We start from the raw sequence: 57,671 nt of genomic DNA, 5'->3' as shown, positions 1-57,671 counted from the left end.
TAGACGAGCGACGAAACCGCCATCGCGAGCGCGACCGGCAGGCCGAGCAGCATCAGCAGCAGAAATCCCCCAAGCAGCAGCAGCATCGCCCTACCCTTCCGTTCCGTCGAATGCGCCGGGGCGCTCCAGGATCGAATAACCGCGCCGCCAGTTCTCGAGCGCGATCTGGATCGAGCGTGCGAACATCAGCACAAAGCCGAGCAGCACGGCGTAGTAGACAAAACCCTTCTGAAACTCGATCGTGGTCATCCGCTCGTCGCCGATGACTTCGATAAATTGCCAGACCAGCTTGATCGCGTAGCCGAAGAACGCGATCCGGATCAGATCGATCAGCGTTGAGAGCGCACGCCCCGCGCCATGCGGCAGATAGCGAAACAGCAGGTCGACCTGGATGTGTCGCGACAGCCTTACGCACATCGAAGAGCCGATGAACACCACGCCGATAAGGCAGTAAGTCGCAATCTCCTCGGTCCAGGCATAGCTGTCGTTGAGAACGTAGCGGGTGAAGAACTGCAGGAAGACGGACAGCGCCATGATCCAGAAGATCACCAGCGCCAGCCAGTCCTCGAGCGCGTATCCCTTGAGATCGGCACCCTTGGGGACCTCGTCCTCGAAGGTGTGGGCGATTTCGTCCGCCGTGATTTGCTTGTGAACTTCAACCGCCGACATGCGCCCTCCCCGAACCTCGCTCTTACGTCATTCCGGGGCGGCTCAAGGAGCCGAACCCGGAATCTCAAGATCCCGGGGTTCGGCTCTCCGAGCCGCCCCGGGATGACGACTTCGTCGTCACTTCACCGCCTGGATGCGTTCCCAATCGGCCTTGCGATAGTTGAAGCTTTCGAAGCTCACGTTCTTCATCACGGTGTCGCGGAACTCATCCTTGTTGACCTCAGTGACCGTCAGCCCCTTCTGCTTGAAGAAGTCGACAAGCTTGGCTTCGTTGGCCTTGATCTCGCCGGTAGCCTTCGCCGCCGCTTCCTGCGCCACGTCGGTGAAGATCTTGCGGTCTTCTTCCGACAGCTTCTTCCAGAGCGCGCCAGCGACCACGGTGTTGAGGTGGTCGACGATGTGGCCGGTCAGCACGATGTGCTTCTGCACCTCGTAGAACTTCTTGGCTTCGATGGTGGTAAGCGGATTTTCCTGAGCTTCCACGGTGCCGTTCTGCAGCGCGAGATAGACTTCCGCAAAGGCGATCGGCGCGGTGTTGGCGCCGCAGGCGCGCGGCATCGCGAGATAGGCCGGAACGTCAGGCACGCGAATCTTGAGGCCCTTCATGTCGGCGCAGGACTTGATCGGCTTATTCGAGGAAGTCTGGCGCACGCCATAATATGTCACGGCCAGGATACGGTGGCCGGTCTTGTCCTCATAACCCTTGGCGAGTTCCTTGAAGACGTCGCTCTTGGTGTAGGCCAGCAAGTGGTCGGCGTCGCGGAAGGTGTAGGGATAATAGGTCACACCGATCGGCGGGAAACTCCTGGCGGCGAAGCTCGAGCCGGAAATGATCATATCGACGGAGCCAAGCGAAAGCCCCTGGTTGATGTCGGTTTCCTTGCCAAGCTGCGAAGCCGGATAGACATCGATCTGGTAGCGCCCATTGGTGCGCTTGTTGATCTCACCCGCGGCCCAGACGGAAGCGGTGTGGAACGGCTCCGAGGTCTCGTAAACATGCGCCCATTTCAGCTTGGTCTGCGCCATGCCCGATGTAGTCGCGGCCAACAGCGCCGCTGCAGACGCCGCGAAAGCAATCGTCAATTTCTTCAACACGTGAATTTCCTCCATTGCTCCAAATTGCTTTTGTTACCCAACCGGCCCGGCGCTTCGCCGAACCGTTCGAATTCTTCTCTCTCTCAGCCGCTCCTCGCGGTTGATGCCTGTGTTCCGAAGTTTTGCGCAAAGCGGGCCTGCGAACGCGCCAGATGCTCGCGCATCGCAACACGCGCCGCGTCCGGATCGTGAGCGACGATAGCGTCGCGGATTGCGCGGTGCTCGGCCAGCGCCGCATTCCAGGACTCCGGGTTCTCGAAATAGTGCGCGAGCTTGGCGAAGTAGGGATTGAGCCGCTGGTCGAACAGTTCGCCGACGACGCGCACCAGCACGGCATTATCGAGACATCCGGCGACCGCAACATGAAATGCGCGGTCATGCACCATCGAGGCTTCGCCGGGATGCTGTACGGTGGCCATCGCCTCCAGCGATGCATCGATGCGCGCGATGTCTTCAGGCTTCGCCACCCGCGCGGCCTGCTCGGCAATGGCGCCTTCGAGGAATTCGCGGGCGCGCAAAAGTTCGAACGGGCCCTCGATCTCGCTCGTCGCCGGCAGCAGCGGCGCAAGCGGCGGCGGTTCGCAGACGTAAATTCCGGAGCCGACGCGAATGCGCACCCTGCCCTCGACTTCCAGGGCGATCAGGGCTTCGCGCACCGTCGGTCGCGACACCTTCAACTGTTCGGCAAGATCACGTTCGGTCGGGAGACGGCTGCCGACACGGTATTCACCGCTGTCGATCAAGGCGCGAAGCTGATCGGCAACCTGGCGATAAAGGCGTCGCGCTTCCACGGCTTCGAGCGGCACGCTCGGCTCTCCCTGACGATCCCCTAAAGTGAATCGATTTTTCTTGTTTGATCGGTTGGAGGCCAATACATCTGGCAAATTGGCCTTACCAATTGACCAGAAACTGATGGATTGAGCCCGCCATGTCAAGCGAAACGGCGAAAAACCCGCCTGCTGACCCGAAAAACGGCGATTTGCGCCTGTCCGAGGCCAATCTCGACAGGCTCCCCGGCCAGATCCGGCGCCCGGCCTATGACCGTTCGCGTGTCACACCGGGTATCGTTCACCTCGGAATCGGCGCGTTCCACCGCGCGCATCAGGCGGTGGTCATCGACGATCTCCTTGCGGGAGGGGCAACGGACTGGGGAATCGTCGGGGCCAGCCTGCGCAGCGCGGACACACGCGATGCACTGGCGCCGCAGGATTGTCTCTACACACTCGCCATCCGCTCCGGCGAAGGCACCGATCACCGTATCATCGGTTCGGTCCTTGCCATCGAAGTCGCCAAAGAGAAGCCGGGGCAGTTGATCGCGCGCCTTGCCAACCCGGCGACGCGCATCGTCTCGCTGACGGTCACCGAGAAGGGCTATTGCCACACGCCGCAAACCGGTGATCTGGACGAGCATCATCCCGACATCGCTCATGACCTGCAGAATCCCGACACGCCGCACTCGGCAATCGGATTCCTCGTCACCGCGCTCGCACGCCGGCGAATTGCAGGCGAGCCTCCCTTCACGGTTCTGTCCTGTGACAATCTTTCCGCCAACGGCCACACCGTCGGCCGTATCGTCATGCAATTCGCAGCACTGCGATCGCGCGACCTCGCCAAATGGATCGAAGCCGAGGTCGCCTTCCCTTCGACCATGGTGGACCGGATCGTGCCGGAGACGACGGACGCCGACCGGGCCGCAGTGTCGTCCGCGCTCGGCCTGATCGACGCATGGCCTGTCGTCACCGAGCCGTTCACGCAATGGATCGTCGAAGACCGCTTTCCGGCCGGGCGGCCGGATTTCGCAACCGCCGGCGTGCAACTGGTGTCCGACGTGACGCCGTTCGAACACATGAAGCTGCGGCTGCTCAACGCCAGTCATTCGGCGCTCGCCTATCTCGGCTATCTCGCAGGCTTTGAGACCATCGCTGCCACCATGACCGACGAGCACTTTGCGGCCTTTGCCCGGCAGGTCATGCAGGACGCGGCGCCGACGCTCGCGATGCCCCGAGGGACGGATCTCGCGGGCTATAGCGCTTCGCTGCTGCAACGCTTTTCAAACCCTGCCCTGCACCACCGCACCTGGCAGATCGCGATGGACGGCTCGCAGAAACTGCCGCAACGCCTGCTTGCCACCATGCAGGACCGGCTGCGGCTCGGGCTGCCGATCGATACCCATGCGCTCGCGGTAGCCGGTTGGATGCGCTACGTCACCGGCACCGACGAGCAGGGACACGCGATCGACGTGCGCGATCCGCTTGCCGCGAAGCTGAAGGCCATCGCCGAGAGCGCCGGCCCAGTCGCTGACCGGCTTGCGCCGGCGCTGCTGGAAGTCGATTCGATCTTTGGCACGCTGGGCACCGATCCCCGCATGCGCAGCGCCGTTACCGAGGCACTGACAAACCTGTTCAAGGTTGGCGCGCGTCAGGCCGTGCAGACTTTTCGGGTAGCATGATTGCTTGGTGAGAACCATCGGCTAAGGCATGACGATTTTTGGTTAGATCGATTTGGCCGGAGGCGGCGCTTCACCTCTCCCGCTTGCGGGGTCGAGACGAGCGAAGCTCGCTCTTAGGTCGGCGCGAAGCGCCGGGTGGGGGCTCTCTCCACTCGGGCAGTGTCGCCTGCGGAGACACCCCCACCCCAACCCTCCCCCGCAAGCGGGAGAGGGAGCACACCTTCTTCGTGGCCGCAATCAAACCTATTTTCATCAAGCTCTAGAAGGCCACGCCGCGACCTTTCATTTCACAAATTCAAGCAGGCTACGGAGACAATAATATCCTCGTGAGTTGGTGATCGGGATCGGCGAGCCCGTCGATGACATCGAAATGATGCCGGCCGGGTTCTTCGATCACGCGGGTTTCCGCGCCGAGCCCGATCCAGATGTTGGCGAGGAGCGCGTTCTGGCGGACGAATTCCGGGCGCTCGGCGCTGCCCACCCAGCACGTCACGCGTGCATTCTGCATCGGCTCCAGCAATGCGGGGCTTTCCACTCGCGCCTCGGCCTCGTCGATCCGCAGCTCTGCATTCATGGCGGCTTTCATCAGCGGACGAAGGTCATGAAGGCCGGAAATGGAGACGGTGTGGCTGATGCGCGCCTTAACATCGTCCGGGAGCGGCGACGTCGCCGAAATCATGCGCGTCACCAGATGCCCGCCGGCGGAATGGCCGGCGAGAAAAAGCGGGCCTTCGATCATGGCGGCGGCGCTGGCAACGGCCGCCGCGATTTCGCGCGTGATCTCGGAGATGCGCACAGCCGGGCACAGCGTGTAGGAAGGCATCGCAACCGCATAGCCGCTCTCAACCGATCCACGCGCGAGATGTGACCAAAAGCTCTTGTCGAGCGCCTTCCAGAATCCGCCATGGACGAAGACGACCAAGCCTTTTGGGCGGCCTTCCGGTCCAAATAGATCGAAGCGGTTGCGTTCGCGCTCGCCATAGCCGACGTCGAGCGTCGCGCGGCCACTGCCCAGGAGCGCGTCGCGATAGGCCTGCGCGGGCTGCACCCACGCGGCCGGCCAGCGTTCGCCGCCCGGGATGTTCGGAGCATTCGCATAGGCGTCGCTCCAGTCGGAAATCTGATGAAAAATCACGCGGTTCGGTTTCCGTTCGATCTTGAGGGGGCCGGACGGATGTCCGATCACTGCCCGCAGGCAACCAGTCTGTACCGGGAAGCGCGCCTTTCGCCCATAAATTTCAAGCTTGAAATAATCCATATCAGCGCGAATAATTCCAGGGGGCGCGAACCGGGGAAAGACATGACCGATTTCTCGCGAACGAAATCCCGCTTCGCCATCCCGGACGGCGTGATCTATCTGGACGGCAATTCGCTCGGTCCCCTGCCCGTCGCAGCCGCCGATCGCGTCAGCCGCATGATATCGGAGGAATGGGGCAAGCATCTCATCAAGGGCTGGAACGTCGCCGGATGGATGACGCAGCCGCGCCGCATCGGTGACCGCATCGGACGGTTGATCGGCGCTGCCGAAGGAACGGTGGTCGTGGGCGATACGCTGTCCATCAAGGTCTACCAGGCGCTGGCCTCGGCGCTCGAGCTCAATCGGTCGCGGCGCGTGATCTTGTCGGACTCCGGCAACTTTCCTTCCGATCTCTACATCGCCAGCGGTCTACTCGAATCACTTGACCGTGGCTACGAGCTGAAGGTCGTGGCCCCCGAAGACGTCGAAGCCGCCATCGACGAGACGATCGCGGTTCTGATGCTGACGGAGGTCGACTATCGCACCGGCCGGCTCCACGATATGAGCGCGCTGACCCGCAGGGCGCATGACGTCGGCGCGTTGACAGTCTGGGATCTCGCGCATTCCGCGGGCGCGATTCCGGTCGAGCTGGAACGTGCCGAAGCCGATTTCGCGGTCGGCTGCACCTACAAATATCTCAATGCCGGTCCTGGCGCGCCGGCCTTCATCTATGTAGCGCCGAAGCACGCCGATACGGCGCGGCCGGCGCTTTCCGGTTGGATGGGTCATCACGCGCCCTTTGCCTTTGATCTCGACTATCGGCCCGGCCGGGGCATCGAGCGAATGCGGGTCGGTACACCCCCGATCATTGCAATGGCCGCGCTCGACGCCGCCCTCGACGTCTGGGACGACGTCAGCATGGCCGACGTGCGCGATGCATCGATCGCGCTCGCCGACCTGTTCATCCGCGAAGTCGAAGGACGCTGTCTCGAACTGACGCTGGCTTCGCCGCGGGACGGAAAGCGGCGCGGCAGCCAGGTTTCGTTTCGTCACCCCGAAGGCTATGCGATCATGCAGGCGCTGATCGCGCGCGACGTGATAGGCGACTTCCGCGCGCCGGACATGATGCGCTTCGGCTTTACGCCGCTCTACATCGGAGAAACCGAAGTTCGCGCGGCAGTCGACGTCATCGCCGACGTCTTGACCCATCGCCGCTGGGATACCGCGGAGTACCGCAAAAAGGCGCTCGTAACATGACTGGCAAGCCCGACGACACCCCGCGTGAGGGAGCCCAGATGTCGTTCGAAGGACGCATGTCCTACAGCGACTATCTGCATCTGGAACGCGTTCTGGACGCGCAAGAGCCGCTCTCGAACGCTCATGACGAACTGCTGTTCATCATCCAGCATCAGACTTCCGAACTCTGGATGAAGCTGGCTATCCACGAAATCCGTTCCGCCATCAAGGCGATCCGCCACGACCAGTTGCATCCCGCCTTCAAGATGCTGTCACGCATTGCCCGGATCTTCGAGCAGCTCAATACTGCCTGGGATGTGTTGCGGACGATGACACCCAGCGAATACTCCGAGTTTCGCGATCGGCTCGGGCAGTCCTCGGGTTTTCAGTCGTACCAGTACCGCGCGATCGAGTTCCTCGCCGGCAATCGCAATTTGGCGCTGCTTGGCCCGCACGCCCACCGCGCCGATATCATGGCAAAGCTCGAGGAAATTCTCGCTGAGCCGGGCCTCTATGACGAGGCGCTGCTGCTATTGGCGCGCAATGGCTTTGACATCGGCGAAGACGCGCGCCGAACCGACTGGCGCATCAAGCGCACGCCAAACGACGAGGTTTTGCAGGTCTGGAAGACCATCTATGCATCGCCGGCGAAACACTGGATGCTCTACGAATTGGCGGAAAAGCTGGTCGATTTCGAAGACTATTTCCGCCGCTGGCGCTTCAACCACGTCACTACGGTCGAGCGCATCATCGGCCTGAAGCGCGGAACCGGCGGCACCTCGGGCGTCTCCTACCTGCGCAAGATGCTCGAGGTCGAACTTTTCCCGGAACTCTGGAGGCTGAGAACAGAGCTCTAGAGCATGATCCGGAAAAGTGGATACCGGTTTTCCGACAAGATCATGCTCAAATCAAAGAGTTACGATACCCAATAAGCGGGTTTCAGCGCGGCACCACCGCGGTTGCCTCGATCTCGACGCGGGCTTCCTTCTCGACCAGGCGCACCACCTCCACCAGCGCCATCGCCGGATAATGCGCGCCAAAGATCTCGCGATAGACGCGGCCGAGTTCTTTCAGGCTCGCGAGATATTCCTCGATGTCGACGACATACCAGGTCAACCGCACGAGATGCTCAGGCCTGGCGCCGCCTTCAGCAAGAATTTCCGCGATGTTGGAAAGCGTCTGGCGCGCCTGCGCGACAAAGCCCTGCGCCAGGCGGCCCTCGGTGTCCCAGCCGATCACGCCGCCGGTCACGATAATGCGGCCGTCCGCCGCCATGCCGTTGGCGTATCCTTTCGGCATCGGCCAGCCGCTCGGCTGCAGCACTTGCGGGCCGGACGAAGCATCGGTCTTGGAATTAGGCACCACGCTCAACGTGGAGCCTTTGGGGGCGGTCACCGGTTTTTTCTCCATCGGTTAGGCGTTATTCCGCGGCAACGCTGGGCGGCGCCGGGCCGGCCGCGGCCATCTGCCGGAGCGCAAAGCGCCTCAGCTTGCCGGTTTCGGTCTTCGGCAGTTGCGCGACATACTCGATCGCACGCGGATACTTATACGGCGCAATCGTCTGCTTGACATGGTCCTGCAGCGCCTGCGTCAGCGCGGCATCGCCAACGACGCCACCCGCCAGAACCACATAGGCCTTGACGATCATCCCGCGCGCCTCGTCGGGCGCACCGACCACGCCGCATTCGGCGACGGCGGGATGCGACAGCAGCGCCGCTTCGACCTCGGGACCGGCGATGTTGTAGCCGGAAGAGACGATCATGTCGTCTGAACGCGCGACAAAGCACAGCCGGCCGTTGGCGTCGCGCACAAAAGAATCGCCGGTCAGGTTCCAGCCGTCGCGCACATAACTCGACTGCCTCGCGTCAGCCAGATAGCGGCAGCCGGTCGGCCCGCGCACTGCAAGCTTGCCGACAGTGCCTGCTGGCAGCTCATTCATATCGTCGTCGACGATCTTTGCCTCATAGCCCGTAACCGGATGCCCCGTCGTGCCCGCGACAGCATCGCCGACGCGGTTGGTGATGAAGATGTGCAGCAGTTCCGTCGAGCCGATGCCGTCGAGAATGGTCTTGCCGGTCTTCCGCGTCCAGCTTTCGAATACCGGCGCCGGCAGCGTTTCGCCGGCGGAGACCGCGAGCCGCAGCGACGACAGATCGGCGCCGTTGTCCATAGCCGCTATCATCGCGCGATACGCGGTCGGCGAGGTAAAGCAGATCGTCGCCTTGTAGGCCTCGATAATCTTGATCATCTCGGGCGGCGAAGCGTTTTCCAACAGCGTCGCCGTCGCGCCGAACCGCAGCGGGAAGATCGCGAGACCGCCCAGCCCGAAGGTGAAGGCAAGCGGCGGCGAGCCGACGAAAACGTCGTCCTCGGTGACGTTGAGGACTTCTTGCGCGTAGCCATCCGCAATGATCATGAGGTCGCGATGGAAGTGCATCGTCGCCTTGGGCTCGCCTGTAGTGCCCGAGGTGAATCCGAGCAGCGCAACATCGTCGCGGCCCGTCTTCACCGCCTCGAACTTCACCGGCTTGTTCAGCGCTACGCGGTCGAGCTCGGCGTCATGGTTGGAAGTGCCGTCGAAATTCACCACCTGCTTGAGAAAGCGGCTGGTCTTGGCGCAAGCGACCAGTTCATCGGCGATGCGGCTGTCGGTCAGCGCCAGCGCAATCTCCGCCTTGTCGACGATCTTGCTGAGTTCGCCGGCGCGCAGCATCGGCATGGTGTTGACGACGACGGCGCCGGCTTTTGTCGCGGCGAGCCATGCCGCGACCAGCGCCGGGTTATTTCCTGAGCGGATCAGGACGCGATTGCCCGGCTTGACGCCGTAATTCTCCACCAGCGCATGTGCAAGGCGGTTCGACCAGTCAGCCAGCTCCTTGTAAGTACGCTGCCGCCCGTTGCCGATCAGAGCGATGCGGTCGCCCCACCCCTTTTCGACGATGCGGTCGGTCAGCTCGACCGCGGCATTGAGATATTCCGGATATTGAAACTCCGGACGGTCGAGCAGCAGATCGGGCCACTGCTCGAATGGCGGCAGATTGCGCCGCGCGAAATCATCTACATGACCCGACGGGCCAAGTGACGAATTACGGGATTCGCTGGGAGTTTTACCTGACATTTCCATCGCCCCTCGGTTTCATCCATGAAAGGCTTGAGCTCAACATCGAGGACGCCCGGCTGCGCTTCTCGGAAATCATTTTAGGCTTAAAGTAATTTTTCGCAAGTGCAGAATTGAGGCTTGTTCAGGGGATAACGGAGGCCGGGCACCACTAAGCTGCGCCCGGCCCGAAGGAACCCATACCCGCCCCTATGCTGCTGCCTGATAGTTCGGCGCCGCGGCCAGGAAGCGGCCATAGGCCGCCGCATCCGGCGGGGTGAATTTCTCTACCAGCGGATTGCGCCGCCGCCCGTTCACGCCGATATCGGCGAGCAATTCGTCGAAATGCTTGAAGTGATAGGGCGCGACGCAGAGGCCGCCATAGACGCCGGCTGCCGGCCGCTCGACCCGCTTGAAATGCAGCATCATGTCGATGTTGTCCTGCATCTCCTTCGGCGTCGGCTGACGGGCGAGCTGGCCGTCGGCATAGCGCACCAGCCAATTCGCTGCGAGGTCTGCGCACAACACCGTGCAGAAGCTCGAATTGAAGCCGACGAAACCCATCTCGGGTAAATCAGGGTTGGCGATCAGCCGGTAGAGCCGGTACTGCCCGTCGGGATCGACCAGCTTGGCGCGATAGGCCTGCGGCAGGAACGGCACGCCTAGCTTGTAGCCGATCGCGAGCACGGCGACGTCAGCTTGGACGCGCTGCCCGCCTGTCATGACGATGGAATTGCCGTCGTAATGATCGAAGCTGCCTCTGATAGCCTTGATGCGGCCGTCGGCGACCATTGGAAAGAATCCTGGGGTTGCGATCGGCACCGAGCAATTGACGCCGTCCTCGATCCGCACTTTCGGCACCATGTCGCATTTGCCGAGCTTGAGCTGAACTTTTAAAAGGCTCTCCAGCCCGCGCCAGTTGGCCCAGACCAGCGGCTTTGCGACTGCATGCGCCAACCGCGATAGCGCGCCGATACCCCAGCTTTTGAACATCTCCTCCTGGGCGCGGATGTAAAGAATGCGCTTGAAGTTGACGAGGCCGCCGATGAAATAGGGAATCCGCCACACCGGCTCGCGGTACACCAGCGTCACTTCGGCCGCCCCGGAATTGACCGCGTTGACGGCAATGTCCGTCGCCGACTTCGAGCCGCCGAGCACGACGACCCTGCGGCCCTTGGCAATGGCCGCATCGTTATACTTCGAGGAATGCAGGATGTGGCCGCCCTGCGCCTTGAAGGCATCTTCTCCGGGTAGGCTGAGCGTCTGCGGCTCGTTGAACTGCCCGGTACAAACAGCGACGAAATTGAAATCTTCATGACCGGTGGCGTCATTCGGCCCGCGCAGCTCGAGCCGCCAGCCCGGTGCAGAGTCCGGGCGACGATCCATCTGTACCACCGTCGTTTTGAAGCGCATCGTGCCGAGCAGATCGTGATCCTTTGCGTAGGCGGTGAGATAGGCGTGGACCTGCGGTCCCTTCGGCCATTCCGGATAGGAGTCCGGCATGGCTTTGTCGGTGTAGCGGTAGAGGTCCTTTGGGCTCTGGGTCTGCACATCGGGATAAGAGCGCGCCGGCTCCCAGACGCCGCCGAGATCGCCGCTGCGCTCGATGATCGTGATCTGATGGCCGCGCGCGGCAAAGGCTTTTGCGGCCGCAAGTCCGGATACGCCTGCGCCAATGACGCAGACCTTCTTTCGCCTGACCATGACGACGTCTCCAGCTGGATGAGTTTGACGTGCTATTCGTTGGCCTCGGGCGGCAGGAAATCCACCTCATGCTGCGCCGAGATCCGAACCACCTCTTCGGGGTCGGTCAGATTGTGGAGCCGGTCGAACAGCGCCTCCAACTTCTGCATGGGCGACACCCAGAACAGCGCGCGCGCCGGCTTGTCCGACTTGTTGAAATAGCCGTGCGGGATGCCGCGTGGCATCCGAACGAGGTCACCGGCCTTGGCCTGCAACCAGACGCCGTCGAGCTTGAGATCTAAGACGCCTTCCTGCACCAGGATGAACTCGTCCTGCGTGGGATGAATGTGCACCGGTACGAACTGGCCAGGCTCGCTGTTGGTCTCGAACGCGAAGGTGGAATCGGTGACGGCCTTGGGGAAATAGACCTGACCCAGGATGTTCCAGGTCTTGCCGCCATAGCCGGTGCCGTTCCGGGTGATGCCTTTTTCGAGTGCCGCCATATCGCCCTCCTCTGTCGCAGTTTGGTGTGGTCGCAATGTTCGAAAGTAGTTCACGCAGGCTGGATCGGACCGAGGCGAGCGTCTAGCCGGAAAACGAATCCTGCCGGCTTCGCGAGAGATTTTCAGATTGCTGCGGCGCGGAATGACAAACAGACCACAATGCCTACTGACCAGGCACCACGGCTACCAAATCGCCTTTCCAACGCCGGAGCCGGTAGATATTATAGGCTTCAAATAATGCGGAAGGCCGGACCGTGGCGACGGGCATCAGCATTGTCAGGCATGATCCGGCCGCCCGGCTGGCGGCGTTCAACTGCGTTTCGACTGGTAGCGTCGATGATGCGGCCGAGGCGATCGGACGCATTTTCTGCCCGCATCAACTGACGCCGGCACGCGCAACGACATCCGAATTCTTCGCGCTGCATAACAGCGCGGTCTTCGGCGGATTGTCCGTCAACTACGTTGCCTATGGCGGATCGGTATCGATCGACCCCGGCTGTCTCGAGCGCTTCTTCCTATTGCAGATTCCCATGCACGGTTCGGCGCGGATTGAGACGGCCTCGCGCGACATCGCGACCGCGCCCGGCGCCACCGCCTCGCTGTTGTCGCCGACGATTCCGACGCGGATGACCTGGGAAGGTAATTGCGCCCAGATCATTCTGCTGGCCGACCGCCGGATTCTGGAGCAACGGGCCGCGGCGCTATCGGGCCGGCCGGTAGGCGCGGTCGAGTTCGAGCCCGCCGTCGATCTCGCTTCCGCAGGCGGCCGAGCGCTCCAGTCGAAGATCATGGAATTCGTCGATCTCGCCGAGCGTCTCGGGCCGCGACGGCCGCTCTCACCGGTGGCAGCAGCCGACATGCGCGAGAAGCTGCTGGCTGCGTTGCTTCACGGCCAGCGCCACAGCGCGAGCGATGCGATCGACCGGTTCGGCGGCCGCGCTGAAGCGCTGCCGCCATCGGTGCGGCGGGCGCGCGAGTTTCTGTATGCGCATGCAGACGAGCCGCTCGACCTCATGCAGCTCGCTGAAGCCGCTGGCGTCGGCATCCGCGCGCTACAGCTCGGCTTCCGCCGGCATTTCGGTACGTCGATCTCGGAAATGCTGCGCGACATCCGGCTCGCGCACCTCAATGTCAGGCTTGCCGCCGCCTCCCCCGACGACAGCGTCACCGACATCGCCTTCGAGCTGGGGTTTACGCATTTGAGCCGGATGGCAAGCGCCTATCGGGCCAAGTTCGGCGAAACGCCCTCAGCGACGCTGCGTGCGATGAACTAACGCCCGGCGAGTTGCTCCAGCCGCAGCGTCATCGGTGAGTTGGGGTTGGCGAGCGCGTCTAACTCAGCCCGTCCGCGCCTTAGCGGATTTCTGCGCCGACGCCTTGGTCTTGGCCAAGAGGCGCATCAATTCGCGCACGTCCTTCGGCGTCAGGTCGCCGAACATATCGGCGATCCACAGTTCATGCTCCGCCGCCATCTTGCGAAATTCCGCGCGGCCCGCCTTGGTGAGGCGGATCATCTGTACGCGCCGATCCGCTTCCGAGGTGCGGCGGTCAAGATGCCCTGATTCAACGAGACGTTCCACCAGTCCGGTGACATTGCCGTTCGAGACCATCATCCGCTTGGAGACGTCCGATAGCGTCATGCCCTCCGGAACCTTGTCGAGCTGGGCCATCAGATCGAACCGCGGCAGCGTGACGTCGAATCGCTCGCGCAGGCGACTGCGCACTTCACCCTCGATTAGGGTCGTGCAGGTCAAAAGGCGCAGCCACAGCCTGAGCTCGTCGCCATGATGCTCGGGGAGTTCGACGGCCTTAGTCTCTGAATCAAGGATCATGATGCAAATCGTATCCGGCTGGGGCGCTCGGAAATCCGACCGGAGCGCTGCCTCGATCATTGCTCAGATTTCTTTAAGTTTCAAGCAATTGGCGCACGGCTTGCATGGAAGCGTTCTGCTTGCAGGTGCAGTCACCGTCAGAATAAGCTGCATTCCGCATTTGCTGTGGCGAGAGTTTCGGCTGCCGAGCCGAACGGAGGAATAATCATGAAGCAGTCGTTGAAGCTGACCGGAGTTGCCGTTTTGCTGGGTGTTGCCGCCGCGCCGGCCGCAGCGCAGGAGAAGATCAAGATCGGCGTGATCACGACTTTGTCCGGCCCGGCGGCCGTACTCGGCCAGCAATCCCGCGACGGCTTGCAACTGGGAATCAAGGACCTCGGCGGCAAGATGGCCGGCAAGGACGTCGAGGTCGTTGTGGTCGATGACGAGCTCAAGCCCGATGGCGCCGTGACCAAGGCCAAGGGCCTGCTCGAGCGCGAAAAGGTCGACTTCGTGGTCGGGCCGATCTTCTCCAACATCCTGCAAGCCATTCACCGGCCGGTCACCGGGAACAAGACGTTCCTGATCAGTCCGAATGCAGGGCCTTCGAGCTATGCCGGCAAGGAGTGCAGCCCGTTCTTCTTCGTGACCTCCTACCAGAACGATCAGGTTCATGAGATCCTCGGCAAGGTCGCGCAGGACCGCGGCTACAAGCGCATGTATGTCCTGGTACCGAACTATCAGGCCGGCAAGGATTCGGCGGCCGGATTCAAGCTCGACTACAAGGGCGAGATCGTCGAGGAAAGCTACACCCCGCTCGGCACGCTGGACTTCCAGGTCGAATTGACCAAGATCGCCAACTCCAAGCCGGACGCCCTGTTCACCTTCATGCCGGGCGGCATGGGCGTCGGCCTCGTCAAGCAGTATCGGCAGGCCGGCCTTGCCGAGAGGATCCCGGTGCTGTCGGCATTCACCGTCGACGAATCCACCCTGCCCGCGCAGCAGGACGCCGCCGTCGGCATGTTCGGCGGCGCCAACTGGGCGCCGAACATGGACAATCCGCAGAGCAAAAAATTCGTCGCCGCCTATGAGGCTGCCTACAACAGCGTGCCCGGCACCTACGCGATGCAGGGCTATGACACGGCGATGCTGATCGACAGCGCGGTGAAGGCGGTGAAGGGCGACCTGAAGGACAAGGACGCCGTCTCGGCCGCGCTGAAAAAGGCAGAGTTCACCTCGCTGCGCGGCGACTTCAAGTTCAACGTCAACGGCTATCCGATCCAGAATTTCTATCTGACCAAGGTCGCCAAGCGCCCGGACGGAAAGTTCCAGACCGAGATCGTCGAGAAGGTGTTCTCGAATTACGGCGACCGCTACGCCAAGGATTGCACGGCGGGCAAATAAAATCGGGAGGGAACGACATCATGAAGACCGAAATCGCCGGTATCACCCGCGCCAATGAGGGCATTCAGGGAATTTCCTGGAGCATCCTCGGTCAGACCTATGTGCCGAAAAATGTCACCGAGCATTCCTTCTCATGGCATGCGACGTTGCCGCCCGACACCTTCGTGCCGCCGCATATCCATCCCGACCAGGACGAATATCTCTATATTCTGGAAGGTAGGCTCGACTTCCTCCTCGACGGCGCCGAGACGCAGGCCACGCCCGGCGATCTGGTGCGGCTGCCGATGGGCAAGCCGCACGGCATCTTCAACAAATCGGGACGGACCGCGAAGACGCTGTTCTGGGTGTCGCCGACGCGGCGGCTCTACGATCTGTTCTGGGCGATCCACAACATGAAGGAACAGACGCCGGATGCCGTGGTGGCGCTCGCAGCCGAGCACAACATCCACTTCCTGCCGCCACCTCCGGGGGCGTGAGGTTCGGAGCTTCGTAGCCCGGATGAGCGAAGCGACATCCGGGATTCGGCTAGCGTCGGCAGTATTCCCCGGGTGTCGCTGCGCTCATCCGGGCTACGAAGCAACTACCCTCGCACCGCGGCCAATCCAAGCTGCGGCGGCGCGAAGCCGGCCTTGGAGGCATAGCCGCGCACGATGGCCTCGCGCTGGGCGTGGCTCAGCACCTTCTCGATATCCGTGAATCCATCCGGCGCCAATTGCTCGACGGCGTCGATCACGCCCTCGGGCCCGCCGCGGCGGTTGGAGCGCACGATCTCCGCCGTCATCGGCAGCCGTTTCTGCTCATAGGCCACCAGCGCCTGGCGAGGATGTTCGGCACGCGCCAGTTCGTCGGCCAGCGCCCGGGCATCGAGGATCGCCTGCGAGGCGCCATTGGAGCCGACCGGATACATCGGATGCGCGGCATCGCCGAGCAGCGTGACCCGGCCCCAGGTCCAGTACGGTAGGGGATCGCGGTCGCAGCAGGGATACTCATAGAATTCCGCCGTCGCCGAGATCAGGCTGCGCACGTCGACATAGGGCACCTTGAAGCGCTCGACATGCGGCATCAGCTCTTCGCGCTTGCCGGGCCGCGACCAGTCCTCGCGGCGCGGCGGCGGCGAATTGCCGTCACCGATCTTCACCATGACGGCCCAGTTGGTCAGCCGGCTCGACGGGCTCGAGCCTTCCGCAATCGGATAGATCACGACCTTTGCATTCAGCCCGCCCGCCACGATCATCGAGCGGCCGGTCAGGAACGCCGGCCAGTCGCGCGCGCCGCGCCACAGCATGTGCCCGTTCCAGCACGGCGGTCCCTCATCCGGGAACAGCATCTCGCGCACGCGCGAATGAATGCCATCGGCGCCGATCAGGACATCGCCGCGCGCGGTTGTCACATGGGCGCCGGTGCGGTCGAAAAAATGCGCGATGACGCCGCCCTCATGCTGGGCGAAGGAGCCGAGACGGCAGCCGGTGTGGATCGCCTCATGACCGAGCCGTTCCTCGACAGCGCGGTGGATCACGGTTTGCAGGCGGCCGCGATGAACGGAGAATTGCGGCACGTCGTGTCCCGCATCGAGGCCGCGCGGCTCGCGCCAGACTTCCTGGCCGTGGCGGCTCAGATAGTACAATTGATCGGTACGAACAGCGGCGGCATCCAGCCGCTCCAGCAGCCCGAGGCCGGTCAATTCCCTGATGGCATGCGGCAGCGTGTTGATGCCGACGCCGAGCTCGCGGATGCTGTCGGCCTGTTCGAACAATTCGCAGTCAATGCCGCGTGCTCGCAACATCAGCGCAGTGGTGAGGCCCCCGATGCCGCCTCCGACGATGATCGCTTTCATGCGCGTAAACTCCGACTCGACCGTCTTCTTTAACCTCGCCCCGCTTGCGGGGAGAGGTCGGATCGCATCGGGAGATGCGATCCGGGTGAGGGGGTACCGCGCTCACGGCGATCTCGCCCGTTGAGAGAGCCCCTCACCCCAACCCCCTCCCCGCGAAGGGCGGGGAGAGGGAGAGGAGGCACCAAGCCTGCCACTCGGGTTATTCGGCTGCAAGCGGCTTTGTCGCCTCGGCTTTCAGCTCGGCGCGGGTTTTCGGCTTACCCTTAATTTTGAGGTCTTCAAAATCCTCCCGGTCGCGCACGCTGTTGCGGAAGATCTGTTCCTTGCCCGGCAGATATTGCGGCGGGCAGGCAATATCGGCGCCGTACCAGGCCGCTGCCCGCATCGTGAAGAACGGGTCGACCAGATGCGGCCGTCCCAGCGCCACGAGGTCGGCGCGGCCGGCGGCCAGAATCGTATTGACCTGATCCGCCGTCGTGATGTTCCCGACGCACATGGTCGCGACGCGGGCCTCATTGCGGACCTGATCGGAGAACGGGGTCTGGAACATCCGGCCATAGACGGGCTGCGCGTCGCGCACGGTCTGGCCGGTGGAGACGTCGACGAGATCGACGCCGGCCTCGGCGAAGGCGCGCGCGATCGCCACCGCGTCATTGCCGGTGATGCCGCCCGCGGCCCAATCCGTGGCGGAGATGCGCACCGACATCGGCTTGTGCGCCGGCCATGCCGCACGCATCGCCTCAAACACTTCGAGCGGATAGCGCAGCCGGTTCTCGAGCGTGCCGCCATATTCGTCGGTGCGCTTATTCGTCAGCGGCGAAATGAAGCTCGCGAGCAGATAGCCATGGGCGCAGTGCAGTTCCAGCATGTCGAAGCCGCAGGTCTCACCGCGCAAGGTAGCCGCCACGAACTCAGCCTTGACGTGGTCCATCGCGGCACGATCCATCTCGCGCGGCACCTGGCTGTCAGGGAAATAGGGTAGCGGCGATGCCGAGATCACGTCCCAGCCGCCCTGCTCCAGCGGCCGATCCATCCCCTCCCACATCAATTTGGTCGCACCCTTGCGGCCGGCATGTCCAAGCTGCAGGCAGATTTTTGCAGCCGAGTTGGTGTGCACGAAATCGACGATGCGCGTCCAGGCCGCCTGCTGCTCGTCGTTCCACAGACCGGTGCAGCCGGGCGTGATGCGAGCATCGCGGCCGACGCAGGTCATCTCGGTGAAGATCAACCCCGCGCCGCCGATCGCACGCGAGCCGTAATGCACCAGATGGAAATCGGTAGGCACACCCTCTTTCGCCGAATACATGCACATCGGCGAGACCACGGCGCGATTCCTGAGTTCCATCTCGCGCAGCCTGAGCGGCTGGAACATCGGCGCGACCGGTTTGTCGACATCGACGTCAAAGCCCTTGGCCCGCACCTGCTTCGCAAACGTCTGGTCGACCTCGCGGACGAACTCCGGCGCACGCAGCATGAGATTGTCGTAGGTGATCGCCTTGGCGCGGGTCATGACGCCGAAGGCGAACTGCACGGGATCGAAATCCCAGAAGCGATCGACATGTTCGAACCAGACCAGGGACACATCAGCAGCATGTTGGGTCTTCTCAACTTCCTCGCGTCGTCCCTGCTCGTAGGTCTGCAACGCGGCCTCGACCGAAGGCGCCTCTGCCATCGCGTCCGCTAGCGCGATCGCGTCTTCCATCGCAAGCTTGGTGCCGGAGCCGATCGAAAAATGCGCGGTCGCCTTGGCGTCGCCCAGCAGCACCATGTTGTCCTTGACCCAGCGCCGGCTGCGGATCATCGGGAAATTGCGCCACATCGAACGGTTGATCAGCAGCGGGTGATCGCCCAGAAACCAGCCGAAAATCTCCGCCATGCGATCGGCAGATTCGCGTTCGCCGAGGCCCTCGAGGCCCGCGCGCTTGAACGTGTCGGCATCGGTCTCAAAAATCCAGGTCGAGCGGCCCACCTCATATTGATAGGCGTGCGCGATGAACGGCCCCCACTCGGTCTCCTGGAAGATGAACGTGAAGGCGTCGAGCGGCCGGGTCGAGCCCATCCATGCGAATTTGTTGGTGCGTAGATCGACCTCTGGCTGAAAATGGTTGATGTATTTTTCGCGGAAGCGGCTGTTGATGCCGTCGGCCAGCACGATGAGATCGGCATCGGCGAAGCGGCTTTCGTCGGTGATATCGGTTTCGAACAACAGCGTGACGCCGAGTTCGCGGGCGCGCTCCTGCAGGATCAACAGCAGCGTGCGGCGCGAGCAGCCGCAGAACCCGTTGCCGCCGACGCGGTGCACGGTGCCGCGGAAATGCACGGCTATGTCATCCCAATAGGCAAACTCTTGCGTGATGCGGCGATAGCTCGGCGGATCGTATTTCTCGAAATTGTCCAGCGTCGCGTCCGAGAATACGACGCCGAAGCCGAAGGTGTCGTCGGCGCGGTTGCGCTCATAGACCGTGATCTCGGCCTGCGGCCGCTGCTTCTTCAAGAGGATCGCGGCATAGAGACCGGCCGGTCCGCCGCCGATTATCGCGATCTTCATCTACCGCCTCCGAGACAGGCTTTGGGGCTAGTCCGAAATTATTTTAAGTCTAAAATAATTTTCCCGCAAGGGCCCTTTCGGTCGTTCGTAGCCCGGATGAGCGAAGCGACATCCGGGTATCCCGCCAGATCGGACAGCGGTCCCGGGTATCGCTGCGCTCACCCGGGCTACAATTCCAGTTTCGTGCCCCGGATGCTGCGCAGCGCGTAGCGGTGCGCTGCTAGGCCGGGACCTGACGCGGTGGGTCCCGGCTCTGCGGAGCAGCGTACCGGACGATGCTTCGCATCGCCGGGATACGCTGCACCGCGTCCGGGACATGAGTCTAATTCCCCTGGAACACCGGGGTCCGCTTGTTCGAGAACGCCTCGAACGCTCTCGCAAAATCCTCCGTGGTCATGCAGAGCGCTTGGGCTACCGCTTCCGCCTCGATCGCCTCCTCCACCGACATCGCCCATTCCATCGCCAGCATACGCTTGGTCATGGTGTTGGCGAAGGTCGGGCCTTCCGCAATCTGCTTGGCCAGCAATTGCGCCTGCGCCAGCACCTGTTCCGGCGTGACGATGCGGCTGAAGAAGCCCCACTTCTCGCCCTCCTCCGCGGTCATGAAGCGGCCGGTGTAGAGCAGCTCCGAAGCCCGCGATTGGCCGATGATGCGCGGCAGGATCGCGCAGGCGCCCATGTCGCAGCCGGCGAGGCCAACCTTGTTGAACAGGAACGCGACCTTGGCGCCGGTCGCCGCGAAACGTATGTCGGAGGCCATCGCGATGATCGCGCCGGCGCCGGCGCAAATGCCCTCGACGGCGGCAACGATTGGCTGCGGGCACGCCCGCATCGCCTTCACGAGATCGCCGGTCATTCGGGTGAAGGCGGTCAGCCCCTTGGTGTCCATCTGGATCAGCGGGCCGATGATTTCGAAGACGTCCCCGCCGGATGAGAAGTTGCCGCCTGCTCCCGTGACGACGACGGTTTTGACCTCGTCGTCCATCGCACAGGCGCGGAAGAAATCGGTGAGCTCGCGGTAGCTTTCGAAGGTCAGGGGATTCTTCCGCTCAGGACGATTGAGCGTCACCGTGGCGACGCGGTCGACGACGGCCAGCAGAAAATGTTTCGGCGAGTAATCGGCCAGCGGCAACGTGACGGGATTTGCTGATATGCTCATGGGATCTCCCTGAATTGGATTGTTCTCGTTGTCCGATTAGATCTCGCCGCCGGCGACCGCGATGGCCTGCCCCGTGATCGCGCCGGCGCCATCGCCGCACAGCCAGAGCACGGCATCAGCCACTTCCGACGGCGCAACGAGCCGCCCTTGCGGATTATGCTTTGCCAGTTCCGCGATCGCGTGTTCGCGGCTGCGTCCCGTTTTCTTGATGATGTTCTCGATCGAACCTTCGAGGAGATCGGTTTCCGTGAAGCCGGGGCAGACGGCGTTGACGGTGATACCACTCTTGGCCGTCTCCAGCGCCAGCGACCGGACAAGGCCGATCACCGCATGCTTGGCAGCGCTGTAGGCCGAGACATAGGCATAGCCCTTCAGCCCGGCAGTGGAGGCGACGGCGACAATGCGGCCGCGGCGACGCTCCAGCATCCCAGGCAGCACGGCCTGCGCTGCATGGACTGCGCCCATGAAATTGACGTCCATCATCCGCTGGAACAGCGCCGCGTCGGATCGGCCGAACGGCGCGGATTCTGCGGCGCCTGCATTGGCAATCAGAATGTCGATCGGCTGCCGCGCGGCGGCTTCCGCGATGGCCGATTTGACCGACGCCGGATCGGCGACATCGGCGGTGGCCGCAAACTGCGCCGCGCCCGCCGCAACGGCTTCATCAAGCGTGACGCGGTTGCGGCCAAGCACGGTAACCGTCGCGCCGGCGTCCGACAGCGCCGCGGCAATCGCCCGGCCGATACCCCGCCCGCCGCCGGTGACGAGCGCATGGGAGGAACGCGATATCAGGGCCATCGGTTGAGCCTCCTGGGTGATGCTTCAGGCATATATTTTAAACTTCAAGCTTTTGCAAGGAAGCGGACGACGGCCGGGCGCGCTGGCCTCATGGTTCGCCCGGCGATGCGCAGCTTCGTCCGGCGGCGCGCGGCGTCGCCGCGCTCCTCACCATGAGCTCTCGGAATTTCGTGCGGCTTATGGGTTCAATCACCGGCAGTTGCCCAGAGTACGGTGCGTTCCCTCTCCCTTGCGGGAGAGGGTTAGGGAGAGGGGTGGCCGCAAAGACGGTGCCCGTGGCTTACCCCTCTCCCCAACCCTCCCCCGCAAGGGGGGAGGGAGCGCAGTGTGCGCGGGGTGATGGAGTGCCTTGAACTTCAAAAGGTCCCTCCACCGTCATTGCGAGCGAAGCGAAGCAATCCATGCGGCGGCACAACGGTTAGATGGATTGCTTCGCTCGCAAGGACAGTTACTTAAGGCGACAGCGTGCCCACCATCGAGCAGCGTGCTCGGTGATGGAAGGTAGGCACGTCGCTACGCTCCTCTGCCTACTCTATGCGCTACGCGCTAGATAATCCCATCCCTTCGCAGCGCCGCAATCGCATCCGCATCGTAGCCGATATCGGCGAGCACGCGGTCGGTATGCTCGCCGAGCGTCGGCGGGCGCGTGGCGATTTCGCCTGGCGTTTCGGAGAGCCGCACCGCGGCACGCGCGGTAGGCGCAGGCTTTGGCAATCCCGGGTAATCGACCTCCTGCATGAAGCCGGCGGCGCGGATATGCGGATGCTCCAGCGCCTGCTGCGGACTGAGCACCGGGCCGGCCGGGATCATCGCCTTGCCCAGCGTGTCAACGGCTTCCTGCGTGGTGCGTTCGGCGCACCAGCGCGCCATTCGCTCAGAGATGATAGGTCCATTGTCGCCGCGCTTGATATCGTCGGCGAAACGCGGGTCGCGCAGCCAGTGATCCTCACCCATCAGCTTGGCCCAGCGAATGAACAATGGATGGCCGGTCACCTGACACAGCACCCAGCCATCTTTGGTGCGGTAGATGTCGGCCGGCGCCGCGGTCTGGCCGAGATTACCTGTCGGCACGCGGTTGGCTGATATCACCGCCTGCTCGATCAGCATCGCATTGGTGAAGGAGAGCGCGGTCGCGAGCAGCGCGCCTTCGACGATCTGGCCGCGCCCGGACTTGCCGCGCTCGATCAAAGCGGCGAGCGTGCCGAAGGCGCAATGCAGCGCGGTACCAAAATCGACCCAGTTCACGGCGGCGCGATACGGCGGATCGCCCTTGCCTGTCATGTACACCGCACCCGACATCACCTGCCCGACGCCGTCGAAGCCGACGCGGTCGGACCATGGCCCGGGATTGCCGAAGGCCGTCGCCGTCGTCAGGATGATGTCCGGCTTGATCGCCTTCAGCGATTCATAGTCGAGCTTCATTGCGCGCAGCGTCTGCGGCGGCAGGTTGGCGACGACGACGTCTGCGGTCGCGACCAGCCGGCGCATCACCTCCTGGCCTTGCGGTTTCATCGGATCGAGCGTGATGCACTTCTTGTTGCGGTTGATTTGCAGGAACAGCGCGCCCTCGCCGCCTTCGCCGACCGGCGCGACAAAGCGATCCTCGCTGCCGTCGCGCTTTTCCACGCGAATGACTTCCGCACCGAACTCCGCCAGCAATGTCGCGCAGTAGGGACCCGCGATATAGCGCCCGAAATCGAGGACGCGAACGCCCTCCAGAACTCCCCCCATCGATCTTTCCCTTTGTCTTACTGCTCAGTTGTGCCGAGCCTTCTACCATGTTGATGAATGAATTGGACAACCATACAATCACTGATCCCCTTCGAACGGAACATCCCAGATGACCACGACTGCAAGACGGCCCTATCGCGGTGTCTTCCCCGTCGCTCCGACCATTTTCGACGATCGCGGCGAGCTCGATCTCGAAGGGCAGCGCCGCTGCATCGATTTCATGATCGACGCGGGGTCGAACGGCCTCTGCATTCTGGCCAATTTTTCCGAACAGTTCGTCCTCACAGATGCCGAACGGGAAAAGGTGATGCATGCGGTGCTGGAGCATGTAGCCGGCCGCGTGCCGGTGATCGTGACGACGACGCATTTCGCCTCGCGCATTTGTGCCGAGCGCAGCCGCCAGGCCCAGGACGCGGGCGCTGCGATGGTGATGATCATGCCGCCCTATCACGGCGCCACTTTCCGCGTATCGGAAAAGGCCATTTTCGAATTCTACCGCACCGTCTCTGATTCCATCGATATCCCGATCATGATTCAGGATGCGCCGGTTGCCGGCACGCCGCTCTCGATCGATCTGCTCTCGCGCATGGCGCGGGAAATTCCGAACATCCGGTACTTCAAGATCGAAGTGCCGATGGCGGCGGCGAAGCTGCGCGACCTGATTGCGGCCGGCGGCGACAGTATTGAAGGCCCTTGGGACGGCGAGGAAGCCATCACGCTGATGGCCGACCTCGACGCCGGCGCGACCGGCGCCATGACGGGCGGCGGCTATCCAGATGGTATCAGGCAGATCATCGATCCCTATTTCGCGGGACGTCGGGACGAAGCGATGGCCGCCTATGCGCGCTGGCTGCCGCTGATCAATTACGAGAACCGCCAGTGCGGCTTGCAGGCGGCCAAGATCCTGATGAAGGAAGGCGGCGTGATCGAATCGGAAGCGGTGCGCCACCCACTTCAGAAGGTGCATCCCGCGGCGCGCGCCGGTCTCATTGAAATCGCGCGCCAGCTTGATCCCGTTGTGCTGCGCTGGGGCCGCTAATCGAGAGAAAAGAGCCTCAACGGTTCAGCTTGATCACCACGCCCTCGTTCGGCCGCAGATGCATCGGCCCTTCGATCTTGTCTTGCTCGCGGTCGAGGTAGCTCGACATCAAGCTGACGCCGCTGCCCTGCCATTCCCAGAGCCGCGGCTCGCGGCAGAGATTGAGACCGACCAGGATTTCGGTCCGGTCGAGCGCACGTGCGAACCAGAAGATGTCGTTGTGCGCCCGCCTTGGCCGATACTCGCCACACACGAGGCACGGCTCGCGGCGCCGCAAGGCAATCAGCTCGCGGTAGAGATGCAGCAGCGAACGTGTGTCGCGCCGTTGCGCCTCGATGTTGCGCGAACGCTCTTCGCTCAGCGGCAGCCAGGGCTCGCCCGTGGTGAACCCGCCCCGTTCACTATCATCCCAGCGGAGCGGTGCGCGCTCGGGATCGCGGTTGAGACCAAACCCCTTCACCAGCTTTTCGAAGGGGTCCCGGATTCGCGTCGGCGGAACCTTCACCTGCTCCGATCCGATCTCATCGCCGGCAAACAGGAATGGCGTGCCTCGAAGCGTCATCAACAGCATGGCCATAATTCTTGACTGAGCCTGGCCGAGCTTGCTCGCCACCCGGCGCTTGTCATGGCCGCCGATCACGAAATCGGGCCAGCCGCCGTCCGGAATCGCATTGAAATAGGCATCGATCGTCGCCTGCAGCGCGATCGCATTCCATTCCGTATCGAGAAGGGCGAAATTGAGCGGCAGATGCAGGCGCGGCTTGTCATTGCCGTAGAAATGCCCGATGCGGTCGGTCTTGCCCTGCACCTCGCCGCAGAGCAGCCTGTCACCATATTCGTCGAGAACGCCCCTGATAAATTCGATGCAATCCATCGCTTCCGGACGGTCGTCGGTGAAGACCGGCATGTATTTCTGCGGCGGCGGCGTGGCATCATCAGCTTCGGAATCGGCGGGATTGTCCCGCAACAGCTCGTCCTTGATCAGCACAGCGCTGGCATCGATGCGAAAGCCATCGACGCCGCGGTCGAGCCAGAACCGCATGGTGTCGGCCATAGCTTGACGGACCTTTTCGTTGCGCCAGTTCAGATCGGGCTGGCTGGTCAGAAACGAGTGGTAGTAGAACTGCCGGCGCGCTTCGCACCATTCCCAGGCGCTGCCGCCGAACCGACTGAGCCAGTTGTTCGGTGGTCCGCCGTTTGAGCCGGCTTCCGCCCATACGTACCAATCGGCCTTCGGATTATGCCGCGACGCGCGGCTCTCCTGAAACCAGTCGTGCTGGTCGGAGGTGTGGTTGGGCACGAAATCGAGAATGAGCTTGATACCGGCCTCGTGCAGGGAGTCCCTGACCCCATCAAAATCCGCCATCGCGCCGTAGCGCGGATCGATGGCGCAAAAATCCGAAATGTCGTAGCCAAAATCCTGATCGGGACTCTTGTAGATTGGCGTCAGCCACACGGCGCCGACACCGAGCCATTTGAGATATTCGATCCGCTGCAACAGGCCCGGAAGGTCACCATAGCCGTCGCCGTTGCTGTCCTGAAACGAGATGGCGGCGATTTCATAGATCACGGCATTGCGCCACCAGGCCCTCGACGTTTCCTTTGCACTCACGCGCCCAGCCAAGCTCCCTTGGATCAAGCGGCGACCCGTGTCGCCGCACGTGGGCAACGTACGCTGGATGCGGTAGTTCCTATCGGCTTGCCAGATCGATCACGAGTCCCTCGTCACCGACAAGCGTGACTGTGCCCGGAACCCGCTCGCCGTCCCGCTCTGCCCTCGTCGACACCAGGATCCTCGCATGCGCGCCCTCTTCCAACTTCAGAAGCTGCTGGCGGTCGGTCAGATTGAGCACGATGAGCAGCCTGCTGTCATTGAACTCCCGGTAATAAGCCAGCAAATCCTCGTCGACCGCATAAGGCCGATACGAGCCGACCGACAGCGCAGGCGTTTCCTTGCGAAGGCGCAGCAGGCGGCAATAGCGATTCAGGATTGAAAGGGCGTCCTGGCGCAGGTTCGCGACGTTGTTCGATCGCCAATTGTCCGCGAGCGGCAGCCACGGCTCGGCCTTGCTGAAGCCGGCATTCTCACTCGCGTCCCATTGCATCGGCGTTCTGCAGCCGTCGCGGCCGACACCGATTCCAGGGACATTGCGCTCGAAGGGATCGCGCACGCGGTCGCTGGGTATATCGACCTGGGGCATGCCGAGTTCATCGCCATAATAAATGGTCGGCGTGCCCCGCAGCGTCAGCAGCAGCATGGCTGCGACCGCAGCCTGTCGCCGGCCAACCCTGCCGGTGATGCGCGGCCGGTCATGATTGCCGAGTACCCAGTTTGGCCAGCCGCCCTGTGGCAATGCTCCTTCATACTCCGCGACCAGAGACTGGATGCATCTTGCGTCCCAGCGAACGTTGAGCAGCGCAAAGTTGAACGGCAGATGCACACCCCCGAGATCCCTGCCGTAATAGGCGACGAGGCGCTCCACCGGCAGGTAGATCTCTCCGATCAGCAGACGGTCCGGAAATTCGTCGATCGTCCGACGCAACGTCGCGATGACGTCGTGCACCTCCGGCAGGTCAGTGGTGTAGAGCGGGATCAGCGCTTCGTTCGGCGGCCTGCTCTCGTGATGGTCTGGATTGATCGGATTGTCGCGATACTGTTCGTCCTTGATCAGATGCCAGATCACGTCGACACGAAAGCCGTCGACGCCCTTGCGCATCCAGAAGCGAAGCACCTCCCGCATCGCTTCCACAACTTTCGGATTTCGCCAGTTCAGGTCGGGCTGGGAATTCAGGAAGGCATGATAGTAATACTGGCCGGTGGCGGGATCGAACTCCCATGCACTGCCGCCGAATTCGGACAGCCAGTTGTTGGGTGGGCCACCATCAGGGGCCGGATCACGCCAGATGTACCAATCGCGCTTCGGGTTGTCTCGAGATGCGCGGCTTTCGGCAAACCATGCATGCTGGTCGGAAGAATGGTTCGGGACAAAGTCGAGGATCAGCTTGAGACCGCGCGCATGCGCCTCGGCAATCAGTCGCTCGAAATCCGGCATGGTGCCGAAGATCGGATCGATATCGGTGTAGTCGGAGATGTCGTAGCCGAAATCCTTCATCGGTGAACGGAAGATTGGTGAAATCCAGATCGCGTCGACGCCGAGATCAACGAGATAAGGCAGCCTTTGGGTGATGCCGTTGAGGTCGCCGATCCCATCATCATTGCTGTCCTGAAAGGACCTTGGATAAATCTGATAGATGACGGCGGATTCCCACCACGGCTTCGATCCATTCATGCTGTCAATCATTCCGATGCGAGGATCACAAAGCCGGATAGCGGTGGACCATTTGCAAGGACGGCGAAATCTCATGACCTCCGGCCGCCGGCGCTTTCGCGACACCAATTCGTCGGGCAAGCTGCGGTTCCGAGTTGTGACCGATGCAAGTGCGGGAACATTCGTGCGGTTCGAACGTAAAGCCGACGGAGGATCACATGACGGACGAAAAGAGATTTGCACCCCTGTTGGGCGAGGCAGCCATCGCCATCTGGGGCGACATGCCCCGCGACATACAGGAAGCGCTGTTCGAAACCGCGATGAAAAATCGCTCGGAATTGCGCCACGATCTTGCCGTGCTCCTGCACGAGCGCCACCCCAGAACGCTGCATCCGGCCAAGCCCCAGTGACTCAGAGCCTCCATTTAAGGAAACGCTACATCCGCGATGACGGGGAGATGGTCCGAATAGGAACAGGCCTTGCGATCGGTCCATGCCGCACGGATGGTCAGATCGCGTGAAGCATAAATGCGATCGAGCCGCATCATCGGCAAGCGCGATGGAAATGTCCGCAGCCGCGTGCGCACCGGACAAATCCGCGCCAGCACGCCGCGCACCGATTTCACCCAGAACCAATCGTTGAAATCGCCGAGAACAAGCGTTCTTGTCGGCTGCACCAACTCAGCCAAGGCGCGCGCCTGGGCGTGCCGCTCGTGGATGCTCAGGCCGAGGTGGGTGGCAATGACCGTTAGTTCCCCGTAGTCCGACTGAATGCGCGCGGAAATCGCCCGGCGCGGCTCGCGTTCCTGATAGGAGACGTCGGAGATTGTCGGCGGTTCGGCAAAAGGCCAGCGGCTGAGCAGCACCTGGCCGTAGTCGCCGTCCTCAGTGACGATCGACCTCGCATCGACGCTGTGGCCGCTGACGGCCTTTGCCAGTTTGGCAAAGGGATCGTCGGTTCTTCCCCGCGAATCGACCTCCTGCAGGGCGACGATGTCCGGAGACCAGTGACCAATGACAGAGCACACGCCGTCGACGTCGAATTTCGGATTGAGGTGGAAGATGCCGTGCACGTTCCACGTCATGACACGCAGCGTACCGGTCACGTCCGTCGTCCCGCCCACCAGGTCACCAGGAATTGCACGCCGAGGCACAGCGCGATCCACGCGATAATTGCAAGCCCGAGCAATACCGCATTCAGCAAGGAGGCATTTCTCGCGAGATCCGCGATCTGCGCGCCGAGCGCGGCCATTACCGCGATTCCCGGCGCCATGCCGAGCACTGTGCCGAGCAGAAAATCACGCAAGCTCAGTTTGCTCGCGCCCGCCACCACGTTCACAATCGAGAACGGGGCGATCGGGACCATCCGGATCATGGCGACGGCAATGACGCCCTTGCCGATGATGCGGCTCTGAACCCGGGCGGCCCGCCGCCCGAGCAGCCGCTGCAAGCGCGCCTGGCCCAGCACACGGCCGATCGAAAACAGCGTGAGCGCGCTGAGCAGCACGCCGGTGCTCGCGCTGACAAAACCCATCCACGGTCCCAGCGCAGCCGATGTCGCGGCGATCAGGACCAGCACCGGAAACACCACGAGCCCGCCAAGTACGAAAGCGGCAATCGCAAACAGCGGCGCAAACTGCGAGCGCGCAGGCTGTGAAATGATCGAGGAGACGAAGCCGACGTCGGTGAAGTCGCGCAGGCCTGTGTACTGCCACGCCAGCGCGAGGCCGGCGAGCGCCGCGGCGAGGCCGGACACGGCCAAAATCGTTCTTGGCGTCCACATGCGCGTGGCGGCACGGTCGAGGTGAAGCGGCTCGCTGGGATCGGCGATCGGTTGCACCATGATCGCCATACTGCCGGCTGTCGCGGCCGGATCGATCGGCTGCAACGATTTCGCACGCTCGCCCTGCGCCAGGCGATCGAGATATCCAAACAGATCGGCTTCGTTGCTCGCGACCTCGCGTTCATCGACACCGCAGAAGTGGCCGATCAACTGGCGACGAAGCCGGGCGATGTATTTGCGGTGGGCCTCGGACGTCGCCTCGAAGGCAAGATCGCATTCGGTGTCGGCGCCCATCGAGCGATTGTTGAGGTTGGCCGAACCCACGCGCAGAATGCGATCGTCGACGATCATCACCTTGCTGTGCACCATGACGACGGCATCCGTCTGCGCATCCCGCGTCGAGGGATAGACGAAGCGGACCCGGTCCATGACGTCAGCGGCCACGAACTGGCCGATGAATCCGCCGCGGCCGCTTTGCATCGCCTGCGATTCAAACCAGGACGAATGCAATTTTGGCGTAACAATCAGCACCCGAAGCTGCGGGACATCCAGCATCCGCTTTACCAGGAGGCGCGCGATGTCGGTGGAACTGGTGAACTGGTTTTCGATATAGATCAAACGGTCGGCCGCATTGATCGAAGCCTCGAACAACCGCGCGACCTCATTCACGCCTGGAGCGCTCGCGGATGCAATCTCGGTGCGGGCAATCCCGACCGTCATGCCGCGGGACTGCACCGGCACCGAAGCCGGCCAGCGATCGCTCATGACCGCCACCGAGTTTTCGACCGTGCAGCCGGCAGACCGCCACCTGTTCTCCGCCACTTCCGTTAGGCTCGCCGCAGCTGCACCGTCCACCATGCACTGTACGTCATGGAATGGCGGATAGGGCTTGCCGTCGGGATCGGTCCGCTGCGGATGATGCACTTCGTGCGCGCTGGTATCCCAGCGCCGGATCGTAAGGTCGAGGCCTCCGACAAAGGCGAGCGAGCCGTCGATGACGACGATCTTCTGATGTTGCGCGGACCCGAGCGGTAGGCTGGAATCGAAACAGAAACGCAGCCGGTTCGATGCCCCCGCGGTGAACTTGGCGACTGAATTCCACTCCCGCTCCGCCGCATAGAGGGGCGGGAAATTCCAGATCAGGATGTTGATCCGCAGTTCGGGCTTTGCCCTGAGCAGCGCCTTGAGAAATGCGCCGAGCTCTTCCGGGTAACCATCATCGGCATGCCCGGAAGGTCCGACAAACCGCGTCAGGCTGTGGATGTCCCAGCCGATAATGTAGACCTGCCGCGTCGCGAGCAGCAGTGCCTCCCGCAGGGCGGCAAAATAAGCGGCTGCATCGTTGAGAATTGCCAGCCGCCCTGCCTTGCACCTTCTCCAGACGGTTTTACCCGGAATGAGGATGGATGAGCTTCGCAGCAGGCGACACCTCAGAAAATATGGAAGCGGATGCGGGATCGGAAGACGGCGTTCACCCGCCGGCAAATTAACGTTTTGCAAGCCGGAGGGTTCCAGACGGACGGAACTTGCCGCCCTTGAAGCGCGATGACGCACGATCGTTCGTCGTCGCCGGCCTGTTCAAGCCGGATCGCGTGGCTTCACGCGGTACCGCGGGTGTACGTATGGAAGGACAAAACAACCGCGGTTGCATAACGCGGCTCTTCCAATCGAAGGGTGCGAAACGTGCCTGAAAGACCAAGTTTCGACGACATCTCGCCACACGAGAGCCTTCTTGGCATCTCCTACTTACGAGCGTAAACTTCCGTTAAATATAATGCCGAGTGAACTAATTCATAGCGACCAAGTGCAGTTCTAAAAGAATCTATCGATAGCATCGCCATAGTCCGGGGGCGCGTTATGTCAGTCCCACGAAATAAGACAGTTTTTATTGTAGACTCGATGGCGTTTCGCCGAGCTCGAACAGAGAGCTTTTTGAGTTCCTGGGCCAGCAACGAACAAGTCGAGCTGATTTCGCTTGATCCCGATGAGGCGCATACCAGACTCGTCGAGCGCTGCGAATGCGACATGCTGATCTACAGCGTCGGCGCGGCTTCTCACCTCAAGCTGATCACCGAGATACAGGCGCTGCATACGCTCGGCCGCGAGGCCGCGTTGGCAATCATCTCCGACGACGAAAATCCCGCGACAGTTATCGCAGCCATCCGTTCGGGAGCGCAGGGATACTTGAGCAATTCGATGCCTCCCGATCTTGCGTTAGAGGCGCTTTCATTCGTTCTGCACGGCGGCACCTATTTTCCGCCAACTGCCATCATGGCCCATCGGACGTTCGCAGGCATGTCGCCGATGGAATCCACCCTCCCTGATTTCATCCAGGATCAGACACTGCCGGACCTCAAGCCGCAAAATCAGCCGTCATTGACCGCCCCGGAAGCGGCGCTTTACGACCAGCAGGGCACCCTTTTCGACGGAAAGACCACAGCTATCCACGGCGGCGATAATTCCGACAATCTCCGGCCTGCTCCGGAATTTACCGAGCGGCAGCACGCCGTTCTCGTCTGCCTCTCTCAGGGCGATCCGAACAAGGTCATCGGTCGCAAGCTCGGAATGACCGAGACGACCGTGAAAGTCCATGTCCGGGAAATCATGCGCAAGCTGGGCGTATCCAACCGCACGCAAGTCGCGATCGCTGCCGGCCGCAATGGTATCGGCGCCGTTGGCGTCGGGCTTGTTCCCTCGGATGCACCGCCCATGAGCAAGTCGCCTATCCTTCAGTAGGATTTTGGCCGCGCGCCGTTGGGTCATCAGGCTTACACATCGCTGGTCTGACGAAAAGTCCCTGCCCTTGAGGGTCAGGCATCTTCGCTCCGGTAATATCGTCCGCCCTTCATTGGCTGATCCGGTCCGCAGCCCCTGCAGTGGTAGATAGCGGCGGCGCGTTGCAATGCCGTGATATATGATTATCATCATACAATAATCCGTCGAACAGGAGCCTCTGATGCCCCAAAGCCCCGATCCCGTCGTCATTCTTTCCGCCGCCCGCACGCCGCTTGGCCGGTTCATGGGCGAGCTATCCCCGTTCAGCGCGCATAAGCTCGGCGCGCACGTGATCGGCGCGGCCCTGGAGCGGGCCCGTCTCGATGCCGCGGGCATCGACGAGGTCTTCATGGGCAATGTGCTGCCGGCCGGACAGGGCCAGGCGCCGGCGCGCCAGGCCGCGCGCGGTGCCGGATTGCCCGACGCCACCGGTGCCACGACGATCAACAAGGTGTGCGGCTCCGGCATGAAGGCAACCATGCTGGCCCACGACATCATCAACGCCGGCTCGGCCTCGATCGTGGTATCCGGCGGCATGGAGAGCATGAGCAATGCGCCTTATCTGCTCGCCAAGGCGCGTGGCGGCTACCGCGCCGGCCATGACAGGATCATCGATCACATGATGATGGACGGTCTGGAAGACGCCTACGAAACCGGCCGTTCGATGGGCGATTTCGGCGAGGCCACCGCGGAAGCCTACCAGTTCACCCGCAAGGACCAGGACGCTTACGCCATGGAGACGCTAACCCGCGCCCGCAAGGCGGTCGAAGGCGGCGCATTCAAGGCCGAGATCGCGCCGGTCACGCTGACCGAAAAGACCGGACCACGCGTCATCGCCAATGACGAGCATCCGCTTAAAGTTGATCCTGCCAAGATTCCCGGCTTGAAGCCCGCGTTCCGGGCCAACGGCACCATCACGCCGGCCGCCTCCTCCGCGAATGCGGACGGCGCCGCCGCGCTCGTTCTGGCCAGGCGCTCGCTCGCCGATCGCGACGGGCTACCGGTTCTTGCCGAGATCAAGGGCCACGCCACGCACAGCCAGGAGCCGCAATGGTTCACCACTGCGCCGATCCCCGCGATCCGCAAGCTGCTCGACAAGGTCGGCTGGTCTGTCGCCGACGTCGATCTGTTCGAGATCAACGAGGCTTTTGCGGTCGTGGCGATGGCGGCGCAGAAGGATCTCGGCATTCCCGCCGAGAAACTCAACGTCAATGGCGGCGCCTGCGCGCTCGGCCACCCGATCGGCGCCACCGGCGCACGGTTGATCGTGACGCTGCTGCACGCGCTGGAAGCGCGTAACGCCAAACGCGGCGTCGCCGCCCTCTGCATCGGCGGCGGCGAGGCGACCGCAATCGCCGTCGAGCGCGCCGTTCGCTGATGGAATATCGGAAGAATGCGCGAGCGGCGCCAATGGCGTCGCTCGCCGCTTTCCTTCCGATCATCTCTCAAGCCGCCAGGGCGGTCTGTCTCAACCGCCTCGTCGCGGCACGCCGCACCTTTTCGAAGGCCACGGTTTCGATCTGCCGCACGCGCTCGCCGGAAATCGAGAGCTCACGCCCGAGCTCCTCCAGGCTGGGCGGATCCTCGCGAAGCCGCCTCGCCTCGAACACCCGCCGCTCCCGCGGCGTCAACACGTCAAGGGCCGAATGGAGCGCTCTTGTCTTCTGCGCGCCTTCATCCTGCTCGGCAACGATCGCCTCCGCGTTCGGCGACTGGTCGACCAGCATCGCCTCCCATTCGGTCGGCCCGTCATCATCGACGGGCGCATTCAGGGAAAGATCGCCGGTCAGGCGGCTGCTCATCTCGATCACTTCGCGAACGGGGACGGCAAGCTCGCGCGCGATCGCCTCGGCCACCTCCTGCGTGAGACCGGTCTTGTCGGCTCCGAACTTGTTCATCGCGCGCCGAAAGCCGAAGAACAGTTTTCGCTGCGCAGCCGTGGTCCCGATCTTGACCAGCGAGCGCGAGCGCAGAATGTAGTCGTGAATGGCGGCCTTGATCCACCACAGCGCGTAGGTGGAGAACCTCGCGCCACGGCCGGGCTCGAAATGCGAGGCTGCAATGACGAGGCCGAGATTGGCCTCGCCGATCAGATCGGCAAGCGGAAGATCGTATCGCTGGTAGCGGCGCGCGACCTTTGCGGCGAGGCGAAGATGGCTTGTGACGAGCGCATCGGTCGCGCGGCGATCCCGATGCTCCTGCCAACGCTGCGCAAGCTGCTGCTCCCGCGCCGGTTCAAGCAGACCATATCGCTTGATGAGCGTGGCGTATTCATCGACGAGCGCCCGTGACCGGTCTCCGGTCAACTTCTCTCGCCTTTCTATGGTCGTGCTGTGCGCGTTCATGGGTAGCTCCAATCCTTCAAGTCCGGCAGGCGAACCCTAGGAGAGGACACTGCAGGGCATCTATTAAATTGGGATTCAGGATTCTAAATTCGCCGTTAGCGTGTGTGCATTTCCGGTCTCGAGTTTCAGAATCGCACGATCGGTTCTGAACGGCGGCTTCGAAGCGACCACATCCCTGCTGACGCTTTTTCGACAAGGCTCAAAATTAGTTGAGCTTTGTGAAAGGCAATTTAGTGGGGCGAGATCGCGCTCGTCCTACATCTGCATCATGCATCCGATGCCTGGATGCAGCCTCAAGCGAACAGTTCGCGTTCGACAAAGCGCACCCGCCTGTTGCGGCGCGCGAGCCCTTGCGCGTCCGGCAAACTGTCGCATCGACAACATGGAGAAGGACAATGACCACGATCAAGACGATCGCCGTAGCAGGATTGCTGTCGATGATGGTCGCAGCACCCGCCCTCGCGCAGGAAGCCATCCAGGAGCCCGGCGCGTTTGCATTCTACCATCCGGACCTGGATGTCCTGAATGACGGCGCGCCCACGCCGGCCTACCGGCTGGAAGGACTGCCACCCTCGGTGATACACGCCGACAACGAACGAGACGCCGGCCTGGCCGCCACGACCGGGTGGCGTCATCGAACTGTCCACCACGCACACCGCGCAGTGCAAGACGAGCGCCGGCATGGGTGACGCAGGGTTACAATCCTATGTCCGGCCACTTTGCTCGTCGGGGCAAACGATCTCCACCCGGCCTCCTGGGCCCGGGTGGATGATCAGGCGAAAGCCGTGCAGCTTCACGATCGCCGATACCAGATTGAGCCCAAGGCCGATCCCCGGCGTGTTGCGAATCTTGTCCGAGCGATAGAACCGTCGCAGCACCGCCTCCTGTTCCTGATCGCTGATCCCCGGCCCTGTATCCGTGATCCGTAAAATGGTCTCGCCCTCGCCGCGCAGCAGCGCGAGCTCGACTCTGCCGCTCCTTGGCGTGAACTTGATGGCGTTGTCGACAAGGTTGGCAACCGCCTCCAGCAGCAGGTCACGGTCGCCGCGGACCGAAAGCTTGTCCGATATGTTTACACCGAGCGCGATCTGCTTGTCTTCGGCGATTGGCTCATACATGTCGCAGACCTCGCGCAAACTTTCGCCAAGCGCGACATCGCCGAACGCTGACGACCGTCGGCTGTTTTCGATCTCGGCGAGCCGCAGCAGCGCCGTGACGATCGTCAGCGACTGGTCTATGCCGGCGATGGCATTGTCGACGAGCTCCTGGAGCTGCTCCAGCGTTGTCGCGTTGGTGCGGCCGCGCTCGAGCGTCAGGCGAGCACGCGTCAGCGGCGTACGAAGATCGTGGGCGATATCGTTGCCGACGCCGGCCAGCGCGTTGATCGTGGTCTCCAGCTCATCGAGCATGCCGTTGACGATAGCGGCGAGCCGCGAGAACGGTTCATCGATGTTCCGGTGCGGCAGCCGCTCGCGGAGATCTCCTGCGATGATGCGCTGGACCCGCAGATTGACCTCCTCGACGCGCCTGCGGGCGCGTGCGCTCAGCCAGGCGCCGGCGAGCAACCACAGACAGAAAGCGGGCAACAGGCCGAGTGCGAGCGCGGTTCCGACGACCTTGAAGACCTCAGCGGTTTCGTCGACGTTCCGCCCGATCACCAAGATGTCGCCGTTATCGAGGCGGCGCGCGACAGCTCTGACCGATGTTGCACCGGCATCCCTGTCAGCGAGACGCACGAGCGGCACGCTGCGCGCCGGTGCGCCGATGTCGAGCCCGTTCGGCAGGGCCGCGACATTGCCGGCGAGCCGATTCCTTCCGGCATCGAACACGCCGGAGAACTGGACGCCGCGCGAATCCTGCTCGAGATGATCGTTGAGCGCACCGATCATGCGCTCCCGCGGCAATGCAGCAAAGAAGCCGGCCTGCGTCGTGATCATGCGATCGGTACGCGCGATCAGATAGTGGTCGATACTGAAGTAGACGAACGCAAATAATATTGTCACGAAGATCGCGAACAGGACCGCCAAAACCGTGGTCCAGTGAAACGTCTTCGAGCGGATGAACTGCAAGTCAAGCTTCCTGGTCAGGGCACCGCGCGCAGAATGAATCCCGCGCCGCGGACATTGTGAATCATCGGCGTATCGCCGGGACCATCGACCTTGTGCCGCACACGGCCCATATGCACGTCGACCAGGTTGGTCGCCGGAACGAACTTGTAGTTCCAGACCTCTTCAAGCAGCATCGCGCGCGTCAACAGCTGGTCGCTCCGCCGCATCATATATTCGAGCAGGCGAAACTCGCGCGGCAACAGGTCGATTTTTCGCTCACCGCGCCTTGCCGTGCGCTCGATCAGGTCGAGCTCTAACTGCCCGACCCGCAAGGTTGTTTCCCGCGTCTCCGGCGGGCGGCGCAGCAACGCCTCTATCCGCGCAACGAGTTCAACGATCGCGAACGGCTTGGTGAGATAGTCGTCGCCGCCCATCCGCAATCCGCGCACGCGGTCGTCCACCGCGCCAAGCGCGCTCAGCACAAGAACCGGCGTTCGGACCTGATCTTTCCGCAACGACTCGATCACGGTGAGACCGTCCATTCCCGGCAACAGGCGGTCGACGATCATGGCGTCCGGACGCAGATCACGCGCCTTGGCAAGACCATCCAGCCCGTCGGACGACCATTCCACCTCGAAGCCGCGATCGGCCAGTTCGGCGGTGATTTCCCCCGCCGTTTCGTTGTCATCCTCTATGAGAAGAACCTTTGTCATCTGATCGATCCGATTGCCATCAAGATACCCTCTTGCCGCCCGGTGGCAATGATACGTTGGCCTGCCGACAAAGCCATGGCGACGCCCACACGTCTCACGGTTCAGAGGAGCCGGACAGCGCCGCCATCCCGTTTTGGGATCCGGCAGGCGCCATCCGCCCGGCGGCCATACCGCCGCCTCGGGAGGAGCACGGCAGGCCCGCCCCAAACACCTAGCGCTCGCCGGCACGTCGCGCCAATAAATAGCGATTTAATGAATCGGCCGACCTGCATTGTTCGCTCCAGCCGGCGATTTCGGGCACATCGGTGCATGCGCAATTCTCTCACGCCGAGTTGAAAGCGCGTGAAGCGATATTCCCTTTGGACGAGGACCGACGAGCCGCACGTCACAGGAAGAAGCCGGCCAGGCTTCCCCTCACCGAATGGAGCATACCAATGCGCAACGTGAAACTCCTGTCGGCTGCACTGCTTGCCGCAGCCACTCTCGCCACACCGGCGCTCGCCGCCACGCACCACGTGCGGCATGTCGTAACCAACGACAATGCGAATATGGCGTCCGTCATGCGTTCAACCGATCGCGATAGCTGCGTCCGCGCACCTGATGTCGGCGCCTTTGCCACACAACCGTGGACCGTGCCGCCTTGTGAGCCCAACACGGGTTACTGATCCGCGCTACGATGTGACGACACATGATGGGCTGGCAGGACTTCTGCCAGCCCGTCTTTTTTGTCTCGCTAAGAGCACCCCGCCTTTGATGCCGTCTGGCGCGGCTCACTTCGTGAACGCAACTAACGTCGAATTTAATGGATGCCTTGTGCACCGCACCTACCTGTCACTCATCCGACGTTTCGTTCGCGCGGCCCGCTGAAGTTCGCGCGTCACGGCGCCGAACAATCTGACTGTAAGGAGTGTCACGATGAAACGGATGATCATGATATTGGCAACAGCTCTTCTCGCTTCGAGTCTCGTCACGGGCGCGGCTGAGGCCCGCGGTGGCGGCGGTGGTCACGGCGGAGGTTTTGGCGGCGGAGGCCATATGGGCGGCGGCTTCGGCGGCGGAGGCCACATCGGAGGTTTTGGCGGCGCCCATATCGGCGGCATGGGCAGCGAACATCTCGGCGGTCTCGGCGATGGCCACATCGGCGCCGTCGGTCACATTGGCGCGCATGGCTTCGGATTCCACCGGCATGCCCTGCATCGCTTCGGCGGATATGGCTATGGATACGACTACGGTTATCCCGATTGTTACGACTGGTACTACCTGCATCCGAACAGCCCCTTGCCACTGAGCTGTAGCTGAACTCACGGCAGGGGTTGTCGGGCCGGAGGACGTTTTCCGGTCTCCTTGAGCGTCCTCCGGACCGATCCCCCAATCGCCATGCAAACACCGCGTGGACTTCGCGCCACGCGTTTGTCGTGCCGCCCGAACGGCAACTGGAGAGCCACATGAAACGCTTCCTGATGATCACGACAGCCTCGGCCATGCTGTGCGGGCAGGCCCTTGCACAGCAAGCCGCGGTAATGCCGACGCCTTCGCTCGCAGCGACCACGCCGCTCGGCATGGTGCCGAGCGCGCCGGTCGGCGGCACTGGCATCCCGCTCGGTTCGACCGAAATCGCATCCCCTGGCGTAAGTCCCGCGCCTAGCATCGCGACCGGCACGTTCGGCAGCACCGCATGCTCGACGATCGGTACGGCACCATCGACGATGTTCGGATCGGCAGCGAGCTTCGACGGCGGCGGCGTGGCGGTCGGGGCAGTCACGCCGCAGAGCACGATGTCCGCCATGCCGATGGCGGGAGCGCCAATGTCGTCGTCCATTGCGCCGACATCGGCCTTGGTCGACACGTCGGGGATGTCCAGCATGTGCGGCGCGGGCTCAAGCAACCTTGCCGCGTCATCGACGCCGACGTCGCCGGTGGCCCCGGGCGGCGTAACGCGAACCGGCATTCCAATGGGCTCGACGGAGATCGCCAGTCTCGGCGTCAGCTCCGCAGCGGCAGTCCCGACCATCGCCGTCGCGCCCACGGTCAGCACGATCACGCCAACCGTCCCGACGGTGCCCGCTATCACGCTGCCAGCGACGACAGCCGTAGCTGCGCCCACCGATCCCCTCACAGGGATACCGAACATCACAGGGGTGCCGAACACGGTACCGGGCCTGTCAGCCGCCGCCACGATGCTCCGTTGATCGGAAACCCACTCGCGAGAAGCAGCCATGAAAAAGAAAGTCGCAATACCTGCCATCCTGTTCGGCGCCCTCGTCGCAGGCGGCCTTCTCTACCTTGCGCACGGCGAGGCGTTCAAAGCTGCCGTCGCGGCCGAGCCGCCGCCACCCGTGCCGGTCGTGGGCGGCGTGGTCGCGCAGCATGATGTGCCGATCTATCAGAACGGCGTCGGCACCGTGATTGCGTACAACACCGACGTGGTGCGGGCGCAGATCCAGGGCCAGCTCATCAGCATCAACTTCACCGAAGGCCAGACGGTCCATGCCGGCGATCTGCTCGCGCAAATCGATCCGCGTCCCTATCAGGCCCAGATCGATCAGTTCACGGGAAATCTGGAGCGCGACCAGGCCCAGCTCACCAACGCCCGCGCCAATCTCGCGCGTTACAACCAGCTCGGTGACAAGGGCTGGGCTACGCCGCAACTGATCGAGACCCAGAAGGCGCAGGTCGGCCAGCTCGAGGCCGCGATCAAGACCGACCAGGCGCTGATCGAGGCCGCCAAGGTGCAACTCAGCTACACGCGGCTGACTTCGCCGATCGACGGCGTGGTCGGCATTCGCCAGATCGACGTCGGCAACATCATCAGCCCGTCGACGGCCAACGGCCTCGTGGTCGTGACGCAGCTCGATCCGATCTCGCTGATCTTTACCCTGCCGGAAGGGGTGCTGCCGCAGATCCTCAAGCAGCAGCAGGCGACCAAGACGCCGCTTCGCGTCCTCGCCTACAATCAGGACAATACGATGGAGCTCGGCGAGGGCGAACTCGCGCTAGTTAACAATGAGATCCTACAGACCACAGGCTCGATACAGCTCAAGGCGACTTTTCCCAACAAGTCCCGCGGGCTGTGGCCGGGTGAGCTTGTGAATGCGCGGCTGCTCGTCACGACCCGGCATGACGGACTGACGGTTCCTGCCTCGGTCGTGCAGCAGGGTCCGAACGGCGCCTATGCCTATGTCATCAAGCCCGACAGCACGGTCGCGATCCGCCCGATCAAAGTCGCACAGATCACCGACGGCGAGGCGCTGATCGATTCCGGCCTGAAGCCCGGCGAGCAGGTCGTGGTCGACGGACAATACCGGCTGCAGCCGGGCACGCATGTCACGCTGCTGCAGGGCGAAGCAGCCGAGGAAGCAGCTACACAGCAAGCACAACAGGCGACGATCCCATGAACATATCCGCACCCTTCATCCAGCGGCCGATTGCGACCGCGCTCCTGATGGTCGGCCTTCTGGTCGGCGGCCTCATCGCCTACCCGCTGCTGCCGGTCGCCGCGCTGCCGAACGTCAACTATCCGACGCTGCAGGTGACGGCGCAGCTGCCGGGCGCCGATCCGCAGACCATGGCGGCGTCGGTCGCAACGCCGCTCGAACTGCAGTTCGGGCAGATCCCGGGCCTCCTGCAGATGACGTCGGCGAGCGCGCTCGGTTACACCTCGATCACGCTGCAATTCGATCTGAACCGCCAGATCGACGGGACTGTCAGCGACACGCTGTCGGCAATCAACGCCGCGAGCCCGTTTCTGCCGGCAGGCATCCCCTATCCGCCGACGATCCGCAAGGTCAATCCGGCTGATACGCCGATCCTAGTGCTCGGCCTCACCTCTGACAGCCTGCCGCTGACCACGGTGGATGCGTATGCGGAAAACATCCTGCTGCAGAAAATTTCGCAGATCCCAGGCGTCGGCCTTGTCGGTATCGGCGGCCAGCAGAAGCCCGCCGTACGCGTGCAGCTCGATCCGCAGGCGCTGGCCGCGCGCGGCATCAATCTCGAGGACGTCCGCACCGCTCTCGGCCAGGCCAATGTCGATCTGCCGAAAGGCACGCTCAACAGCCCGCGCCAGACCTATACGCTGAACACCAACGACCAGCTCCTGAACGCGGAGGACTACGCCAATCTCGTGATCGCCTATCGAAACGGCTCGCCGGTCCGCATCCGCGACGTCGGCCGCGCCGTCAGCGCGCCGGAAAACGACCTGATCGCGGGCTGGTACAACAACCGCCGTGCGGTCATTCTGGCGATCCAGCGCCAGCCCGGCGCCAACGTCATCGATACCGTCGAGCGGATCAAAGCGATGATGCCGGTGCTGCAGGCATCGATCCCGCCCGCGATCAAGGTCAACGTCATCTCCGACCGCACCGATACGGTTCGCGCATCCATCCACGACGTTCAGTTCACGCTGATACTGACCGTGGCGCTGGTGGTGATGGTGATCTTCATCTTCCTGAGAAATTTCTGGGCGACGGTCATCCCGGCCGTCACCGTGCCACTGTCGTTGATCGGAACCTTCGCCGTCCTTTACGAGCTGGGCTACAGCCTCGATAATCTGTCGCTGATGGCACTATCGATCGCGGTCGGCTTCGTGGTCGACGACGCCGTCGTCGTGATCGAAAACATCGTGCGCCACATGGAGGGCGGCGCGACGCCGTATGAGGCGGCGCTCAAGGGCGCCGGCGAGATCGGTTTCACCATCATGTCGATCACGCTGTCGCTGATCGCCGTGTTCATTCCGCTGTTCCTGATGGGCGGATATGTCGGGCTGTTATTCCGGGAATTCGCCGTCACCGTCAGCGTCGCGTTGCTGCTGTCGCTCCTGATTTCGCTGACCCTGACGCCAATGATGTGCGCGCGGCTGCTCAAGCCGGAAAGCAGGACACATGGACGCCTGTTCCACGTCCTCGAAAACGGCTTCAACTCACTCATCGCCTTCTATGAAGCGGGACTTCGAATCGTGCTTCGTCACCGATTCATCACGCTCTTGACGATGTTCGCGACCATCGGATTGACCGGCTATCTCTACGTCGTCATTCCCAAGGGGTTCTTTCCGCAGCAAGACACCGGGCTGATCATCGGCCTGTCCGAGGCCGCGCAGGATATCTCCTATCAGGCGATGGCCGAACGCCAGCAGGCGCTGCTCAATGCCATCATGCGGGATCCGGCCGTCGCATCCGTCGGCTCTGCGATCGGCGCCGGCGGCGGCAACACAACGGTCAACAACGGCCGCGTCTATATTGCGCTCAAGCCGTACAAGCAGCGCGACAGCATGGAAACCGTGCTCGCGCGGCTTCGGACCAACCTGGCCAAGATCCAGGGCATCACGCTCTATATGCAGGCGGCGCAGGACATCACCATCGGTGGCCGCGTCTCGAAGACGCAGTATCAGTATACGCTGGGCGATGCCGATCCAGGCGAATTGAACCATTGGGCCGCGCTGTTCCTGGACCGGATCAAGAAGATCCCGGGCATCACTGATGTAGCGACCGACCAGCTCAATTCCGGTCCCCTGCTCGACATCGCCATCAAGCGCGAGGTGGCGTCGAGCTACGGCATCCTGCCCTTCACCATCGACAACACGCTCGATGATGCCTTTGGCCAACGCATTGTCTCAACGATGTATACGACCTTGAACCAGTACCACGTGATCATGGAGGTCAATCCGAAATTCCAGTACTCGCCCGAGGCGCTAACCGGAATCTACGTCAAGTCCTCGACCGGCCAGGAAGTGCCGCTATCAACGCTGGTCGACAGCGTGGTCAAGGTCGCCCCGCTCGTGGTCAACCATCAGGGCCAGTTCCCGTCGGTGACGATCTCCTTCAACCTGTTGCCGGGCACCTCGATCGGCCAGGCAACCACGGCGATCCAGAATATCGAGAAACAGCTCGGCAAGCCGCTGTCGCTGCAGACCAGCTTCCAGGGCAACGCGCAGGCGTTCGGCGATTCGCTGTCGACGACGCCGATTCTGATCCTGGCGGCGCTGTTCGTGATCTATCTCATTCTCGGCATCCTGTATGAGAGCCTGATCCACCCGATCACGATCATCTCGACGCTGCCATCGGCGGGGCTCGGGGCGCTGCTGCTGCTCATGGCGGTTCATCTCGATCTCAGCGTGATCGCGATCGTCGGCATCATCCTCTTGATCGGGATCGTCAAGAAGAACGGCATCATGCTGGTCGATTTCGCCCAGCACGTCCGCCAGCAGCAGGGGTTATCCGCGGAGGACGCGATCTATCGCGCCTGCATCCTGCGATTCCGGCCCATCCTGATGACCACGATGGCTGCCCTGCTCGCCGGCGTTCCGATGATGCTCGGCACCGGCGCGGGCTCCGAGATCCGCCAGCCGCTGGGCTACGCCATCGTCGGAGGGCTCGCCGTGTCGCAGCTCCTAACGCTCTATACGACGCCGGTGGTCTACATCTATCTCGACCGGCTGCAGACCTGGCTGTTCGGCAAAAAGAAGCCGGCGACGCAGGGAGACGGCAAGTTGATGCCGGCGGAATGACGGCAATTAGGATCCGAAGAGATCCATCAACGGTCAGGCTCTCTTCGGGTGGAAGGTCACGACCGAGCGCGTATCGGCCTGCGCGCGCATCACTTCCTCGATCACGGCCACGAGCGCTGTCTGATCGAACGGCTTGGAAATGCGTGGCAGATGGGGCGGCGCAGAACCCAGAAGATCGGCATATCCCGTGCAGAGCACCACGGGCGTGCCAGGATGCTCGGCGGCCACAGCGTCGGCAAGCTGCAGCCCGTTCATCCCCGGCATGGCGTAGTCGGTCACTACGACGTCGATCTTCGGCGTTCGGCGCAGCAGCTGAACGGCCTCCTCGCCGGAGCGCGCCTCGACGACGGCGTGGCCGAGATCGTCGAGCATCGCGGCGACACTGTCGAGGACGAGCAGGTCGTCATCGACGACCAGTACGGAAAGCGGTCGAACGCTGCGCAGTGTGGCGCGTGACGATTCTGCTGCAGGGCGGGCTGACGCCTGTTCGTCCTGGGTGGCGGGCAGCCAGATTTCGGCCGTGGTCCCTTCGCCGATGCGGCTCTTCAGCAGCAGCACGCCGCCGGACTGTTCCGCCAGCCCCTTCACCATCGAGAGGCCGAGACCGGTTCCCTTGCCGACACCCTTGGTCGTGAAGAACGGCTCCTGCGCGTGCTTCAGCGTTTCCGCGTCCATGCCGCATCCGGTGTCGCTCACCGAGATCGCGACATAGCGACCCTCGGCAAGGCCTTCGATGGCCTGCTCCTCGCGTGCGGCAATGCTGATGGTCCCGCCGCTCGCCGTCATCGCATCGCGCGCATTGACGGCGAGGTTGAGGATGGCGAGTTCCAGTTGGTTGGCATCGACCTTCACCTTCGCCAGCTCGAGCGGAAATCGCGTCTCGACCCGGATGGCCGGATCAAACTTCAGCAGCGCGGACATGCCGCGGACCAGTTCCGGGACATCCACGATGACCGGCTTGAGATCCTGCTTGCGCGCGAAGGCGAGCATGCGCTGGGTCAGCGAGGCGCCCCGCAGCGCGCCATGGATGGCATTGTCGAGAAGCCGGTGAACCCTTGGATCTTCCGCCTGCAGGCGCTTCTTCGCCAGTTCGAGACTGCCGAGGATCACGGCAAGTATGTTGTTGAAGTCATGGGCGACGCCGCCGGTCAGCTGGCCGACGGTCTCCATCTTCTGCGAAAGCGCCAGCGCGTCGCGCGTGCGCTCGAGCGCTTCCTGGGCGCGGCGGCGTTCCGTCACGTCGCGAACGATCTTGGCAAAGCCGATGACATCGCCGTGCTCGTTTCGTACCGCGCGAATCGTCGCCTCGGCCCAGAAGCGGCTGCCGTCCTTGCGAACGCGCCAGCCCTCGCCGGCCGACTTGCCTTCGCGCTTTGCCTCGAGAAGCAAGGCGTCTGGAATTCCGGCGTCGCGGTCTTCTTCGGTGTGAAGGATGGCGTAGTGCGTCCCGACGATCTCGTCGCCATAGCCGATCAGCCGGCCAGCGCCGAGATTCCAGTTCGCCACCCGTCCCTCCGGGTCGAGCATGAAGATGGCGTGATCGGCCACTCCCTCCACCAGCAGGCGGAATCTCTCCTCGCTTCGCCTCAGCGCCTCTGCTTCGCGACCGGCACGTTCAACCGAGGCGCGGTCGTAGACCGCCGCGGCGAGCCCGATCATGAGGACCACAATGGTGGTGCCGGCAATCAGGAAGGCGAGCGGCGCCTGCCCCACCGCGCCGGGAGTTGCATGGTCAGGGACGGCATTCGTCAGAAGGAAGGACGAGCCCTGCATGGCCGCGTAGTGCATGCCGGAGATCGCCAGGCCCATGACGACCCCCGCCGATACCCGCTCGCGCACGCTCGTCGTGTGAAAGGCAAGGCGCAGTGCGACGATGGACGCCCCGATCGCGATGGCGATGGACAGCACCACCCAGACAGGATCGTAGTGGGTGGAAGCCGCCATCCGCATTGCGGCCATGCCGGTATAGTGCATGCCAGAGATCGCGAGCCCCATTCCAATGCCGGAAACGATGAGCGCGTTCGACCGCTGGCTGACGACGAGGAACGCCGCTGCCGCGACCAGAATGGGAAGGGCCAGCGAGAGCAGCGTCAGGAGCGGATCGTAGGAAATATCAACGCCCGGCAGGCTGAACGCCAGCATGGCGACGAAATGCATCGACCAGATGCCGCCGCCCATGGCGACAGCCGCGGCCACGAGCCAACCCAGCCTGACGAAGCCGGAAGCCGCCCGCATGCGAGTCGCAAGATCCAGCGCCGTGTAGGAGGAAAGCGCGGCGATCAGGACCGACAGCGCGACAAGAACGGGGTCGTGTGAGCCTGGATGATGATGCATTCCGCAGACGAAGCTAGGAAAGCATCTGAATAGCACCGAATTTGTGGCAGCGCATTGTTCCCGCGTAACAGCCATCTGTTGAAAGTGCCAAAATCGGCGGGAAGCGCTGGCTGGGGTGGGAAGGATCGAACCTCCGAATGGGAAAATTCAAGAACCTGTATTCAACAATTTTAACGTGCATTTGGACAAATCCGGGCCAAACCGCGCTCTAGCAATTTCAATAACTTGGCAGCCGTTTCCGAATGAAAAACAGCCCTCCACGCAGGATCAGCTTCGCGCCATCTTGGAAGGGCGATGAGCAAGCGGTGTTAGGAAGGTGTTCAACCAAGGCGGGAGGCCTTTGATTCAATGACCGCTCGATTTGGGCTGATAACCCTCGTTGGATAGCCGCATGCGATTGGCTTCCATCCAGTATAAAAACCTTAGGTTGCCAATGATGGCATGGAGCGGTAACCTGTCCATTGAAACAGGTGCTGCAGGAAGCTTCCTCGCTCGGACGCCGAGCATGAGCCTGTGTCTGAGCTGGCCAAAAAGTTTCCTCCTGTGCTGTCCGCGGAGCGGCCAGTTGATAGTGCACTGTAGCCAAACTTGTCGGTCATAGAATGAAGGTGGCCGACTCGCGGCGTGTCCGCGTGACGTCCTCGCCGCCCGGCTTCGCACAAGCGCTGAGTTCAAGCTCGCGCGCGACCGAGCACCCGATGGCCGATCGTGCGGCGTTCGATGGGAGCATGGCATGTCACTCACAGGCGGCGCTAGACCGGGATGATTCCTATCACGCGAGCTTCGACAGATTTGAATGGAGAAGCAGAATGTCGGTCCCATGCAAGCTCGAACGCAGCCTCCTCAACCACGAGGAATACGAGACGATCCGTCTAACGCATCATCCCGCCATCTATGATGTCGAGCCAACCGATCTTGCGGATCTGCGATCCCGCCTGCGCAAGATGCGCGATAGGGAGCGAACGCTCAGCCGACAAAAGCGGCGGGAGGTGCGCGGAAAAGGCGGCGCCCGCGGAGCGAACTTTCCAGGAACCGCCGAGCGTCCATCGCAACGCAAGCAGGTCTTTGCCGCAGCACTCAAGCGGCTCAACAGGGAGCTCACGCGTCTTCACAACCTGACAGCTCGTACCACCCATGTCGAAGCGGCTCGCAAGGCTCTCGCACTACGTCGAGCCGCGAACTTCATTTCCTATCCCTCCGCCGGATTGACTTCCAACGAAGGCATGGTGCCGCGTTCGAGCACGCGCCGACGAAAGATCGTCACGGGTGCGAGAATCGGTCGAGTGTCGCAGGCAACGAAAGTCGCTCAGGCTATGCGCGATGCGCGAGGCGCATGAGCCTCTGTCCCATGCCATGGGCGGTTCGGCGACGACCCACGATGCGGAGGCAAGCATGAATATCCGGCTCATATTCGGCGCTCTAATCGTCGGCGTAGTTGCCGCCATTACGGCGCCGCCGAGCCTGTCCTTGGCCCAATCGACCAGCCAAGGCGCGGCTGCGGCAAAGAGCGCAAAACCGAATGCAAATATGACCCCGCGCATGCATCGCTATTGGCGCCACCACGGCGGACGGCATCCGCATTTCGGCAGCAGGCGGGTTCGCACCGATGCGCCGGCAGGACGGCCATCGGCGAATTGAGCCGCTTCCGGTCTATTGCGTGGCATTGCCATGGGCGCCGCAGTTCCGGCGCTCTCCTGGCTGAAGCAGTCGAGGGTCTTCTTTCTTCTTGCGTTCGTGGTCCGGATCGGATCACCTTCTGGCTCGGCTTTGGCCGCGCGGCCACACCAGCAGCAAAAATCGGCGAACTGCAGTGTAAACCGCCCTTCACGCCTCAATCCGCTATCTCTAGATCGGCAGCTGCAGGTCGAATGAACTTATATCCGCTCGTGAACGCGCCGACGTGGCCATTGGGATGGTGTCCGGAACGCAATCACCGTAGGCGAACGCGCCGCCCATGGCATCTACCTGAGTGAAATCGTGATCCGGCTCAGGTTCGCAGCAAACTCCAAGCCTGCTTTCGGGCCTTTCAGATCGAGCACAACCCCTTTTTCATTTCTCAGGCTGACGCCGCCCGCGCCGCCCACTAACGCTCCGCCCGCTCCCACCGCACTGTAGGTGCCGGCAAAGTCCCTGACGTCGCGTATGCCGGAAGCCCATCCTTCCAGGCGGCTGGCGGTTGCACCAGCCGTGATGCCGAGACTCTGGCCGGTTGCCGTGAAGTGGTAGTTGCGGCCGCGATAGGAGAGCACGCCGCGACCGACGGCGGCAGAAGCAGAACCAACGCAAACAGCGCGACCGCGGCACAACGAAGCATGGGGCGTCAACATCCACTCGCCCTAGTTTCAGGGATTGCCCACGTCGACCTTCTTCCAGGTCTGGTCGGGGTCAAACAGGAACATGCGCTTCGCGATGATCGGGGTGCGTTGGCCGAGATCCTTCTGATAAACGGTGCCCGCGTGGTTGACTAGAAAGGTCATGACGCCCGAATTGCCGTACTCCGCAGGATAGGCGATGAGAGCAAATCCGCCGATCATCTTGTTCTTGACCACATAATTCAGCGCGCCGCCGGGCGCGTTGGGACCCTGTCCCTTCAATATCCGATAGTAGTAACCGTGATAAGGCGCTCCGCCCTCGGTCCCGGGCTTGTAGCCCTCCGCCGATGCCTGCGCCGCGAGTTCGCCGAGCGGGCTTGGATCGCGATCGTCACGCCAGAACAGACCGTCCTTCTTGCCTGGACTGCTGGCGATGCGCTGAGCGTAGACGCCTGCGCCTTCACCGCGGTCCTTGTCCGCGTACTCGTTCTGCGCGTCGACGAAAGCGAGACAGGTTTGAATCGCATCGGCTTCATTGCGCCCGATGCGGCGATAGAGGATCTCGAGGCGACCTGCGGCCGCATCAAACTCCCAGCCATCCCTGCTGTTCACCAGCGGGATCGGGAACGGAAAGTCGTCCGTGCCCAGGATTAGCGTCGCTTTCTTGTTTTCTTCCGATTTTATGGAATGTTTCGCTTCATACGCCGAAAGGAAACTTTTGCGTGTCTCCGCATCTGCGACATCGTCACCGGATTCGATGATCTCCTTGGCTTCTCTGCCAAGAACCCTGAGCATGGCCCTCTTGGAGCCGGTCTTGACGGCCGCCACCAGCGCTGCGGCGGCTTCTTCTGGAGTCGGAAAGGCCTGCTGTGCATGCGCCGGCGACATCAAGAGTGCCAGCGCGATCGCGGCGGCGACACAAGCTGCAGCAGCGCGGTCCAACCGGAATGGCCCAATCGTGATCATCGCGATACCTCCGATTGTGCAGGAATATTTGCGCCTGAAGAGAGCCAGTCACTGTAAGTGCGCAGCTTCAATCCGAGCTTGTCGTAGAAGACGCGCAAGTAACCGTCGCTGCCGCGCATCACTGCCTCCGGCATCACGCGCTCGACTTCCTGGGCCATCACACCGACATAGGCCTTGGTGCTGCCGAGGTAGCTGAAACGGTAGTAGCCGAGGCCATTGGCGAGATAACCGAGTTGAACGATGCTGTGCTTCAGGGCGATGTCGGAGCGTCGCCCGCCGCCGCGAAAACCTCCGCCGCCGCCAAAACCGCCGCCACCTCTCATGGCGGCTCCGCCGCCAAAGCCGCCCCCGCCTCTTCCCGCAAAGCTCGGACCGCCACCGCCACGTGGGCCCATGCTCGCCATGCTTGCCCGGCCGCGGTCGGCATGGGCAGCGGCAGCCCGACCCTCCGACACATTCATTGCCCCGCCGCGACCGCCTCCGCGATCTCCGCGCGCGGCGCTGCCGCCGCCGCGATTGGCAGCCTTGGCGCGATCACCGCCGCTGGCCTTGGCCCGATCGCCACCACCTTTGGCGCGATCCGCCGCGCCCGGCCGGTTGCCGCCACGATCTCCTACGCGATCGCCTGCCCGATCGCCTGCACGATCGCCGGCGCGATCGGCACCACCGGGGCGATCCTGTCCGGGACGAAGCACTTGCTGCCCTTCGCGCCCGCGGAAATCCATTCGGTTCGAGGCGCCGGCCTTCAGATCGTTGTTGCCGAAGCGCTGCGCAACGTTGGCGTTGTTGTAACGCACGCCCTGCCGATGCGCCGGGTTATGCTGCCAACTGTTCCCGACATTAGTGACCCTGTTGAAATTATTGACGTAGAGATTGCGATTGCCCCAGTTGCAGCCGCCACCCCAGTAATTTCCCCAGCGTCCGATAGCCAGCCGGCGCCAAACGCGAGGCCTGTCGCGATCACGCCCGCCCCGATGTAAGGTGGATACCCGAAATAATATGGCGGATACTCCGCATAGGGCCACGCTCCGTAGACCGTCGCCGGATCGTAGTACGGCACATAGAGTGTTTCCGGATCGGCCGACTCGATGACGACGACCGGCTTGTTTTCCTGCGTCTGGACGCTGACTTTCTGCTGCTTGGTGGTGACAAGCTTTTTATTGTCATAGGCCTTGGTGCGCAGCCGCTGAATCGCGTCCATCACATCGGGCTGTTGCGCAAGCACCGCATCGCCCAAGCTCTTGGTCCAATCGATCTTGTCGCTCATCATCGCAAGCACGTCTGCGGTGCTGGCAAGCGCCTTGACACTGTCGTCCCAGGCCTGCTTGTCGACCGCCGCCTTCAGCGCATCGCCCTTTAGGGCCTTGTTGCCCTTCACCCAGCGATCCGCCTGCACGACTTCCAGCGGATAGGTCGACGCCGCCAGCACGTTGGCCACGAGCGCGTCCGGATAGAGCGCGATCGGGGCGACCAGAGCCTCGAGCTGCTCGGGCTTCAATAAGGTTTGTTCGGGTTGCGGCTGTACCGGCGCCTGGCTCGGTGCAGGCGGGGTGGCGGGTGTTTGCGCCGGTGCGGTGACGGGAACACTCCATAGCAGTGCCATCACCAGCAGCATCTTGTCGCAACGAACCATCGTCGCCTCCATTCCTGTCGTTGGATCGAAGCTTCAGGCCACAGGTACGTCTGAGATTTGATAAAGATCAAAGGAATCCCTCCGCTCAGCTCGCGCGCGGCCCTCCCTTCTGCTGCGCTGCAAGGGCGATCGGGCGGTCGCCGATCAGGTTTTCCAGCCGGTGCGCCGCCACGTTCGGTGCGATGGCCTCGCGCGCCTCCTTCTCGGCGGCGGCCTCTTTCCCGCCGCCCTTGCAGCACGCGGTCGATCTCCCCTTCGATCTCATCGGGCTCGGCGAGGCTGCTGCAGACGCGGATGCGCCGGCCCAGCGCATAGAACGCATCTAGATTGCGGCGGGGCTACGCTTGAAGAAAGACGCATTCGCGGAATGCCGAAAGCAGCATTCTCGTACGTCGCTTTCTCCTTAATGCCCGCTCAGCACCAGCGTCTTGATCGGCAGTAGCAACGCCTGGATGCGCAATAGCAGCGCATGCACAAGTCCGGTCGCATCGACGGCATGTAGGGCAAAGCCCTTCAGGGCGCCCGTCTTGGGATCGGCGATCAGATCGTGGTTGCTGGTATAGGCGTTGACGATACAGCTACTGCCGGGAGTCACCCCTTCAAGCCCGCCCTTGTAGAGCGGTTCGAGGAACGCAAGGATCGTCCCCGGCTGCCGGAGACTTTGCGGATCAACCAGTTGCTCGCCGGAGCGCAACTGACCCGCGGCGATATAGTCCTGCACGCCGGTTACCACGAGCGGAATGATCACCCACGGCTTCGAGATGCAGGTCGCTTCTGCGATCATGCCCGGCTTCATGACCTGAGCCTCGATCTGGCCGAAGCCAGCCTGAAGGCTGATCCGACCGGCGCTCTCCGGTATCAAAATGCCGGCGGGCCGCATCAGCTGATTGACGACGTCGCCGGTACGCACGAGAAATTGCTCCACGCGCCCATCGACACCCGCACGAACATAGGTCTTGTCCAGATCGACCTGCGCCTCTGCCATGGCGGCCTCGGCGCTTGCCTTCTCCGCCGGCAGCAGCGTTGAGACCCGCAACGCGGCTGATTCCTTGACGGCACTCGCCGCGTCTACAGTGGCTTGCCGCTGATCGACCACCACCTGCAGCTTCTCGATGTCGCGTTGTGGCACGATGCCGGGATTGCGACGCTGCAGCTCACTCTTCACGTCCAGCTCGTCCCTGGCCTGTTGAAGGGAAGCCTTGGCCTCTCCAATCTGGGCCTCCGCCTTGATGACGTCGGAGCGCGCCGAGATCAGCGCTGCATCGACCTCGGCGATCTTGCGCCTGGCGGTTTCCAGTGCGGCTTGCTGCTTCGAGTTGTCGAGCCGGAAAAGTACATCGCCCTTTTTCACGGCCTGGCTGAAGCCTACATTGACCTCGGCGACGCGACCTGAACCTTCAGGAACAATCGGCACCGTGCGGAAATAGATAGCCGCTGATGTGGTCGAGGGATGGTAATAGAAGATCATCGTGATCAGCCCGATCGTGAGCATCAGGCAGGCCGTGATGCCCCACCTCAGCTCATACCAGACCGAGAAAAAGGTGATCTCCTTGCCGAACCGCTTGCCCTGCACATAGCGGCGGTAGAGATAATCGGGCAGGATCGTCACGAGCGAGCAGATCATCAGCTCAAGCATGGCTGTGCACCTCCTCCTTCGCCGTCGGCTTGGCGCTGGAATGCGGAGCTGGCGTGACCTCGGGCTCGACATCCGGAGCGCCCGGCGCGGCATCGGCGATGCGCTCGACCGATCCGGCAATGCTGCGTAGCGGCGTGCCGAAATCAGGCAGATCGATCATTGCGAGCAACAGGCCCGCGATCCAGAAGATATGCATGTGGGTAAAGAGCGAGATCAGGCCGAGAACGGCGACGATCTCGAACTGCAGCTTGTGCGTCCTGTGCGCCATGCGCTCGGGCAGGCTGTGCAGCTTCCAGTACAGGGTACCGACCCAAAGGACGGTCGCCACAAGGAAGATGCCCATAACCACCATCAGGGTGTCCGACCCGTCGGCGCCGGGAATGAAAAACGGCAGATGATGGGGCGCTGCCGGATGCATCTGTTCGCTCAAATTTCTTCTCTCCTCCACCCGCCTGAACACTCAGCGGCCGTGGCCGCACAGTGCTGGCCATGCTCCATCAATGCTTGATCTGAATCAAGGTACGAGGCAGCGACCGCAGCTCCTCACCTTCCGAGCAAAGATGTATCCATAAGATTGCCCTGCCCAAAATCGACGATGATCCCCAATGCAAAGGAAATTTAGAAGCAAGCGGCCCTGAAAGAGACCCATGCAATCTCGCAGATATCCCTCAAACGAAATGATCCTGATCATGGCGCGCACGGCCAAACGCCTCCGCGGAAGCTAGCACTGGTCAGGATATGGCGGAAACCATTGCAACTGCCTATACCCTATCATGGCAACCATATTGACGTATCCCTCACCTGTCCTTGGGACGGTGGATCGCCCATCGTCGATGAAGAGAAATGGCTTGCGTCGTGAATGACCATTCCAGGAATGCGACAGCTGCGCTACGTTTCGGAGTTGCGAATTTCGAAGGCCACCGCCCAAACGAGTTATCGTTCGAGTAAGGAGATGGTCCATGTTTGTCCACACAAGCACCCCCAGCGCAGTTGAGTTTCCAGGCATTCTCGGAGTGAACTGTCCCGAAGACGGCTCGCTTACCAGAGTCAGTTTGAATGAATTCAGCTACAAGAAGGGATGCGAAATTTTCGGCGAAAAGGAACCGGCCGACTATGTGTATCAAGTCGTAACCGGCGCGGTACGAAGCTACAAGCTGCTCTCCGACGGCCGTCGTCAGATCGGAGCCTTTCATCTTGCCGGCGATATTTTCGGACTTGAGATCGGCACCGACCATCGCTTCACCGCCGAGGCGATCGTCGACACCACCGTCCGGCTGATGAAGCGATGCAGCCTCGAGCGCGTTGCCGAGAGCGATGTGATGGTGGCCCGCAATCTCCTCAGCATGACGACCAAGAACCTCCGGCACGCCGAAGACCATATGTTGCTCCTCGGACGCAAGACGTCGCTCGAGCGTGTCGCGGCCTTCCTGATCGAGATGGACAAGCGATCGACGGCAGCTGGCATTCTCGCACTGCCGATGTGTCGGCGCGATATCGCCGACTATCTCGGACTCACGCTGGAAACGGTGTCACGCGCGTTGTCGCGTTTGCATGATATCGGCGTTCTCGGCTTTATCGGCAACACCCAGCGCCAGATCGTGCTGCTCGATCGCAAGAAGCTGGCTAGCCTCGATCTTCAGCACTGAAGATGCCGGTGTCTCCGAAACTGTACCTCCGCGGTGTGGCCACGAGCGAATATTATTGCATGCGCAGCTAGTGTCATTTTGCTGGGGTCCCCAGCCCTTCCACCAGCGTGCTCAAGGCCGCATCCAAGGGGGCCGATCCCACCTTCTCGGGCACCAAGAGCCCATCGATCGCAAGCATGGTCATGCCGTGGACGAGCCCCCAGCCGGCTGCCGCCTAAGCGACATTGACTCGTTCGTGAAGGCGTATGACCGGAAGGCGGCGTCCTTCTATGCGGACGGGCCGACGAGTGAACACTACACCTCAATCATAAACGAGCGGCACCATGCCCGGCTCCAGGGCCTGATCGAGGATGCTCGCTCCAAGGGAGCGCGGATCATCGAGGTCGGCAACCGGCCCGGTGAGGCGTCTCTGCGCCCCAACACGCTGGCGCCAACGGTCGTCCTCGGCGTCACAGACGAGATGCGCATCGCTCATGAGGAGATCTTCGGCCCGGTCCTGCCGATCTTTCCCTACCGCGACATCGGCGATGCGATTGCCTATGTGAACGCCCGGCCTCGGCCGCTCGCGCTCTATTATTTCGGTGCCGATGATGAAGACCGACGCAGGGTGCTGAGCCGAACAACCTCAGGCAACGTCACGATCAATGGGACGATCATGCACATCGCCCAGGATGACTTGCCGTTCGGCGGCGTCGGGCCCAGCGGCATGGGCGCTTACCATGGGGTCGAGGGCTTCCGTACCCTCAGCCATGCCAAGGGGATCTATGAGCAGGGTCGCTGGAACCTCTCCAATCTTCTGCGCGCGCCCTTCAGACAGCCGATTGATACCATCCTCAACATGATGCTCCGGTGACCAGCACGCCGTCATCAAATCAAGCTCAGGAGTATCAGCACATGACCACCGACACATCGTTGCCGCTCCGCGGCTCATGCGAATGCGGCGCCTGCTCGTTCGAGGTGCATACCTCGCCGAAAGCCAGGTTCCGGTGCCACTGCCTGATCTGCCAGGCGTTCAACAGCAAACCGTTCGCTGATGTGGTCGCCGTTCGCGCCAAGGATGTCGTCCTGAACAACGCCGGCAATATCTCATTCAGGAAATACCGTCCGCCGCCGAACTTCAATCGCGGGGTTTGCCTGACTTGCGGCAAGCCCGTTGTGGAGGTTGCGGGCGTCGGGCCGTTCAAGGTGATGTTCATCCCGGCCAGCAATTTCAAGTTCGAGCCCGAGACCCGGCTGCCGCCGGTTCGGATGGATATATTCTATCACCGCCGTGTGCTGGACATGGCCGATAGCTTGCCCAAATACAGCAGCTACTTCGCGAGCGAGTGGGCAGTCGGGAAAATGATCATGAGTGGCTTGTGAAATGGCTAGTCGATCTATTTGGCGAAGCTTGAACCCATTACTCCCTTGGGCTAGGGCCATGCCGGCGGCAGCTTAGGGATAAGAGAAGGCATGGTCCCCGTCCTCCTTATACGTTTCAGGCTGGCAAGCTGCCCTCCGCCGCGGGATTAGGTCGTCGAGCCGCGCTGGATACCCTTCGCCCAAGGCTGGCAGCCTGACATTATCCGCCTCCTCTTCATAAGGGGCTGGATCTTCATTAAGGGGCTGAATCAGCAGCTCAGGATGCTTTCAGGATTGCAATTGCCTCCTTGCAAACGGCGATACGCTGGGTCTCGAAGTCGATTCCGGCCTTAAGCACGAGCCAACGAAGCTTTTCATCCCGCGTCATTCTCTTTTGCGAGAAATCCCTGGCCTCAATTTCCCGGTAGACCTTGAGCTTTTCCCGGTGTAGCCCGGCAAGTCTCTCCAGCTTTTCAATGAGGCGTGTGGGACCGATGACGGCTTCCGCCCGAAGGCGAACCATCAGCTCATCGCGAATCGGAGACGGGGCCTGCGTCTCCGTAAGCCAACGTCGCAGCTCCTTGAGTCCGGCGGGCAGCACAAGATAAGTCTTCTTGCCGCCTCGCGCGCCGTCGACGAGAGAGCCTTGAACGAAGCCGGCAGCTTCGAGACGGGCAAGCTCCCGGTAAATCTGCTGATGAGTCGCCTGCCAAAAATAGCCGATGGAACGGTCGAAGCGTTCGGCCAGTTCGGATCCGGAACAGGGTCGTTCGATCAATGCGGTCAACAATGCGTGGGGCAACGACATCGGCGAACGATTCTCAACATGGCAGTAGAGCTTGTCGCATCAGCTATGGACGAACTCAACGGCGAAGTGGCCGAACCTCTCGGCCGCCATTGGCTTCTAACGAGCACGGTCGCGCTTTGGCGTAAGCACATCGTCGAAATCTCTGAGCTCAGGAAACTTGAGGATGGGTTGGCGGTCGAGTTCACGCAAATAGACCCGCAGCTCCTGCAGCTGTGTCTGCCTCTCGTGGTCCGTGATATATGGAACATGATAGGCGACAAATGGCTTGTGCACGGTTAGTCCGACATAGCCCAACGTCCCCTGAAAGAAATGGCGCATCATCCCAGTCTCAAGCTCTCCGTGGAGGGCGCCTGGTCCGAACATATTTCGGCGCCCGCCGAGAGCCATTGCAGTAAATGTTCTCTTACCCCTGAGACCACCCAGATCGTAAAACCCCCGGTTGCCGCTATGCATCAGGCCGCACAGCAAGATACGGTCGATCCAGCCTTTAAGAATTGCCGGAACGCTGAACCAGAATACTGGAAAAGTGAAGACGATGAGGTCCGCCGACATTACATTCTCTACTTCGCGAGCAACATCGGAAGCCAGCGTCGAAGTAGTGTAGCCGTGCCGTTGTTCGAGCGTGTACACCAAGTAATCGGGTCGGCTTCTTGAAGTGAAATCGTTCCCGGAGAGAACAGGATTGAAACCGTTGTGATAGAGATCGCAAATGGTGACAATCGCACCCGCGGCCTTCAGTTCGTCGATCACGACATCGCGCATCGCGCTCACAAAAGAGTTCGGCTCAGGGTGCGCATGGACCAGATGAACACGCATCTCATTTCACCTCACTTGAACGAAGGGAGCGCGCCGGAGACGCGCTTCGCCATTTCGGTGGCAAGCGCCTGCGCGGCATTGAGCGGCCGCATCATCACTTCGAACTCGACGATCTTGCCGTCGTCGTCAAAGCGAATGAAATCGATTCCCTTGGCCATCTTGCCGCCAACCTTGGCACTGAATTCGAGAACGACATTCTGGCCATCGGCAGTCGCGGCCTGACGATGGTAGTTGAAATGCTCGAAAATCTGAACCGCGTTGCTCATGACCAGAACCAACGCTTCGACGCTGTGGTAGGAATTGAATGCGATCGGGAAGCGGAAGATCACTTCCGGATGAGTGATCGAGGAAAGGTCGCCAAGATCTTTCCTTGCGATCATAGCGTGCCACTTCTCCAAAGATGCTGCGGCGGCTGGATGAAGATGGAGCAGTCCAGTCATTGTGGTTTCCTC

52 protein-coding genes and 1 pseudogene (2 of these 53 running past the window's edge) are annotated in these 57,671 nt (G+C 62.2%); 21 read left to right on the top strand and 32 right to left on the bottom strand.

The features are described 5' to 3' along the window. From J6524_RS21990 to J6524_RS21975, 4 genes are all read right to left on the bottom strand, one after another. Positions 1-86: the beginning of a TRAP transporter large permease gene (locus J6524_RS21990; RefSeq protein WP_225674313.1), read on the bottom strand. 1,321 nt of this gene lie to the left of the window's left edge; only the first 86 of its 1,407 coding nucleotides appear in the window; it begins with the start codon at positions 84-86; its stop codon lies off the left edge, out of view. Between the two features lie 4 nt (positions 87-90). Further along, a complete protein-coding gene (locus J6524_RS21985) occupies positions 91-669 on the bottom strand; it encodes a TRAP transporter small permease (protein WP_225674310.1) in 579 nt (192 codons plus the stop codon). Between the two features lie 117 nt (positions 670-786). Then, positions 787-1,779, bottom strand: a complete 993-nt coding sequence (locus tag J6524_RS21980; protein ID WP_225674309.1) for a sialic acid TRAP transporter substrate-binding protein SiaP — start codon at positions 1,777-1,779, stop codon at positions 787-789. A gap of 68 nt (positions 1,780-1,847) precedes the next feature. Continuing rightward, the gene (locus J6524_RS21975) at positions 1,848-2,570 is read right to left on the bottom strand and encodes a FadR/GntR family transcriptional regulator (protein WP_225674307.1); all 723 of its coding nucleotides are present in this window, start codon (positions 2,568-2,570) and stop codon (positions 1,848-1,850) included. A gap of 122 nt (positions 2,571-2,692) precedes the next feature. Here J6524_RS21975 and J6524_RS21970 point away from each other — a divergent pair, with 122 nt between their 5' ends. Continuing rightward, positions 2,693-4,213 carry a mannitol dehydrogenase family protein gene (locus J6524_RS21970; protein WP_225674305.1) on the top strand — a complete coding sequence of 507 codons (1,521 nt, stop codon included), beginning with the start codon at positions 2,693-2,695 and terminating at the stop codon, positions 4,211-4,213. A gap of 304 nt (positions 4,214-4,517) precedes the next feature. On the opposite strand, the gene J6524_RS21965 is transcribed toward J6524_RS21970, so the two are convergent. Next, positions 4,518-5,348 (bottom strand): hormone-sensitive lipase, encoded by an 831-nt coding sequence (locus J6524_RS21965; RefSeq protein ID WP_225674303.1) that lies wholly within the window; start codon positions 5,346-5,348, stop codon positions 4,518-4,520. Positions 5,349-5,513: 165 nt separating this feature from the next. On the opposite strand from J6524_RS21965, the gene kynU reads away from it, so the two are divergent. Beyond that, the gene (kynU, locus tag J6524_RS21960; RefSeq protein ID WP_225674301.1) at positions 5,514-6,707 is read left to right on the top strand and encodes a kynureninase; all 1,194 of its coding nucleotides are present in this window, start codon (positions 5,514-5,516) and stop codon (positions 6,705-6,707) included. Further along, the gene (gene kynA, locus J6524_RS21955; protein ID WP_225674299.1) at positions 6,704-7,543 is read left to right on the top strand and encodes a tryptophan 2,3-dioxygenase; all 840 of its coding nucleotides are present in this window, start codon (positions 6,704-6,706) and stop codon (positions 7,541-7,543) included. Before kynU ends, kynA begins: the two co-directional genes overlap by 4 nt. An 82-nt stretch (positions 7,544-7,625) precedes the next feature. Here kynA and J6524_RS21950 read toward each other — a convergent pair whose 3' ends face one another. The 4 genes from J6524_RS21950 to J6524_RS21935 all read right to left on the bottom strand — a co-directional run bounded on the left by J6524_RS21950 (position 7,626) and on the right by J6524_RS21935 (position 11,969). After that, entirely contained in the window at positions 7,626-8,096 is a 471-nt protein-coding gene (locus J6524_RS21950; protein ID WP_225674297.1) for a RidA family protein, read from the bottom strand. A gap of 10 nt (positions 8,097-8,106) precedes the next feature. Next, positions 8,107-9,804 (bottom strand): benzoate-CoA ligase family protein, encoded by a 1,698-nt coding sequence (locus J6524_RS21945; RefSeq protein WP_225674295.1) that lies wholly within the window; start codon positions 9,802-9,804, stop codon positions 8,107-8,109. A gap of 189 nt (positions 9,805-9,993) precedes the next feature. Further along, positions 9,994-11,487, bottom strand: a complete 1,494-nt coding sequence (locus tag J6524_RS21940) for a flavin-containing monooxygenase (protein WP_225674292.1) — start codon at positions 11,485-11,487, stop codon at positions 9,994-9,996. A gap of 32 nt (positions 11,488-11,519) precedes the next feature. Beyond that, positions 11,520-11,969 (bottom strand): cupin domain-containing protein, encoded by a 450-nt coding sequence (locus J6524_RS21935; RefSeq protein ID WP_225674290.1) that lies wholly within the window; start codon positions 11,967-11,969, stop codon positions 11,520-11,522. Between the two features lie 254 nt (positions 11,970-12,223). Here J6524_RS21935 and J6524_RS21930 point away from each other — a divergent pair, with 254 nt between their 5' ends. Further along, the gene (locus J6524_RS21930) at positions 12,224-13,243 is read left to right on the top strand and encodes an AraC family transcriptional regulator (protein WP_225674288.1); all 1,020 of its coding nucleotides are present in this window, start codon (positions 12,224-12,226) and stop codon (positions 13,241-13,243) included. Between the two features lie 63 nt (positions 13,244-13,306). On the opposite strand, the gene J6524_RS21925 is transcribed toward J6524_RS21930, so the two are convergent. Further along, complete coding sequence (locus J6524_RS21925; RefSeq protein ID WP_225674285.1) at positions 13,307-13,801, bottom strand: MarR family winged helix-turn-helix transcriptional regulator; 495 nt, start codon at positions 13,799-13,801, stop codon at positions 13,307-13,309. A gap of 207 nt (positions 13,802-14,008) precedes the next feature. On the opposite strand from J6524_RS21925, the gene J6524_RS21920 reads away from it, so the two are divergent. Further along, the gene (locus tag J6524_RS21920; protein WP_225674283.1) at positions 14,009-15,184 is read left to right on the top strand and encodes an ABC transporter substrate-binding protein; all 1,176 of its coding nucleotides are present in this window, start codon (positions 14,009-14,011) and stop codon (positions 15,182-15,184) included. A 20-nt stretch (positions 15,185-15,204) separates the two neighbouring features. Beyond that, positions 15,205-15,660, top strand: a complete 456-nt coding sequence (locus tag J6524_RS21915; protein ID WP_225674280.1) for a cupin domain-containing protein — start codon at positions 15,205-15,207, stop codon at positions 15,658-15,660. Between the two features lie 104 nt (positions 15,661-15,764). On the opposite strand, the gene J6524_RS21910 is transcribed toward J6524_RS21915, so the two are convergent. From J6524_RS21910 to J6524_RS21890, 5 genes are all read right to left on the bottom strand, one after another. After that, complete coding sequence (locus J6524_RS21910) at positions 15,765-17,018, bottom strand: flavin-dependent oxidoreductase (protein ID WP_225674278.1); 1,254 nt, start codon at positions 17,016-17,018, stop codon at positions 15,765-15,767. A gap of 199 nt (positions 17,019-17,217) precedes the next feature. Then, the gene (locus J6524_RS21905) at positions 17,218-19,566 is read right to left on the bottom strand and encodes a bifunctional salicylyl-CoA 5-hydroxylase/oxidoreductase (RefSeq protein WP_225674277.1); all 2,349 of its coding nucleotides are present in this window, start codon (positions 19,564-19,566) and stop codon (positions 17,218-17,220) included. Positions 19,567-19,888: 322 nt separating this feature from the next. Continuing rightward, positions 19,889-20,725 carry an enoyl-CoA hydratase family protein gene (locus J6524_RS21900; RefSeq protein WP_225674275.1) on the bottom strand — a complete coding sequence of 279 codons (837 nt, stop codon included), beginning with the start codon at positions 20,723-20,725 and terminating at the stop codon, positions 19,889-19,891. Positions 20,726-20,761: 36 nt separating this feature from the next. After that, a complete protein-coding gene (locus tag J6524_RS21895) occupies positions 20,762-21,523 on the bottom strand; it encodes an SDR family NAD(P)-dependent oxidoreductase (protein WP_225674273.1) in 762 nt (253 codons plus the stop codon). A gap of 546 nt (positions 21,524-22,069) precedes the next feature. Then, positions 22,070-23,254: a CaiB/BaiF CoA transferase family protein gene (locus J6524_RS21890; protein ID WP_225674271.1), complete on the bottom strand. Its 1,185-nt coding sequence runs from the start codon at positions 23,252-23,254 to the stop codon at positions 22,070-22,072. A gap of 109 nt (positions 23,255-23,363) precedes the next feature. Between J6524_RS21890 and J6524_RS21885 the strand changes: the two genes are divergently transcribed. Further along, entirely contained in the window at positions 23,364-24,293 is a 930-nt protein-coding gene (locus J6524_RS21885) for a dihydrodipicolinate synthase family protein (protein ID WP_225674269.1), read from the top strand. Positions 24,294-24,309: 16 nt separating this feature from the next. Here the strand turns inward: J6524_RS21885 and J6524_RS21880 are convergent, their stop codons facing one another. Continuing rightward, positions 24,310-25,905, bottom strand: a complete 1,596-nt coding sequence (locus J6524_RS21880; RefSeq protein ID WP_225674268.1) for an alpha-amylase family glycosyl hydrolase — start codon at positions 25,903-25,905, stop codon at positions 24,310-24,312. Positions 25,906-25,984: 79 nt separating this feature from the next. Then, positions 25,985-27,583: an alpha-amylase family glycosyl hydrolase gene (locus tag J6524_RS21875; protein WP_225674266.1), complete on the bottom strand. Its 1,599-nt coding sequence runs from the start codon at positions 27,581-27,583 to the stop codon at positions 25,985-25,987. 197 nt (positions 27,584-27,780) lie between these two features. Here J6524_RS21875 and J6524_RS21870 point away from each other — a divergent pair, with 197 nt between their 5' ends. Beyond that, positions 27,781-27,972, top strand: coding sequence for a hypothetical protein (locus J6524_RS21870; protein ID WP_225674265.1), 192 nt, complete (start codon positions 27,781-27,783; stop codon positions 27,970-27,972). Positions 27,973-27,986: 14 nt separating this feature from the next. Here J6524_RS21870 and J6524_RS21865 read toward each other — a convergent pair whose 3' ends face one another. Then, positions 27,987-28,667, bottom strand: a complete 681-nt coding sequence (locus J6524_RS21865) for an endonuclease/exonuclease/phosphatase family protein (protein WP_225674263.1) — start codon at positions 28,665-28,667, stop codon at positions 27,987-27,989. Continuing rightward, a complete protein-coding gene (locus tag J6524_RS21860) occupies positions 28,664-30,844 on the bottom strand; it encodes a VTT domain-containing protein (RefSeq protein WP_225674261.1) in 2,181 nt (726 codons plus the stop codon). The genes J6524_RS21865 and J6524_RS21860 overlap by 4 nt, the downstream gene beginning before the upstream one ends. Before the next feature lie 432 nt (positions 30,845-31,276). On the opposite strand from J6524_RS21860, the gene J6524_RS21855 reads away from it, so the two are divergent. Together J6524_RS21855 and J6524_RS21850 are read left to right on the top strand one after the other, a co-directional pair. After that, entirely contained in the window at positions 31,277-32,080 is an 804-nt protein-coding gene (locus tag J6524_RS21855) for a response regulator transcription factor (RefSeq protein WP_225674259.1), read from the top strand. A 220-nt stretch (positions 32,081-32,300) separates the two neighbouring features. Further along, complete coding sequence (locus tag J6524_RS21850; protein ID WP_225674257.1) at positions 32,301-33,497, top strand: thiolase family protein; 1,197 nt, start codon at positions 32,301-32,303, stop codon at positions 33,495-33,497. 67 nt (positions 33,498-33,564) lie between these two features. Here the strand turns inward: J6524_RS21850 and J6524_RS21845 are convergent, their stop codons facing one another. Next, positions 33,565-34,464 carry an RNA polymerase factor sigma-32 gene (locus J6524_RS21845; protein ID WP_225674255.1) on the bottom strand — a complete coding sequence of 300 codons (900 nt, stop codon included), beginning with the start codon at positions 34,462-34,464 and terminating at the stop codon, positions 33,565-33,567. Between the two features lie 395 nt (positions 34,465-34,859). On the opposite strand from J6524_RS21845, the gene J6524_RS21840 reads away from it, so the two are divergent. Beyond that, a complete protein-coding gene (locus tag J6524_RS21840; protein WP_225674253.1) occupies positions 34,860-35,153 on the top strand; it encodes a hypothetical protein in 294 nt (97 codons plus the stop codon). 15 nt (positions 35,154-35,168) lie between these two features. Here the strand turns inward: J6524_RS21840 and J6524_RS21835 are convergent, their stop codons facing one another. After that, complete coding sequence (locus J6524_RS21835) at positions 35,169-36,533, bottom strand: sensor histidine kinase (protein ID WP_225674251.1); 1,365 nt, start codon at positions 36,531-36,533, stop codon at positions 35,169-35,171. A 14-nt stretch (positions 36,534-36,547) separates the two neighbouring features. Further along, positions 36,548-37,225, bottom strand: coding sequence for a response regulator transcription factor (locus J6524_RS21830; RefSeq protein ID WP_225674249.1), 678 nt, complete (start codon positions 37,223-37,225; stop codon positions 36,548-36,550). Between the two features lie 434 nt (positions 37,226-37,659). Here J6524_RS21830 and J6524_RS21825 point away from each other — a divergent pair, with 434 nt between their 5' ends. From J6524_RS21825 to J6524_RS21805, 5 genes are all read left to right on the top strand, one after another. Further along, positions 37,660-37,890, top strand: coding sequence for a hypothetical protein (locus J6524_RS21825; RefSeq protein ID WP_225674247.1), 231 nt, complete (start codon positions 37,660-37,662; stop codon positions 37,888-37,890). A 250-nt stretch (positions 37,891-38,140) separates the two neighbouring features. Then, positions 38,141-38,524 (top strand): hypothetical protein, encoded by a 384-nt coding sequence (locus J6524_RS21820; RefSeq protein WP_225674245.1) that lies wholly within the window; start codon positions 38,141-38,143, stop codon positions 38,522-38,524. 146 nt (positions 38,525-38,670) lie between these two features. Next, positions 38,671-39,414: a hypothetical protein gene (locus J6524_RS21815; RefSeq protein WP_225674243.1), complete on the top strand. Its 744-nt coding sequence runs from the start codon at positions 38,671-38,673 to the stop codon at positions 39,412-39,414. A 27-nt stretch (positions 39,415-39,441) separates the two neighbouring features. Then, entirely contained in the window at positions 39,442-40,620 is a 1,179-nt protein-coding gene (locus J6524_RS21810; protein ID WP_225674241.1) for an efflux RND transporter periplasmic adaptor subunit, read from the top strand. Continuing rightward, positions 40,617-43,727 carry an efflux RND transporter permease subunit gene (locus J6524_RS21805; protein WP_225674239.1) on the top strand — a complete coding sequence of 1,037 codons (3,111 nt, stop codon included), beginning with the start codon at positions 40,617-40,619 and terminating at the stop codon, positions 43,725-43,727. The genes J6524_RS21810 and J6524_RS21805 overlap by 4 nt, the downstream gene beginning before the upstream one ends. A 33-nt stretch (positions 43,728-43,760) precedes the next feature. On the opposite strand, the gene J6524_RS21800 is transcribed toward J6524_RS21805, so the two are convergent. Beyond that, a complete protein-coding gene (locus J6524_RS21800; RefSeq protein ID WP_225674237.1) occupies positions 43,761-46,061 on the bottom strand; it encodes an MHYT domain-containing protein in 2,301 nt (766 codons plus the stop codon). Positions 46,062-46,870: 809 nt separating this feature from the next. Here J6524_RS21800 and J6524_RS21795 point away from each other — a divergent pair. After that, positions 46,871-47,398: a hypothetical protein gene (locus tag J6524_RS21795; protein WP_225674633.1), complete on the top strand. Its 528-nt coding sequence runs from the start codon at positions 46,871-46,873 to the stop codon at positions 47,396-47,398. A 55-nt stretch (positions 47,399-47,453) separates the two neighbouring features. Further along, positions 47,454-47,699, top strand: a complete 246-nt coding sequence (locus tag J6524_RS21790) for a hypothetical protein (protein ID WP_225674235.1) — start codon at positions 47,454-47,456, stop codon at positions 47,697-47,699. Positions 47,700-48,022: 323 nt separating this feature from the next. On the opposite strand, the gene J6524_RS21785 is transcribed toward J6524_RS21790, so the two are convergent. From J6524_RS21785 to J6524_RS21760, 6 genes and pseudogenes are all read right to left on the bottom strand, one after another. Beyond that, complete coding sequence (locus J6524_RS21785; protein ID WP_225674233.1) at positions 48,023-48,388, bottom strand: hypothetical protein; 366 nt, start codon at positions 48,386-48,388, stop codon at positions 48,023-48,025. A 15-nt stretch (positions 48,389-48,403) separates the two neighbouring features. Beyond that, positions 48,404-49,339 (bottom strand): DUF2950 domain-containing protein, encoded by a 936-nt coding sequence (locus J6524_RS21780; protein ID WP_225674231.1) that lies wholly within the window; start codon positions 49,337-49,339, stop codon positions 48,404-48,406. Beyond that, positions 49,336-50,972, bottom strand: a pseudogene (locus J6524_RS21775) (DUF3300 domain-containing protein). Before J6524_RS21775 ends, J6524_RS21780 begins: the two are co-directional and overlap by 4 nt. Positions 50,973-51,057: 85 nt before the next feature. Then, positions 51,058-51,237: a hypothetical protein gene (locus J6524_RS21770; RefSeq protein ID WP_225674229.1), complete on the bottom strand. Its 180-nt coding sequence runs from the start codon at positions 51,235-51,237 to the stop codon at positions 51,058-51,060. Between the two features lie 138 nt (positions 51,238-51,375). Continuing rightward, the gene (locus J6524_RS21765) at positions 51,376-52,608 is read right to left on the bottom strand and encodes an HlyD family secretion protein (protein ID WP_225674227.1); all 1,233 of its coding nucleotides are present in this window, start codon (positions 52,606-52,608) and stop codon (positions 51,376-51,378) included. Beyond that, positions 52,601-53,038: a hypothetical protein gene (locus J6524_RS21760; RefSeq protein ID WP_225674225.1), complete on the bottom strand. Its 438-nt coding sequence runs from the start codon at positions 53,036-53,038 to the stop codon at positions 52,601-52,603. Before J6524_RS21760 ends, J6524_RS21765 begins: the two co-directional genes overlap by 8 nt. Before the next feature lie 529 nt (positions 53,039-53,567). Between J6524_RS21760 and J6524_RS21755 the strand changes: the two genes are divergently transcribed. From J6524_RS21755 to J6524_RS21745, 3 genes are all read left to right on the top strand, one after another. Next, positions 53,568-54,254 (top strand): helix-turn-helix domain-containing protein, encoded by a 687-nt coding sequence (locus J6524_RS21755; RefSeq protein ID WP_225674223.1) that lies wholly within the window; start codon positions 53,568-53,570, stop codon positions 54,252-54,254. Between the two features lie 235 nt (positions 54,255-54,489). Next, complete coding sequence (locus J6524_RS21750; protein ID WP_312002436.1) at positions 54,490-55,107, top strand: aldehyde dehydrogenase family protein; 618 nt, start codon at positions 54,490-54,492, stop codon at positions 55,105-55,107. Between the two features lie 41 nt (positions 55,108-55,148). After that, entirely contained in the window at positions 55,149-55,616 is a 468-nt protein-coding gene (locus J6524_RS21745; protein ID WP_225674221.1) for a GFA family protein, read from the top strand. Between the two features lie 256 nt (positions 55,617-55,872). On the opposite strand, the gene J6524_RS21740 is transcribed toward J6524_RS21745, so the two are convergent. From J6524_RS21740 to J6524_RS21730, 3 genes are all read right to left on the bottom strand, one after another. Next, positions 55,873-56,403 carry a PadR family transcriptional regulator gene (locus J6524_RS21740; protein WP_225674220.1) on the bottom strand — a complete coding sequence of 177 codons (531 nt, stop codon included), beginning with the start codon at positions 56,401-56,403 and terminating at the stop codon, positions 55,873-55,875. Between the two features lie 96 nt (positions 56,404-56,499). Continuing rightward, positions 56,500-57,219: an NAD(P)H-dependent oxidoreductase gene (locus tag J6524_RS21735; RefSeq protein ID WP_225674218.1), complete on the bottom strand. Its 720-nt coding sequence runs from the start codon at positions 57,217-57,219 to the stop codon at positions 56,500-56,502. 11 nt (positions 57,220-57,230) lie between these two features. Beyond that, a protein-coding gene (locus J6524_RS21730) for a nuclear transport factor 2 family protein (protein ID WP_225674216.1) crosses the window boundary here: on the bottom strand, positions 57,231-57,671 show its 3' portion. It continues 147 nt past the right edge of the window; 441 of the gene's 588 nt are visible here — the last part of the coding sequence; its start codon lies off the right edge, out of view; the stop codon is at positions 57,231-57,233.

Source organism: Bradyrhizobium hereditatis, assembly GCF_020329435.1.
Taxonomy (GTDB): domain Bacteria; phylum Pseudomonadota; class Alphaproteobacteria; order Rhizobiales; family Xanthobacteraceae; genus Bradyrhizobium; species Bradyrhizobium hereditatis.
This window is presented reverse-complemented; position numbering and strand designations above follow the sequence as displayed.

Bases quoted from the DNA above. Each gene is read 5' to 3' on its own strand.
- J6524_RS21985 (WP_225674310.1), bottom strand. From the start codon at position 669: ATGTCGGCGGTTGAAGTTCACAAGCAAATCACGGCGGACGAAATCGCC.
- J6524_RS21980 (WP_225674309.1), bottom strand. From the start codon at position 1,779: ATGGAGGAAATTCACGTGTTGAAGAAATTGACGATTGCTTTCGCGGCG.
- J6524_RS21970 (WP_225674305.1), top strand. From the start codon at position 2,693: ATGTCAAGCGAAACGGCGAAAAACCCGCCTGCTGACCCGAAAAACGGC.
- kynU (WP_225674301.1), top strand. From the start codon at position 5,514: ATGACCGATTTCTCGCGAACGAAATCCCGCTTCGCCATCCCGGACGGC.
- kynA (WP_225674299.1), top strand. From the start codon at position 6,704: ATGACTGGCAAGCCCGACGACACCCCGCGTGAGGGAGCCCAGATGTCG.
- J6524_RS21950 (WP_225674297.1), bottom strand. From the start codon at position 8,096: ATGGAGAAAAAACCGGTGACCGCCCCCAAAGGCTCCACGTTGAGCGTG.
- J6524_RS21945 (WP_225674295.1), bottom strand. From the start codon at position 9,804: ATGTCAGGTAAAACTCCCAGCGAATCCCGTAATTCGTCACTTGGCCCG.
- J6524_RS21940 (WP_225674292.1), bottom strand. From the start codon at position 11,487: ATGGTCAGGCGAAAGAAGGTCTGCGTCATTGGCGCAGGCGTATCCGGA.
- J6524_RS21935 (WP_225674290.1), bottom strand. From the start codon at position 11,969: ATGGCGGCACTCGAAAAAGGCATCACCCGGAACGGCACCGGCTATGGC.
- J6524_RS21925 (WP_225674285.1), bottom strand. From the start codon at position 13,801: ATGATCCTTGATTCAGAGACTAAGGCCGTCGAACTCCCCGAGCATCAT.
- J6524_RS21920 (WP_225674283.1), top strand. From the start codon at position 14,009: ATGAAGCAGTCGTTGAAGCTGACCGGAGTTGCCGTTTTGCTGGGTGTT.
- J6524_RS21915 (WP_225674280.1), top strand. From the start codon at position 15,205: ATGAAGACCGAAATCGCCGGTATCACCCGCGCCAATGAGGGCATTCAG.
- J6524_RS21910 (WP_225674278.1), bottom strand. From the start codon at position 17,018: ATGAAAGCGATCATCGTCGGAGGCGGCATCGGGGGCCTCACCACTGCG.
- J6524_RS21905 (WP_225674277.1), bottom strand. From the start codon at position 19,566: ATGAAGATCGCGATAATCGGCGGCGGACCGGCCGGTCTCTATGCCGCG.
- J6524_RS21900 (WP_225674275.1), bottom strand. From the start codon at position 20,725: ATGAGCATATCAGCAAATCCCGTCACGTTGCCGCTGGCCGATTACTCG.
- J6524_RS21895 (WP_225674273.1), bottom strand. From the start codon at position 21,523: ATGGCCCTGATATCGCGTTCCTCCCATGCGCTCGTCACCGGCGGCGGG.
- J6524_RS21890 (WP_225674271.1), bottom strand. From the start codon at position 23,254: ATGGGGGGAGTTCTGGAGGGCGTTCGCGTCCTCGATTTCGGGCGCTAT.
- J6524_RS21885 (WP_225674269.1), top strand. From the start codon at position 23,364: ATGACCACGACTGCAAGACGGCCCTATCGCGGTGTCTTCCCCGTCGCT.
- J6524_RS21875 (WP_225674266.1), bottom strand. From the start codon at position 27,583: ATGAATGGATCGAAGCCGTGGTGGGAATCCGCCGTCATCTATCAGATT.
- J6524_RS21870 (WP_225674265.1), top strand. From the start codon at position 27,781: ATGACGGACGAAAAGAGATTTGCACCCCTGTTGGGCGAGGCAGCCATC.
- J6524_RS21850 (WP_225674257.1), top strand. From the start codon at position 32,301: ATGCCCCAAAGCCCCGATCCCGTCGTCATTCTTTCCGCCGCCCGCACG.
- J6524_RS21845 (WP_225674255.1), bottom strand. From the start codon at position 34,464: ATGAACGCGCACAGCACGACCATAGAAAGGCGAGAGAAGTTGACCGGA.
- J6524_RS21840 (WP_225674253.1), top strand. From the start codon at position 34,860: ATGACCACGATCAAGACGATCGCCGTAGCAGGATTGCTGTCGATGATG.
- J6524_RS21830 (WP_225674249.1), bottom strand. From the start codon at position 37,225: ATGACAAAGGTTCTTCTCATAGAGGATGACAACGAAACGGCGGGGGAA.
- J6524_RS21825 (WP_225674247.1), top strand. From the start codon at position 37,660: ATGCGCAACGTGAAACTCCTGTCGGCTGCACTGCTTGCCGCAGCCACT.
- J6524_RS21820 (WP_225674245.1), top strand. From the start codon at position 38,141: ATGAAACGGATGATCATGATATTGGCAACAGCTCTTCTCGCTTCGAGT.
- J6524_RS21815 (WP_225674243.1), top strand. From the start codon at position 38,671: ATGAAACGCTTCCTGATGATCACGACAGCCTCGGCCATGCTGTGCGGG.
- J6524_RS21810 (WP_225674241.1), top strand. From the start codon at position 39,442: ATGAAAAAGAAAGTCGCAATACCTGCCATCCTGTTCGGCGCCCTCGTC.
- J6524_RS21805 (WP_225674239.1), top strand. From the start codon at position 40,617: ATGAACATATCCGCACCCTTCATCCAGCGGCCGATTGCGACCGCGCTC.
- J6524_RS21800 (WP_225674237.1), bottom strand. From the start codon at position 46,061: ATGCATCATCATCCAGGCTCACACGACCCCGTTCTTGTCGCGCTGTCG.
- J6524_RS21795 (WP_225674633.1), top strand. From the start codon at position 46,871: ATGTCGGTCCCATGCAAGCTCGAACGCAGCCTCCTCAACCACGAGGAA.
- J6524_RS21790 (WP_225674235.1), top strand. From the start codon at position 47,454: ATGAATATCCGGCTCATATTCGGCGCTCTAATCGTCGGCGTAGTTGCC.
- J6524_RS21785 (WP_225674233.1), bottom strand. From the start codon at position 48,388: ATGTTGACGCCCCATGCTTCGTTGTGCCGCGGTCGCGCTGTTTGCGTT.
- J6524_RS21780 (WP_225674231.1), bottom strand. From the start codon at position 49,339: ATGATCACGATTGGGCCATTCCGGTTGGACCGCGCTGCTGCAGCTTGT.
- J6524_RS21770 (WP_225674229.1), bottom strand. From the start codon at position 51,237: ATGAGATCGAAGGGGAGATCGACCGCGTGCTGCAAGGGCGGCGGGAAA.
- J6524_RS21765 (WP_225674227.1), bottom strand. From the start codon at position 52,608: ATGCTTGAGCTGATGATCTGCTCGCTCGTGACGATCCTGCCCGATTAT.
- J6524_RS21755 (WP_225674223.1), top strand. From the start codon at position 53,568: ATGTTTGTCCACACAAGCACCCCCAGCGCAGTTGAGTTTCCAGGCATT.
- J6524_RS21745 (WP_225674221.1), top strand. From the start codon at position 55,149: ATGACCACCGACACATCGTTGCCGCTCCGCGGCTCATGCGAATGCGGC.
- J6524_RS21740 (WP_225674220.1), bottom strand. From the start codon at position 56,403: ATGTCGTTGCCCCACGCATTGTTGACCGCATTGATCGAACGACCCTGT.
- J6524_RS21735 (WP_225674218.1), bottom strand. From the start codon at position 57,219: ATGCGTGTTCATCTGGTCCATGCGCACCCTGAGCCGAACTCTTTTGTG.